At 42.5% G+C, this 57,671-nt stretch carries 54 protein-coding genes, 1 pseudogene and 1 riboswitch (2 of these 56 cut by a window edge); of the genes and pseudogenes, 20 read left to right on the forward strand and 35 right to left on the reverse strand.

Translation table 11 applies throughout. From position 1 onward, the window contains the following. The 3 genes from ACSYSN_RS06400 to rbsK all read right to left on the reverse strand — a co-directional run. A protein-coding gene (locus tag ACSYSN_RS06400; protein ID WP_491712029.1) for a UDP-N-acetylmuramoyl-tripeptide--D-alanyl-D-alanine ligase crosses the window boundary here: on the reverse strand, window positions 1–371 show its 5' end (the start). Its footprint begins 997 nt before the window's first position; only the first 371 of its 1,368 coding nucleotides appear in the window; its start codon is at window positions 369–371; the stop codon falls past the left edge of the window. Window positions 372–499: 128 nt separating this feature from the next. Then, a complete protein-coding gene (locus tag ACSYSN_RS06405; RefSeq protein WP_491712030.1) occupies window positions 500–748 on the reverse strand; it encodes a type B 50S ribosomal protein L31 in 249 nt (82 codons plus the stop codon). A gap of 151 nt (window positions 749–899) precedes the next feature. After that, a complete protein-coding gene (gene rbsK / locus ACSYSN_RS06410; protein WP_491712031.1) occupies window positions 900–1,814 on the reverse strand; it encodes a ribokinase in 915 nt (304 codons plus the stop codon). 154 nt (window positions 1,815–1,968) lie between these two features. Here rbsK and ACSYSN_RS06415 point away from each other — a divergent pair, with 154 nt between their 5' ends. Next, window positions 1,969–3,288, forward strand: coding sequence for an APC family permease (locus ACSYSN_RS06415; RefSeq protein ID WP_491712032.1), 1,320 nt, complete (start codon window positions 1,969–1,971; stop codon window positions 3,286–3,288). A gap of 84 nt (window positions 3,289–3,372) precedes the next feature. Here ACSYSN_RS06415 and ACSYSN_RS06420 read toward each other — a convergent pair whose 3' ends face one another. Beyond that, window positions 3,373–4,284, reverse strand: coding sequence for a LysR family transcriptional regulator (locus ACSYSN_RS06420; protein ID WP_491712033.1), 912 nt, complete (start codon window positions 4,282–4,284; stop codon window positions 3,373–3,375). 106 nt (window positions 4,285–4,390) lie between these two features. On the opposite strand from ACSYSN_RS06420, the gene vprA reads away from it, so the two are divergent. From vprA to ACSYSN_RS06455, 7 genes are all read left to right on the forward strand, one after another. Next, window positions 4,391–5,845, forward strand: a complete 1,455-nt coding sequence (gene vprA, locus ACSYSN_RS06425; protein ID WP_491712034.1) for a vinyl phenol reductase — start codon at window positions 4,391–4,393, stop codon at window positions 5,843–5,845. Between the two features lie 286 nt (window positions 5,846–6,131). Then, complete coding sequence (locus ACSYSN_RS06430) at window positions 6,132–6,890, forward strand: DeoR/GlpR family DNA-binding transcription regulator (protein WP_491712035.1); 759 nt, start codon at window positions 6,132–6,134, stop codon at window positions 6,888–6,890. 18 nt (window positions 6,891–6,908) lie between these two features. Next, the gene (locus tag ACSYSN_RS06435; RefSeq protein ID WP_491712036.1) at window positions 6,909–7,322 is read left to right on the forward strand and encodes a 4-hydroxythreonine-4-phosphate dehydrogenase PdxA; all 414 of its coding nucleotides are present in this window, start codon (window positions 6,909–6,911) and stop codon (window positions 7,320–7,322) included. Window positions 7,323–7,500: 178 nt separating this feature from the next. Beyond that, window positions 7,501–8,361 (forward strand): DNA adenine methylase, encoded by an 861-nt coding sequence (locus tag ACSYSN_RS06440; RefSeq protein WP_491712037.1) that lies wholly within the window; start codon window positions 7,501–7,503, stop codon window positions 8,359–8,361. Window positions 8,362–8,701: 340 nt separating this feature from the next. Beyond that, entirely contained in the window at window positions 8,702–8,929 is a 228-nt protein-coding gene (locus ACSYSN_RS06445) for a hypothetical protein (protein WP_491712038.1), read from the forward strand. 32 nt (window positions 8,930–8,961) lie between these two features. After that, the gene (locus ACSYSN_RS06450) at window positions 8,962–9,564 is read left to right on the forward strand and encodes a DDE-type integrase/transposase/recombinase (protein ID WP_491711753.1); all 603 of its coding nucleotides are present in this window, start codon (window positions 8,962–8,964) and stop codon (window positions 9,562–9,564) included. A gap of 3 nt (window positions 9,565–9,567) precedes the next feature. Then, complete coding sequence (locus tag ACSYSN_RS06455) at window positions 9,568–9,792, forward strand: IS3 family transposase (RefSeq protein ID WP_491712039.1); 225 nt, start codon at window positions 9,568–9,570, stop codon at window positions 9,790–9,792. Between the two features lie 47 nt (window positions 9,793–9,839). Here the strand turns inward: ACSYSN_RS06455 and ACSYSN_RS06460 are convergent, their stop codons facing one another. After that, window positions 9,840–11,561, reverse strand: coding sequence for an AlwI family type II restriction endonuclease (locus ACSYSN_RS06460; protein WP_491712040.1), 1,722 nt, complete (start codon window positions 11,559–11,561; stop codon window positions 9,840–9,842). A gap of 226 nt (window positions 11,562–11,787) precedes the next feature. On the opposite strand from ACSYSN_RS06460, the pseudogene ACSYSN_RS06465 reads away from it, so the two are divergent. Next, a pseudogene (locus ACSYSN_RS06465) lies at window positions 11,788–12,505 on the forward strand (transposase); the annotation flags it as partial. A 39-nt stretch (window positions 12,506–12,544) separates the two neighbouring features. On the opposite strand, the gene guaA reads toward ACSYSN_RS06465, so the two are convergent. Continuing rightward, complete coding sequence (gene guaA, locus ACSYSN_RS06470) at window positions 12,545–14,101, reverse strand: glutamine-hydrolyzing GMP synthase (RefSeq protein ID WP_491712041.1); 1,557 nt, start codon at window positions 14,099–14,101, stop codon at window positions 12,545–12,547. A gap of 279 nt (window positions 14,102–14,380) precedes the next feature. Here guaA and ACSYSN_RS06475 point away from each other — a divergent pair, with 279 nt between their 5' ends. From ACSYSN_RS06475 to ACSYSN_RS06490, 4 genes are all read left to right on the forward strand, one after another. Further along, on the forward strand, window positions 14,381–15,127 hold the full coding sequence (locus tag ACSYSN_RS06475) for a hypothetical protein (protein WP_491712042.1): 747 nt from the start codon (window positions 14,381–14,383) through the stop codon (window positions 15,125–15,127). A gap of 70 nt (window positions 15,128–15,197) precedes the next feature. Next, a riboswitch (purine riboswitch) is annotated at window positions 15,198–15,295 on the forward strand. A 71-nt stretch (window positions 15,296–15,366) separates the two neighbouring features. Next, entirely contained in the window at window positions 15,367–15,945 is a 579-nt protein-coding gene (locus ACSYSN_RS06480; protein ID WP_317637197.1) for a xanthine phosphoribosyltransferase, read from the forward strand. After that, entirely contained in the window at window positions 15,945–17,258 is a 1,314-nt protein-coding gene (locus ACSYSN_RS06485) for a nucleobase:cation symporter-2 family protein (protein WP_491712043.1), read from the forward strand. Before ACSYSN_RS06480 ends, ACSYSN_RS06485 begins: the two co-directional genes overlap by 1 nt. A 179-nt stretch (window positions 17,259–17,437) precedes the next feature. Next, window positions 17,438–17,626: a hypothetical protein gene (locus tag ACSYSN_RS06490; protein ID WP_491712044.1), complete on the forward strand. Its 189-nt coding sequence runs from the start codon at window positions 17,438–17,440 to the stop codon at window positions 17,624–17,626. A gap of 169 nt (window positions 17,627–17,795) precedes the next feature. Here the strand turns inward: ACSYSN_RS06490 and ACSYSN_RS06495 are convergent, their stop codons facing one another. Both ACSYSN_RS06495 and ACSYSN_RS06500 read right to left on the reverse strand, forming a co-directional pair. After that, entirely contained in the window at window positions 17,796–18,719 is a 924-nt protein-coding gene (locus tag ACSYSN_RS06495) for a phosphotransferase (protein WP_491712045.1), read from the reverse strand. A gap of 23 nt (window positions 18,720–18,742) precedes the next feature. Then, window positions 18,743–20,317 carry an ATP-binding cassette domain-containing protein gene (locus ACSYSN_RS06500; protein WP_491712046.1) on the reverse strand — a complete coding sequence of 525 codons (1,575 nt, stop codon included), beginning with the start codon at window positions 20,315–20,317 and terminating at the stop codon, window positions 18,743–18,745. 276 nt (window positions 20,318–20,593) lie between these two features. On the opposite strand from ACSYSN_RS06500, the gene ACSYSN_RS06505 reads away from it, so the two are divergent. After that, window positions 20,594–22,009 carry a C69 family dipeptidase gene (locus ACSYSN_RS06505; RefSeq protein WP_491712047.1) on the forward strand — a complete coding sequence of 472 codons (1,416 nt, stop codon included), beginning with the start codon at window positions 20,594–20,596 and terminating at the stop codon, window positions 22,007–22,009. 253 nt (window positions 22,010–22,262) lie between these two features. Continuing rightward, window positions 22,263–22,367, forward strand: a complete 105-nt coding sequence (locus ACSYSN_RS06510; RefSeq protein ID WP_491712048.1) for a putative holin-like toxin — start codon at window positions 22,263–22,265, stop codon at window positions 22,365–22,367. A gap of 254 nt (window positions 22,368–22,621) precedes the next feature. Here the strand turns inward: ACSYSN_RS06510 and scrK are convergent, their stop codons facing one another. After that, window positions 22,622–23,494: a fructokinase ScrK gene (gene scrK, locus ACSYSN_RS06515; protein ID WP_491712049.1), complete on the reverse strand. Its 873-nt coding sequence runs from the start codon at window positions 23,492–23,494 to the stop codon at window positions 22,622–22,624. 862 nt (window positions 23,495–24,356) lie between these two features. On the opposite strand from scrK, the gene ACSYSN_RS06520 reads away from it, so the two are divergent. From ACSYSN_RS06520 to ACSYSN_RS06530, 3 genes are all read left to right on the forward strand, one after another. Continuing rightward, on the forward strand, window positions 24,357–24,770 hold the full coding sequence (locus ACSYSN_RS06520; protein ID WP_491712050.1) for a hypothetical protein: 414 nt from the start codon (window positions 24,357–24,359) through the stop codon (window positions 24,768–24,770). A gap of 42 nt (window positions 24,771–24,812) precedes the next feature. Further along, window positions 24,813–25,289, forward strand: a complete 477-nt coding sequence (locus ACSYSN_RS06525) for a hypothetical protein (protein WP_491712051.1) — start codon at window positions 24,813–24,815, stop codon at window positions 25,287–25,289. A gap of 104 nt (window positions 25,290–25,393) precedes the next feature. After that, window positions 25,394–26,023 carry a hypothetical protein gene (locus ACSYSN_RS06530; RefSeq protein ID WP_491712052.1) on the forward strand — a complete coding sequence of 210 codons (630 nt, stop codon included), beginning with the start codon at window positions 25,394–25,396 and terminating at the stop codon, window positions 26,021–26,023. Between the two features lie 384 nt (window positions 26,024–26,407). Here the strand turns inward: ACSYSN_RS06530 and murA are convergent, their stop codons facing one another. The 9 genes from murA to arcA form a co-directional block, all read right to left on the reverse strand. Next, window positions 26,408–27,682: a UDP-N-acetylglucosamine 1-carboxyvinyltransferase gene (gene murA, locus ACSYSN_RS06535; protein ID WP_317637214.1), complete on the reverse strand. Its 1,275-nt coding sequence runs from the start codon at window positions 27,680–27,682 to the stop codon at window positions 26,408–26,410. 127 nt (window positions 27,683–27,809) lie between these two features. Further along, window positions 27,810–29,429, reverse strand: coding sequence for a CTP synthase (gene pyrG / locus ACSYSN_RS06540; protein WP_491712053.1), 1,620 nt, complete (start codon window positions 29,427–29,429; stop codon window positions 27,810–27,812). Between the two features lie 122 nt (window positions 29,430–29,551). Beyond that, the gene (gene rpoE, locus ACSYSN_RS06545; protein WP_491712914.1) at window positions 29,552–30,088 is read right to left on the reverse strand and encodes a DNA-directed RNA polymerase subunit delta; all 537 of its coding nucleotides are present in this window, start codon (window positions 30,086–30,088) and stop codon (window positions 29,552–29,554) included. Between the two features lie 44 nt (window positions 30,089–30,132). Further along, window positions 30,133–30,537 (reverse strand): DUF1934 family protein, encoded by a 405-nt coding sequence (locus ACSYSN_RS06550; RefSeq protein WP_317637217.1) that lies wholly within the window; start codon window positions 30,535–30,537, stop codon window positions 30,133–30,135. Window positions 30,538–30,800: 263 nt separating this feature from the next. Then, the gene (locus ACSYSN_RS06555; protein WP_491712054.1) at window positions 30,801–31,520 is read right to left on the reverse strand and encodes a PucR family transcriptional regulator; all 720 of its coding nucleotides are present in this window, start codon (window positions 31,518–31,520) and stop codon (window positions 30,801–30,803) included. A 123-nt stretch (window positions 31,521–31,643) separates the two neighbouring features. Next, window positions 31,644–32,585, reverse strand: a complete 942-nt coding sequence (gene arcC, locus ACSYSN_RS06560; protein WP_491712055.1) for a carbamate kinase — start codon at window positions 32,583–32,585, stop codon at window positions 31,644–31,646. 19 nt (window positions 32,586–32,604) lie between these two features. After that, window positions 32,605–34,038, reverse strand: a complete 1,434-nt coding sequence (arcD, locus tag ACSYSN_RS06565) for an arginine-ornithine antiporter (RefSeq protein ID WP_491712056.1) — start codon at window positions 34,036–34,038, stop codon at window positions 32,605–32,607. After that, complete coding sequence (gene argF / locus ACSYSN_RS06570; RefSeq protein ID WP_317637222.1) at window positions 34,038–35,084, reverse strand: ornithine carbamoyltransferase; 1,047 nt, start codon at window positions 35,082–35,084, stop codon at window positions 34,038–34,040. The genes arcD and argF overlap by 1 nt, the downstream gene beginning before the upstream one ends. A 34-nt stretch (window positions 35,085–35,118) precedes the next feature. Then, on the reverse strand, window positions 35,119–36,363 hold the full coding sequence (gene arcA, locus ACSYSN_RS06575) for an arginine deiminase (RefSeq protein ID WP_491712057.1): 1,245 nt from the start codon (window positions 36,361–36,363) through the stop codon (window positions 35,119–35,121). A 440-nt stretch (window positions 36,364–36,803) separates the two neighbouring features. On the opposite strand from arcA, the gene ACSYSN_RS06580 reads away from it, so the two are divergent. After that, the gene (locus ACSYSN_RS06580; RefSeq protein WP_491712058.1) at window positions 36,804–38,162 is read left to right on the forward strand and encodes an HD domain-containing protein; all 1,359 of its coding nucleotides are present in this window, start codon (window positions 36,804–36,806) and stop codon (window positions 38,160–38,162) included. Window positions 38,163–38,251: 89 nt separating this feature from the next. Here ACSYSN_RS06580 and ACSYSN_RS06585 read toward each other — a convergent pair whose 3' ends face one another. Both ACSYSN_RS06585 and ACSYSN_RS06590 read right to left on the reverse strand, forming a co-directional pair. Further along, on the reverse strand, window positions 38,252–39,223 hold the full coding sequence (locus ACSYSN_RS06585) for a ribose-phosphate diphosphokinase (protein ID WP_317637231.1): 972 nt from the start codon (window positions 39,221–39,223) through the stop codon (window positions 38,252–38,254). Window positions 39,224–39,538: 315 nt separating this feature from the next. Continuing rightward, the gene (locus ACSYSN_RS06590) at window positions 39,539–40,393 is read right to left on the reverse strand and encodes a helix-turn-helix domain-containing protein (protein WP_491712059.1); all 855 of its coding nucleotides are present in this window, start codon (window positions 40,391–40,393) and stop codon (window positions 39,539–39,541) included. Between the two features lie 115 nt (window positions 40,394–40,508). Here ACSYSN_RS06590 and ACSYSN_RS06595 point away from each other — a divergent pair, with 115 nt between their 5' ends. Next, window positions 40,509–41,759, forward strand: coding sequence for an MFS transporter (locus ACSYSN_RS06595; protein WP_491712060.1), 1,251 nt, complete (start codon window positions 40,509–40,511; stop codon window positions 41,757–41,759). Between the two features lie 209 nt (window positions 41,760–41,968). On the opposite strand, the gene ACSYSN_RS06600 is transcribed toward ACSYSN_RS06595, so the two are convergent. The 15 genes from ACSYSN_RS06600 to mgtA all read right to left on the reverse strand — a co-directional run. Next, window positions 41,969–42,967, reverse strand: coding sequence for a helveticin J family class III bacteriocin (locus ACSYSN_RS06600; protein ID WP_491712061.1), 999 nt, complete (start codon window positions 42,965–42,967; stop codon window positions 41,969–41,971). 122 nt (window positions 42,968–43,089) lie between these two features. Continuing rightward, a complete protein-coding gene (locus tag ACSYSN_RS06605) occupies window positions 43,090–43,827 on the reverse strand; it encodes an SLAP domain-containing protein (RefSeq protein WP_491712062.1) in 738 nt (245 codons plus the stop codon). 126 nt (window positions 43,828–43,953) lie between these two features. Further along, the gene (locus tag ACSYSN_RS06610) at window positions 43,954–44,202 is read right to left on the reverse strand and encodes a hypothetical protein (protein ID WP_491712063.1); all 249 of its coding nucleotides are present in this window, start codon (window positions 44,200–44,202) and stop codon (window positions 43,954–43,956) included. Window positions 44,203–44,313: 111 nt separating this feature from the next. Then, window positions 44,314–44,787: a cysteine hydrolase family protein gene (locus tag ACSYSN_RS06615; RefSeq protein WP_491712064.1), complete on the reverse strand. Its 474-nt coding sequence runs from the start codon at window positions 44,785–44,787 to the stop codon at window positions 44,314–44,316. A gap of 214 nt (window positions 44,788–45,001) precedes the next feature. Continuing rightward, window positions 45,002–46,105: a DUF871 domain-containing protein gene (locus ACSYSN_RS06620; RefSeq protein ID WP_491712065.1), complete on the reverse strand. Its 1,104-nt coding sequence runs from the start codon at window positions 46,103–46,105 to the stop codon at window positions 45,002–45,004. 14 nt (window positions 46,106–46,119) lie between these two features. Further along, window positions 46,120–47,478: a PTS sugar transporter subunit IIC gene (locus ACSYSN_RS06625; RefSeq protein WP_491712066.1), complete on the reverse strand. Its 1,359-nt coding sequence runs from the start codon at window positions 47,476–47,478 to the stop codon at window positions 46,120–46,122. Between the two features lie 303 nt (window positions 47,479–47,781). Then, complete coding sequence (locus ACSYSN_RS06630; RefSeq protein WP_491712067.1) at window positions 47,782–49,374, reverse strand: SLAP domain-containing protein; 1,593 nt, start codon at window positions 49,372–49,374, stop codon at window positions 47,782–47,784. A 209-nt stretch (window positions 49,375–49,583) separates the two neighbouring features. Then, entirely contained in the window at window positions 49,584–50,969 is a 1,386-nt protein-coding gene (gene glmU, locus ACSYSN_RS06635; protein ID WP_491712068.1) for a bifunctional UDP-N-acetylglucosamine diphosphorylase/glucosamine-1-phosphate N-acetyltransferase GlmU, read from the reverse strand. A gap of 61 nt (window positions 50,970–51,030) precedes the next feature. Continuing rightward, the gene (purR, locus tag ACSYSN_RS06640; protein WP_317637241.1) at window positions 51,031–51,861 is read right to left on the reverse strand and encodes a pur operon repressor; all 831 of its coding nucleotides are present in this window, start codon (window positions 51,859–51,861) and stop codon (window positions 51,031–51,033) included. Window positions 51,862–51,983: 122 nt separating this feature from the next. After that, window positions 51,984–52,229, reverse strand: coding sequence for a Veg family protein (locus ACSYSN_RS06645; RefSeq protein ID WP_317637242.1), 246 nt, complete (start codon window positions 52,227–52,229; stop codon window positions 51,984–51,986). Window positions 52,230–52,302: 73 nt separating this feature from the next. Further along, window positions 52,303–53,190, reverse strand: a complete 888-nt coding sequence (gene rsmA / locus ACSYSN_RS06650) for a 16S rRNA (adenine(1518)-N(6)/adenine(1519)-N(6))-dimethyltransferase RsmA (protein ID WP_491712069.1) — start codon at window positions 53,188–53,190, stop codon at window positions 52,303–52,305. Next, window positions 53,183–53,749, reverse strand: coding sequence for a ribonuclease M5 (gene rnmV, locus ACSYSN_RS06655; RefSeq protein ID WP_317637244.1), 567 nt, complete (start codon window positions 53,747–53,749; stop codon window positions 53,183–53,185). The genes rsmA and rnmV overlap by 8 nt, the downstream gene beginning before the upstream one ends. Further along, on the reverse strand, window positions 53,736–54,503 hold the full coding sequence (locus ACSYSN_RS06660; RefSeq protein WP_491712070.1) for a TatD family hydrolase: 768 nt from the start codon (window positions 54,501–54,503) through the stop codon (window positions 53,736–53,738). The genes rnmV and ACSYSN_RS06660 overlap by 14 nt, the downstream gene beginning before the upstream one ends. Then, entirely contained in the window at window positions 54,503–56,479 is a 1,977-nt protein-coding gene (gene metG / locus ACSYSN_RS06665; RefSeq protein ID WP_491712071.1) for a methionine--tRNA ligase, read from the reverse strand. Before metG ends, ACSYSN_RS06660 begins: the two co-directional genes overlap by 1 nt. 108 nt (window positions 56,480–56,587) lie before the next feature. After that, window positions 56,588–57,671, reverse strand: partial view of a magnesium-translocating P-type ATPase gene (mgtA, locus tag ACSYSN_RS06670; protein WP_491712072.1) — the end only. Its footprint extends 1,607 nt past the window's final position; only the last 1,084 of its 2,691 coding nucleotides appear in the window; the start codon falls outside the window, past its right edge; the stop codon is at window positions 56,588–56,590.

Raw genomic sequence — 57,671 nt, forward strand, 5'->3', positions numbered from 1 at the left:
AAGACAGCCGCGGTCATATCTTTAGTGGTGGTTTTACCATTTGAACCGGTAATTCCAACAACAGTTGGGTTTACCTTGCCCAGGTAATACTGCGCCAGCTTTTGCATACTCTGCAAGGGATCTTCCACCTCAAGTAGCGCAATCCCGTTGGGCTTGTTCGGGTGACCTTGTTGCCACAAACTGGCACTAGCTCCCTGACTGATTGCACTACTTACAAAGTCGTGCCCGTCGCGTTCTCCCTTGAGCGGAACAAATAGACCACCAGCCTCAATCTTGCGTGAGTCAAAGGCAACAGAGGTAATAACAGCCTGATCGTTGCCTGTGCATGTTGCATTAATTGCCTTGGCAATTTCTGCCAGTTGCATTTTCATCTATTTTTCTCCTAGCTAAAAATAAATTTGGTAAAGCAGCTGCTATGCTAGCCTCAGATTTAGTATAACCGTTCAGCTTTACATAAAAAAGCAGCCCCAATGGGACTGCTTCCACCAGATCAAAGATACTACTTTTCGTTCATACCATACTTCTTGTTGAACTTGTCAATTCGACCATCGGCCTGAGCAAACTTCTGCTTGCCAGTGTAGAATGGATGCGAATCTGAAGTGATTTCAACCCGAACTAGGGGATAAGTCTGACCTTCATAATCTACTGTTTCGTCTGACTTAATGGTTGAACCAGCAACAAACTTAGCGCCGGTTGCGGAATCCATAAAGACAACTTGTTGGGTATCTGGGTGAATGCCTTGTTTCATGTATATTACTCCTTTGCCATGACTTTATCGCAAGCCATAGATTAATCGATTAACGTCTAATACTTTACCATTTTTAAAAGTAAATTTCAATACTTCTGCAAGATATCATAATTTAAGGCGTTGGCCACCAATTCTGCCACTGCGACCAAGTTTATTTGACCTGCTCAATTTCCTTTAGGTAAGGAATAGCTGGCTGAGCGCCGTATCGCTGAACCGTCAAAGAAGAGGCCCGATTAGCAAAATTAATTGCTGCCTTAAAATTACTAAAGTCCGGTTTGAGCATACTAGTCATTGCTCCAATAAAGGTGTCACCCGCTGCAGTTGTATCCACCGCCTTAACCTGGTAGGCCGCTACCAAGCCGCTCTGCTCCTGATAGTCATAAAAAGCCCCGTGGGAACCAATCGTAATGATAACTGCTGCCACTCCCAAGTCATGAAGTTTATGTGCTGCCTCACGCGCGCTTGCTTCGTCAACTACTTCAACATTGGTAATCGTTGCCGCCTCAGTTTCATTAGGTACAATCAGGTCCGTCAACTGGAGCAGGTCAGCAGGAATCTGGGACATCGCTGGGGCAGGGTTCAAGATCGTTTTGACTCCGGCCTGGCGCGCCATTTCAAAAGCGGCAAGCGTTGCTTCCACTGGCGTCTCAAATTGTGCAATAACAAAATCACTGCCTGCGATCAACGCCTGCTTTGAAGCAATAGCTTGGCGGCCAAAGGCAAAGTTAGCTCCCGCATAGATGGTAATTGCATTTTGGCCTTCATCATCAACGGTAATGAAGGCTTGACCCGTTGATTCCTGGTCAACCACTGCAATGCCTGCGAGATTGATCTTGTCCTGTTTAAGTAGGGCCAACATTTCCCTTCCCGGTGCATCATTACCCACCGCACCAATGAAGTTAACGTGGCAGCCTGATCGAGCCGCCGCCACGGCCTGATTAGCCCCCTTGCCGCCAGCTGCAGAATAGTGTTTCTGCGCGTGAATCGTTTCACCTGGTTTAACCATCCGTTTAACACGCAAATTTGTATCGAGATTAATACTGCCGATAACTGTAACTTTGTTCATTTTTTCTCCTTTTATACTATTATGTAGAAGGAAAGTTTAGCCATTTTGTTTTACCCAAATAATATCACATTTAACTTCAGCTAATCTTTTTATTTTGCCGGTTATCGCCTATAATTATGTTTATCATTCACTATTTAGACAGGAAATAAAACATATGAAAAGACAACTCAACTTTTTTGCGGCACTGGCAACTGTCATGGGCACCATGATTGGTGGCGGTACTTTTTTTAAAATTGCTAATGTTTCTGCTTTAACCCACAACGCTTGGCTCAGTATCCTCGTCTGGCCGCTTGCAGGCTTTGTTACGCTGATGGCTGGGCTTAGTATTGCCGAACTAGCCTCCGTCTTTCCGGAAGATGGTGGTCCCGTCAAGTACCTGGAAGCAATTTATGGCTCCAAAATCGCCTTCCTGTTTGGCTGGTCACTGATTATTATTTATTACCCCGCTAATATTGCGGCTCTTTCGATTGTCTTCGCTACCCAACTTAAGGGTATCTCCGCTTTCAAAAATCTCCCCACAACAGTGGTTGCACTGGCCGTCATGCTGACGATCTTATTCATCAACTGGATGGGATCCAAGTTAAGTTCGCAAGTCCAAAAACTGGCCTTGATCATCAAATTGCTACCAATTGCAGCTATTATTGTGTTTGCCTTCTTCTATAGTGGACCTAACCATTTAGCAGCCGCGCCCGCCCCGCACATCAGCTCAGTATCTGGGGCTGCAGCTTTTGGCCAAGCCCTACTGGCCGTGCTCTTTGCCTATGATGGTTGGCTCAGTATTGGCAATTTGGCAGCTGAAGTCAAAAATCCCGCTAAAACTCTAGCTCAGGCCATTATTTGGGGACTCTTTGGTGTCACTATTTTATATACTTTGGTTAACTTGAGCTACATCAAAATCATTCCTTGGAGTCAAGTAGTGGGCAACCAAACTACTGCTATCTTGACCGCACAAAAACTCTTTGGCGACCTTGGTGGTAGCTTGATTGCCGCCGGCATCCTTGTCTCAGTCTTTGGTGCAATTAACGGTCACCTGCTACTAGGTTCCAGGATGCCCTACATCCTCGGCCGGGAAAAGAAGCTTCCCGCTGCTGCTTTTTTTGGCAAATTAAACTTGAGAACAATCGTCCCTACCAACAGCATGCTCTTTGAGTGCGGAATAGCCACCATCATGATTTTTTCGGGCACTTTTGACTCGCTATCTAACATGTTGGTCTACGTTTCCTGGATCTTTTCTATCCTCCTATTTGCCGGAGTTTTCATCTTACGCCGCCGGCAGCCAGAGTTATTGCGGCCCTATAAAATCCCCTGGTATCCGCTACCGCCAATTTTGGCAATCTGCGGCGCACTCTTTATCGTTATCAGTACCTCTATTTCACAGCCGCTGCTAGCAATTACCGGCATCTTGTTGACCTTAACCGGCTGGCCAGTATACCTCTATGTTCAGCACCAAAATAACAGCACTTCGGAAGCGTAAGTATTACCACCGCAGTTATTTTGCGCGGACCACCAGCTAAACCCAAAAAACGATTTGTTTTCAGGCAAATCGTTTTTTACTAACTTAAATTTTCAGTTTCTTAATTGACCTTACAAAACTCTTCAAAGCTTTAGATTGATTATTTTTTAAATAAATTAGCTGCATTGCATATTGCTGCTTCTGCTGTGAATGAAAGCGCCGATAGACAATCTCAGGATCCCGTCTCATTATCTGATTGATTAATCCCTTGGGAATATAGGCAAGCCCCTGGTTCAAAGCTGTACTGGTCATTAATTGTTCAATGGAAGATACCCGCATAATCTGGTAATTATTCATATTCTTGTGTAAGGTAGCGGTAAACGTTTTACGCATAAAATCAGAGTTTTCATGACTATAATAAAATAAAGTCTGCCCTTCTAGGTCCTTTTCAGTCAGGTATTGCTTCTTACTTAGCACATTTTGTTTGCTAATTCCCATTACCATTTCGTTGGCATAAACGGGCACAAAGTCATAGAGCTCTGCTTGGGGAATATCGTAACTACCATATTGGTTAATGTATGCACAATCTAGTTTGTTTAAGGCCAAATCAGCCAGCAGGTGTTCAACGCTTTCTTCCGTAGTAGAAAAGTCGATTTCCGGTTTTAGTTTTTGGGTTTGGTAATTGATAATTTCTTTTTCCATAATGAAGGCATCAAAAATCGAAAAATAGCCGATAGAAAGGGTATTCCCGGTGGCTTTGGCGATTTTTTTCAGTTCTATGACTGTCGCATCAAAGTTATTCAAATAATCCTGCACGCGACCGGCAAAATATTTTCCTGCCTCCGACAAGCTAATCCGGTTATTCGTGCGTTCAAACAACTTAATTCCCAGTTCATTTTCTAGTCGAGCGATTTGCCGTGATACTGCTCTTTGCGTGACGTATCGCTGGTCTGCTACACGTCCAAAACTGCCTTGTTGAGCAACTGCAAGAAAAACCTTTAATTGTTCATTATCCATCTTTTCACCCGTACATCTACGTTCTAGTGGCGACTAAGTTAACTATAGCACATTCTTGATGTAAGCGGTTATACTTTTGGGTATAAAGATTTGTAGGAGGTTTCACATGCAATCTAAAGAAAATTACGATGTAGTAATTGTTGGCGGCGGCGCAGCAGGTTTTGCGGCGGCATATCAGGCGAGCCATCGCGGGCTGAGCGTTTTAGTGGTTGAAAAAGGCCACAATACTGGCGGAAGTGGCGAACATATTGAAGGTGCTTTTGCGGTTGATTCATATTTACAAAAACAGCATAATGTTAAGCTGACTAAAGAAGAGGCTCTGGAAGAAGAACTGAATTATTCACACTACCGGGCCGATACACAAGTTTGGAAGGAATACATTGCTGCTTCAGCCGGCATTATTAAGTGGCTGGCCGATCTTGGAGTTGAATACTTGGATGTTGCCCCTCTTGGTAGCGGCTATCGGACTTGGCACTTATTTAAGGGACTGGGTAAGTCGGTTATTCATGACGTCTTGGAACCTAAGGCTAAGGAGCAAGGCACAGACGTTTTGACCTCAACCACTGTAACTAAAATCAACTTGAGCGATCAAGGCCAGGTTGAAGGGGTTGAGCTTGAAGATTTAGGTAATCACGCTACTAAGACAATTGCTACTAAGTCCGTGGTCCTAGCAACCGGTGGATATCTGAATAACAAGGAGATGATCAAAAACGAAACTCACTACGATGAGCACCAACTCATCCCAGTTAACTCGGAAAAGAATACCGGAGACGGTCTTAAACTTGCTTGGGCAGTTGGTGCACAAAAGTACGCAATGGATATGGCAATGCTTTTTGGTGGTTACTTGAAAGACCCCACTAAACCCGGCTACATCTACCGCTATTCCGAATTAAACGGTGCAGCTGACCAACAATCATTACTTTGGGTTAACGAAAATGGTCACCGGTTTGTTAACGAAGAAGTTGTTGATAACTTCTCGCTAGCGGGAAATGCGTTAACTACACAAGGTAAAGTTTTCACAATTATGGATCAAGCTACCATTGACCACCTCGCCGATGAAGGCCTGTACAAGCAAATGGGAACTTGGGATTACCACGATACCAGACTGCCGCACCTGAAAGAAGAAATGCAAAAAGCCTTTGATGAAAATGCACCATACATTACCAAGGCCGATTCAGTCGCCGAACTAGCTCAAAAAGTTAATCTGCCAGATCTTGAACAGACGATTAATCACTACAACCAAATGTCCCACGATGGTCAAGACCTTGACTTTGGCAAGAAAGCTGATTTCATGATTCCAGTTGAACAGGGACCATTCTATGCCTTTGAACTTGGCATTGGTGCTTTTTGTACGATGGGTGGCTTGAAGACAGACACGGAGCACAAGGTTTTAGACCAAGCTGGTCGTCCAATTAGCGGTTTATATGCCGCTGGCAATGACGCTGCCGGTATGCTGATTGGCGATACCTACGGTCCAAATATGCCAGGAACGGAAGCTGGATTCACCTTCTATTCTGGTAAACATGTGGCCAATGTCATTTATGATCAAATTAACCGGTAACTAATATTAAGTTTAAAAGCCTTTGCTCTAAGCAAAGGCTTTTTTGCTAAGACTTATTAAGCAAATCCCCAAATCAACTGTATAATTAACTAAATCTAAGGCTTTACTTTCAAACTCATTTTGAACTTTCACTAATTTAAACTAACAATCAACATGTTAAAAAATTCAAAAGATAATGAAACTAAATAAACGGCTTTTAATAGATAAAACAAAATTAATTGAAAAGTATTGAAATTTTTCGAAAGCAGTGCTATATTAGAAATTGTTCATGAACGAAGGTAAGAAAATGTATAGTGAAGAACGACGCAACTACATCAATCAACTTATTAAGGATCAGAAACAGGTCAAAGTTTTGGATCTGGCAAACAAGTTGAAAGTATCCGAAGTTACGATTCGAAAGGATCTGTCTGAAATGGAAAAAGCCGGGTTACTCAAGCGAACCTTTGGCGGAGCGATTGATCTCTCGCTTTCGGTTACGGATAAACCGTATAAAGTCAAAAAGAGTGAATTTATCGAGCAAAAAGATCAAATTGCTCAATATGCAGCTTCTTTTGTCAAAGCGGATATGACCATTTTTCTTGATGCCGGATCGACCACCCACTGCCTGATCAAATATTTAAAAAATATTGCCGGCTTAAAGTTGGTCACAATCGACTTAAATATCGCATTAAAACTGTTAAACGACGGCGCAGAAAATGTTTACTTCGTTGGTGGAAAACTGTCCACCAAAACGAATTCATCGGATAGCGTCAACACTGTTACTGAACTAACTAAGCTTAATTTCGATTTGTCCTTTATTGGATGCGATACTTTTTCACTTAAAAATTTTCAAACCGGATCAGAGTCAAAGGCAAAAATAAAAGAAGTCGCTTTTAAGAATGCTTCACTGGGAGTAATCCTAGCAGATAGCTCAAAATACAAAAAATCACGCTTTATTAACTTTTTAGCTGTTGATGAAGTTGATTATGTGGTAACCGACCAGGGCTTTAAAAAATTTCTTGTAGGTCAACCACAAAAGCTAGCAGACAAGTTTTTAATTGCCTGATTAATGGAGGAATTAGTTATGGAAAGAGAATACATCGTTATTACTATGGGTGACCCCGCAGGAATTGGGCCCGAAGAAGTAGTTAAGTCGCTAAGTAAACCAGAAATACACCAAAATGCCAAAGTTTTAGTGGTTGGTGACAAGCGCATCCTGGAAAACATCAGCAAGATTGTCAAATCTGATATTAAGATTAATGTGATTAATGCCCCTGCAGAAGGTGATTACCGCGCAGGCGTACTCAACTTAATTGACCTTGACAATATTGATATGAATACCTTTGAGTATGGCAAAGTCCAGGCCCAATGCGGTCAAGCTGCATATGAATACATTGAAAAAGCCAACGACTTGTGCATGCATGATGGGGTGGCAGCAATGGTGACCACCACTCTAAATAAGGAAGCACTGCAACAGGCTGGCATTACTACCCTTTGAGTCGCCTTGAAATACGTTTCTCGCTTAAAAGCTACAAAAGCACTTTAGAGAGTATTAATTGCGAAATGACTAAATTTGATTTACTGCAGGGGTGCTACTAGCAAACCCAAAACCGTGATATAATAATATCCGGATTCTCATATTCGTTCACGATAGATATAAACTGAGGGATGTAGATATGAAACCAATACTAAAATACCGTGGAGGGAAATCGAGGGAAATTAAATATTTCAAAGATTTGTTTCCAGATTTCGACACTTATATAGAACCGTTTTTCGGTGGAGGTTCTGTTTTTTTTGATTTAGAACCCGAGAAGGCAATCATAAATGATATCAATTCATCATTAATAAAATTCTATACAGAGGTTCGCGATAATTATCCAACTATGCGGTCGGAACTCGATTCTTTGCAAGAAGAATACGAAAACAATCGAAAAAAATTTATGCTTCTTAAAGCTGATAACCCATATGAACGTGTTCATGATGAAAACGAATCTGTCTATTATCAGATTCGGGATATGTTTAACGAAAAGACTAAACAGACCCTTTCTTATGGAACTATTTACTATTACATCAATAAGACTGCATATGGCGGCATGATTCGCTACAATAAAAATGGAGAATACAACGTACCTTATGGAAGATATGCAAATTTTAATACGAAATTGTTAAACGAAGACCATAGTTCACTATTAAATAACGCTACTATACTCAATGGAAATTATATAGAAGCCTTCAAAAAATCGACTTCAAGCGATTTTATCTTCCTAGACCCACCTTATGACACAATTTTTAGCGAATATGGTAACGAAGCATTTACCGGTGATTTCGGGGAAGAGGAGCATAGAAAATTAGCAGAGGACTTTCGAAATTTAGATGCTAAAGCTATGTTAGTTATCGGCGAAACCCCATTGATAAGAGAATTGTATTCACCTTTTATTTATGATAGTTATGGAAAATCTTATGCAGTGAATATTAGAAATCGATTCAAGTCTGTGGCCAACCACCTAGTTATCACCAATTATCTTGGAGAAAAATAATCTAAAAAGCCAAGAGACACCATCACTTTGAAGTTAACCCACTAGCTTGAATCTAAATCAATCTAGTGGGTTTTACTGTGGTTAAAGTTGCCGTCTAACGAAAATCAAAAGGAACTAACTTGATTAATAGTGGCTACAGCAGCCGCTCTATGGCCCAAATAATTGGTACTGGATCACATCAAACAATTTATACTAGAGTTTTGACAAAAATGAAAATTCAGCACACATCAAACTTATCGTGGTCAATTTAGGCTTCAGTCTTTAACTAGTGGATAAAACATGACTAGACCAAACAAATACCGTTATTTTCTTCAAAATTGTCACTTTAAAAAAATGTTTCATGAAGGCGGACTTAATTGCGCTCTTTGCCCAGCGAGGCCGACCACCGATGAATAAATCACCTAAAAAACCAGGTAAGTATACCAGCAGCGAGTTATCTGAATTAGAGCGGCTGCGCTTAGAAAATCGCCAGCTCCACATTGAGAACGACTACTTAAAAAAAGTCGAGGCCTTAGCTCGGCGCAAAGACGCTCAACGCAAGAAGAACGGACCATCATCCAAGAGCTAAGGCACGAGCATAACTGTCAACTGCAAGAACTATTGCACTATAGCTTTTTAGCCAAGAGCACCTATGAGTATCACCCGAGCAGCAGGCGAAAAAGGTACAGCGATCTGGCTTTACTGTCGCTAATTAAAGTGGTTAAAAGGCATAATCCCAGCTTTGGCTACCTGCCCATGACCGATACGCTAAAAATCAAGTATGGTCTCAAGGTAAACCATAAACGGGTTTACCGGTTGATGAAAGAACAAGGTCTGCTGGCGTGCAAATACAACCTGCGTGCAGGCAAGTATGATTCATCCAAGGGTCCTCAAGGCAAGAAGGCCAAGAATCGCTTCCACCAAAAGTTTAAGACGAATCGGCCCTATCAAAAGATAGTCACCGATATTAGTGAATTTCGCTATGGCAATAAGAGCATGAGTGAACGGATATATTTCTCACCTTTTAAAGACCTTTACAGTGGTGAAATCATCAGCTACACCATTAGTCAGCGGCCACAGACCAAGTATGTGCTGGATGGACTCAAACAGGTTTTGGTCAGCCGGCCTAAACTGCCTTACCGCATGACGATTCACAGCGACCAAGGCATTCAATACCAGTCCAAAGCATATTGCCAGACCCTAAAGCAGCATCACATTTTTTAAAGCATGTCGCGGCGAGCCACCTGCCACGACAATGCGGCCTGCGAGAGTCTCTTTCACATCATGAAGGTTGAGCTAGACTACTACACCTATACCTATCCTACTAAGAAGGTGCTGCAGGAGGCCATGGAAAAGTGCATCAAATACTACAATCAAACTAGAATCAGGCACACGCTAAAAGGCCGCACCCCGATTGAATATCGGAACACGGCCTTAGCAAATATGAAATAATGTTAACGTCCAACTCTATGGGTTAACTTCACTTGGCTCTTCGGTTTCTATATCGACAAAACATACTCGTGAATCTGCTCAAGCCAATCCACCTCATCTGCCGCACGTTTAGCAAATTCTATTGTCTTAGTATAAATACTTTCTATGTCAGATTCATTCAGTCTCTGAGGGCGTGTAACCGAATGAATGAAAAACTCAACGAACTGTTCAATCGTAAATGGAATAAACTCAACCGTTCCATTATAAATTCTTGTGGGAATTTTATGTTTATAGAAAAGTTCTGCAACTAGAGAGTCGTTAATCCTGGGGGCGATGAATAATCCAAAAGTGGGTTTTGAGGTTTTTGTTCTTAATTCACCTAGGTGTCTGGCAATTGGCTCATTTTCCATCTCGTATTGCCTTTTTCCACCTGACATTGTGACTTCACAAATCATATTGAATTTTCCGTAATTTCCTACAATGTCAGCTGTGTTCCCACCAGCAGTACCAATAGGTTCCCCGCGGGTATTTGTCTTAAATCCGCCGTGGATAGCCCCATTATTTATCATGGTTATCGCTCTCCAAGTATTCCACTCTAAAAATAGCGGATTGTCAAAGTACTCTTTATTTCGAATTCCTTCAAAGGTATCTATTATATCGTCAATTTCAATTTGATCATATCGTTTTAATTTGACAGCATATTCTCCAACAGCTATTTGTTTAAGTTTCTCCTCTTTCTCGTATAGTTCCGCTTTCAAATCAACAATCGAGGTACCGCGTTTTTCTATAAAATCTAAACCATCATCTCCAGTTAAGTTTGAAGAACGTTCAATAAGATTCTCGTTTACTGCAAGAATTTTTTTGTTTAGCACCTCTACATTATCAGTGAGTAATGAGGGAAGCGAAGGCTCAAAAAGGATTTTTTCATACTCCTCAAGAGTATAGTCAATTGCATCTCTTGAGGTGTTTTCTAGAATATAGTCAACATCATCATATTTATCCTGAGAGATAACAATTTGTTTATTTTTAGTTACTAGGACTAATTCAGTGCCAATTAGAAATCGTAGATATGCATCAGCGTAGTCTCTGATATTTGACATTTTAGTTTTTATGAACTTATGAGAAGAGCTTGTCCTAGATTCACGTACTGCGACGGCTCCCTCTGAGATTTTATCAATATACAAATCTGATATGTACTTCTTCATGTACGAATCATAAAATTGTCTTTTGGGAAATTTGCTACTTTTCTCAGCAAGACGATACCTATAAATATCTTCTACGACTCCATCAAAAGAACGATAATCAGTCATCGTTATACCAAAAGCACGGAACTCATTTCTAGAAAGAGCCCCTACCTTTCTTATTAATCTGAGTAATTCAAGAAATGGTTTAATATTAAAATATCCTTTATTTTCTGAAGTCTCTGGTAAGATTGGACTCGGTAATTGATATTTTAGAGCTTGCCTTATTAACGTTTCGGTAGATAAATATGGATTTAGAAATGCTTTTGCACTATCAGTAAGCTCTATTGTAGGATGTAATTTTACAAAACCAAAAGCTTTTGGAGCCCGAGTAATTTTGTCTCTTGCTGAGAAATCAGGATTTTTCGAGTGACCAATTGCAAAATCTCCCTCTTGGTTTTCAACCATTCTCTCATAATACTTTTTTTGTGTATCCTTATTCCATGGTTTTCCTTCGAATTCTTGCAATAAATTTAGGTAATGAATCATTCGATATGGAGACCTAGGACTAGTCGAAATTGTCATAAATCGGCTTTTAAAACCTGCCATCTCATACTCTCCTTAATGTTTTACACAATTATATCATTGGAAACAATTTCAATTAAAGTATAAATAGAAAATCCTCTCACCGAATACTTTGACTCTATAATTATGGGACTGACGGATTAAAATTGATTCTTCAGTCCCATCTTTACTTTAGACTTTAAAAAACATATCGTTCTCTTGTACGATTAAATCACCACAAAATAAACAAACTGAGAGGACGATATGCTATATGAATGATTCTATCAAAAAATGCTAAGATTAATGGATAAAGGTTTGATGATTACAGAGGTCTCTTTCGAAGCCTTTCAAAAGGAAAAGACGTTGATCGTCGATGCTATTCCCTCACCTGCTCCGCGTGCCTGTAGAAGTTGTGGTTCTACTGCGTTAGATGGAAACTGGGAAGCAATTATAGTAAAAAATGGGAAGAAGGAAACTATTGTCTGCTTTGAACAATACAATCTTATGCCAATGGTTATGCGCCTAAAAATCAGCGCTATGCCTGTAAAAACTGACGAACCCATTAGACTGCTCAAAGTTATTTTGTCCGATTCAAACATTCAATCGCAGATCATGTTAGATATAAAATTGCTTCTTTACTGAGTTGAAAAAACATCTTTATCTTTTTTTCGAAAAGCTGTCAGGTATCTTTGACCACCGTTATTCGTACATTGAAAGATTTTAAAAGCTATTTACCAAAGCAATCTAAGAAGGGTCTTCCCAGAGTATTGATGGTTGATGAATTTCCTTCGCACACTTTCTTATAGAAGATAAAATAGCTTTATTTGAGATGACAAAACAGGTAAATTAATTGATGTCTTGCCTACGCGTAAATCATCTCGATTAACAAGTTATTTTTAGGCTACACCAATCCAAAAGAAGTAAGATTCTTGGTTACAGACATGAACGCTGCCTATTTCCAGCTCACCAAGCGTGCTCTGCCAAATGCGATAAAATCAACGGTTTCGGATCTATCGATTGTCATTCTTTTATTCCCACTCAATCGTTGATGGTGGCTTGCTGGTTATGTCGTAGACGACGCGGTTGACGTGGTCCACCTCGTTATTGATACGAGTTGAGACCTTTTGCAAGACGTCCCAGGGCAGACGGGCAAAGTCGGCGGTCATGCCGTCAACCGAGGTCACAGCCCGGATACCAATGGTGTAGTCGTAGGTGCGGCCATCGCCCATCACGCCGACCGACTTAATGCCGGGTAGCACTGTGAAGTACTGCCAGACTTCTTCTTCAAGACCTGCATTTTTAATTTCAGCGCGCAAAATAGCATCGCTCTTGCGGACTAAATCTAGTTTGTCTTCAGTTACTTCACCAAGGACCCGGATACCGAGTCCCGGACCAGGGAAAGGCTGCCGCCAGACCAGGTCGTGCGGAATGCCGAGCTTTTCGCCTAAAACCCGCACCTCATCCTTAAAGAGCTTGCGCAGCGGCTCGATTAGCTGGAAGTGCATGTCTTCAGGCAAGCCGCCAACGTTATGGTGGGACTTAATGGTCTGGGCAGTGTTGGTGCCACTCTCGATCACGTCGGTATAGAGTGTGCCCTGGGCCAAAAAGTCCACATTGTGCAGCTTTTGCGCCTCTTCGTTAAAGACCTCAATGAATTCTTTGCCAATAATCTTACGCTTTTGTTCCGGATCAGTAACACCGGCAAGCTTGTTCAAAAAGCGGTCTTGTGCATTCACCCGGATGATGTTCACGCCGAGGTCACGCTTTAGCGCTGCCATCACTTCGTTGCCCTCGTTCTGGCGGAGCATCCCGTGATCGACAAAAATTGCGGTCAGCTGATTGCCAATCGCCTTGTGCAAAAGAGTGGCCGTGACGCTCGAATCGACGCCGCCAGACAAGCCTAAGATAACCTTTTTGTCGCCGAGAGTCTTTTTGATGTCGGCAACCTGCAGGCCGATGAAGTCATCCATCGTCCAGTTGGTATGCGCACCACAGACCTTGAAAGCAAAGTTACGCAAGATGTCCAAGCCATACTGGGTATTGCGTACTTCGGCGTGGAACTGAATGCCATAGAACTTTTTGCTATCGTTAGCAATGGCAGCAATGGGACAGTTTATGCTGTAAGCAACCGTTGTAAAGCCTTCCGGCGCCTGCTTAACTAGGTCGCCATGGCTCATCCAGACATATTCTTTTTGCGGCAGATCACTGAACAGCACGCTGTTTTGGTCCTCAACCTGAATATCGGCGCGACCGTATTCAGAGTTGTCCGCCGGCTCGACCTCGCCATTGAGATAATATGACATCAGCTGCATACCGTAACAAATTCCCAGAATTGGAATTCCCAATTCAAAGATTGCCGGATCAACCTTCAAAGCACCCTCAGCATAGATACTGTTAGGGCCGCCAGAAAAGATGATGCCCTTGGGGCTGATTTCCTTAATCTTTTCAATGCTAATGTCGTGCGGCAATAATTCCGAATAAATACCAAAATCCCGCAAGCGGCGAGTAATCAGTTGGTTATACTGACTCCCAAAATCTAAAACAATAATCTCATCAAAGTCGTGAACATGATTTTTCACTGCCATCCGAGCTCCTTTACTAACAAACACTAAATCATTTAAACTGTAATAAAAATTGTTGTCTTGGTCAACTCTTTTAAGCAAAAATGCAGGTATTTGCGAATTATTTCCTACCGATAAGCTGAATAATTCGCCTTTTTGTTATAATAAATTTAATATTCAGCAATTGTCACAATTACAACTATTTCACTTAAATACTGAATTGATAAAAATAACATCATTGTGGTAAAATTAATTACGCTTATTTTATTAGTTTTATTTCAACAAAATACAAGGATTTTTTAGATGGCCAAAAAATATCTAAGCCAGCATTCTAGAACACGTCATACCTATCAATTTTTTAAAGAACGGCGTAATGACCCTAAATGGCATGACGATTATTTACGTATTCGTTCTTTACGCTTACGCTTATTTTTAATTCAAGGCATGGTAGTAATACTACTAGCAATAATTGGTGGTGCTTTTTTAAAACAGCATACTGCTAATCAGTCTCAGGTTCCAAGCAGCACTACTATCACTTCAACTAAACCCCACAAGACTAAAAAGAGCTCAATTGGTAAAAAAATCAAGAAAAATATGCGAGCCGCTCAACATACCATAACCAAATCCATCCCTTCTAATCATCGACAAACTAAAAAGAGTGACAACAAAACAATCGTAAGAAATTTTATTCTTCATCAAGGATATCAAATTGAGCCAAAATTAGTCGATAATGAGCCCATTGATAAAGCAATGGCCGACGGGAAAGCACCGCAAAATGCTGTTCATGACGGAGTCGTGACAGTGTACTTTGCTGATTCTTCAACAGTTATGGAGACCCTCTTAGGTAGCGACAATCCTAAGTTTGAATCACGATACTACATTACAGAAAATAAACTTGTGTTGGGAAAACACCGTCTCCCATACAAAATCAATGGGACGCAGGTGATTTTTAAAAAATGGCTTGAAAATTTTGACGGCCATGAATATACCTATGAATTCAAATCATATCCGGAAGCTAAACAACTAATCGATAGTAAACCTAAGCAATAGCTTTAGAATAAGTTTAAATAACTAACATGTCTTAATCTTGCGCAAGCTCTTTTTATTATGTTAGAATGCATTCATTAAGTAAATACAGGTCTATATATTGCCGAGATAGGGTCGGCAGTTTCTACTCAGAACCGTAAATTCTGAACTATGGATAATCCAGCAAATAACAGCCCAGTAGCTGCTAACAGAGGCTTCTTTACCATAGTACGGTAGAGAGGTCTTTTTTTGAGGAGGAAATCGTGAAGTTATTAGAAGATCGCATTCGGCGTGACGGGGACGTTTTACCCGGAAATGTACTGAAAATCAACTCGTTTTTGAACCATCAAGTCGACCCTGAGCTGATGATGGCCGCAGGGCAAGAATTCGCGCGTTTATTTAAGGACAGTGGCGTCACTAAAGTTCTGACTTGTGAAGCCTCGGGGATTGCTCCGGGCGTCATGGCCGCCTATGAACTGCACGTGCCGATGGTCTTTGCCCGCAAGAAAAAACCTGCCACACTCAATGACGCTGTCTACTGGGCTGACGTATATTCATACACCAAGAAGGTGACCAATCAGATCTGTGTTGAACAGAAATTTTTGCACAATGACGACAAGCTACTCATTATCGATGACTTTCTTGCTAACGGTGAAGCCGTCAAAGGCATGATTAGTGTAGCCCAGCAGGCTAACGCCCAGGTTGTGGGAGTTGGCGTGGTCGTCGCCAAGACTTTCCAGGGCGGCACAGCTTGGCTTAAGGAACACAACGTTCGCCTTGAAGCCTTGGCCAAAATCGCTAGCCTGGCTGATGGTCAAGTTCATTTTGCAGGTGAGCAGTAATGCAGTCCAAGGAAGTTAGCCACCAAAAAGCAGCCGTTCTAGGACTACAACACCTCCTAGCAATGTATTCTGGAGCTGTAACCGTGCCCCTGTTAATCGGTAGTACCCTGCACTTTTCCGCCGCACAGCTGACTTACTTAGTCTCAATCGACATTTTCATGTGCGGTCTAGCCACCCTGCTCCAGCTTTTAACCAATAAGTTTTTTGGTATTGGTTTTCCTGTAGTCCTGGGCTGTGCCATTCAGGCAGTGGCACCATTGCAAATGATCGGGCAGAAGTTTTCGATTAATGACATGTATGGCGCAATCATCGCTGCAGGCATTTTTGTTCTGCTGATTGCGGGTATTTTTGCCAAAATCAAGCAATTTTTTCCGCCCGTAGTCACAGGCACCCTAATTACTACCATTGGCCTCACACTTATTCCAGTCGCTGTCCAAAATATGGGCGGGGGCAACGTTGCAGCTAAAAGTTTTGGCAGTGGCCAAAATCTCATCTTGGCCTTCTGCACCATGTTTATTATTCTAGCATTAGAGACTTGGACCAAGGGCTTCTTGAAGTCGATTTCGGTTTTGCTGGGATTGATTGCTGGCACAGTTATTGCCGCTTTGATGGGACTAGTCTCATTTCAACCCGTACTGGCAGCCTCCTGGTTCCACCTGCCTCAGCTCTTTTACTTCGGTATGCCCCACTTTGAGTGGTCATCGAGCCTGACCATGATCATTATTGCTCTGGTATCAATGATTGAATCGACTGGCGTCTTTTTCGCCACTGGCGACTTACTGCACCACCAAGTCACCGAGGAAGACCTGAAAAAGGGCTATCGCGCAGAAGGACTGGCCCAAATTCTGGGTGGCCTTTTCAATGCTTTTCCCTACACGACTTTTTCCCAAAATGTTGGCTTATTACAATTATCAGGTATTAAAACTAAACGCCCAATCTACTGGGCCGGTGGCCTGCTCATGGTCATGGGGCTCTTACCCAAAATCGGTGCATTGGTAACCATTATTCCAACTCCTGTACTGGGTGGCGCCATGCTTGTTATGTTTACCATGATTGCCGTCCAGGGTATTAAAACCTTGACTCAGGTTGACCTAAGTGTGAACAATAATGTCTTAATCATTGCCATTTCGATTGGTCTGGGGCTCGGTGTCACTATTTACCCCCAATTCTTCCAAAATCTGCCGGCTACCGTGCAATTATTCTTGAGCAATGGCATTGTGATCACCAGCCTGTCGGCTACAATCCTAAACTTGTTGCTTAATGGCATTAACGGCAAGACGGTTCATCAACTAAAACTTCATAAAATCTGCTAATTACAAAAACATCAGTCATTTTGTATCTAAGGGGAATTTCCCCAGGCAAAGGCCCATACAACCTCAAATAAAAGTTACAGCAAAACTAAAAAACAAAAAACAGTATTATTCTTAGATTATTTATTTTTTTTGGTGTAAAATACAAAAGAAAGTAGCTAATAATATAGTGGGGTGGATTTATGGCAAAGAACATTTCAGAAGAAAAAAAACTAAAATCAAAATTATTCCTTTTCATTATCTTTTTTATTATTTTAACAGGACTTCCTTCACCACATAGTATTCCATTAAAGATAGTGATTATCACTTTAGGCTTTTTTATGGTTTTAGAGATTATAAAGCTTAAAAAAGTTAAAAATTTGCAAGGTTGAAATGCTTTAGAGCTTTGAACAAACCAAATATCCCGTTTACCATAATAATAAAATTTGATTTTTGTCTTTAGATAATTTAGTCATAAGAAAAGCCCTGAAAGTTAAACAACTTTCGGGGCTTTTTTGCTCGCAAGTCAGTCTAGTAAGTTACGGACAGGGTCTGCCCCCACTAATCGACTTTAATCATGCTGTTTAAGATGGCAGTATCTACCTCTCGCTTGGACCTCTGTTGCTGATTTAGCAGACCTTTTTGCGTCAACAAACAAGTCGGCGCGGCAAGCATCCGCAGTCCAACCGCCTTAAATTTAGGATCGTCAATCTGGTCAGTGTACTTCATAATACCGATCGCCGTCATAAAAATTAAAAAGGCCTGCGTTTCTTCATGGACCTCTACCTGCAGTCCACTACTGGAATACCCATCTAAAAAGGCCTCAATCAGTTCTTTATCCAATTCGAAGTCTTGGTAAAAGAGCTTAACAAAATCTAAGTAGTTAACGCCTAGGCGAGCCCGCTCAAAGTCAATCAAAACCAGGCTGCCGGCAACGTACTGGTAATTACGCACACCCACATCGCCGTGCAAGACATACCGACTATTGGACTGGATATCAGCCACAATTGGTGCTTCAAGCTTGCTAAAGGCGTCAAAAAGTTCTTCAAACTTGTCTCTCACATCTTGATCTTTTAAGTTGGCAATATCACCCTGAGCTTTAACAAAAAGAGCAGCAGAAGATACGATGCCCGGAAATGGTTTTACTTGCCGATGAAAGTCGGCCAGTCGCTCACCCATCGTGTGAGCCACCTGCGGTGTAATTTGGCCGGTTAGAGCAACTGGTGCCAGATCAGTCATTACCAGAGCAAATAAGTCTGCGCCCTCAAGCCTGAACCATTCGAGCACCCTTGAGTTAAGCTGTTGGTTGACCGCCTTTTCTATTTGCAGTTTGCGGAGTTGGGCAAAGACCTTCACGAAGACTTGCCGATTGTACTTTTGGCTATAGCCGACCAAGGTGTGATTAAGTGATTCGTGATCAATCGGGTTTAAATCGGCAATCAGCCGGTCCTCCAGAAGCTGCTTAAGTTTAAGCTTTTTTTCCATAATTTGTTCTCTGGCTAAAATTACTAAACATAGTCGTTAAAGTCAAGCACCTGGTCATAACGAGTTAATTCTCCTGGTTCGTAGTGGTGGATGACTTCGATAAAGGTACGGTTGGAATTAAACAAATAGTCGTGCACCTGCCGAGATGTCGTCTGGTCGAGCGAGGCGTTGACCTCATCGAGCAGGAGAACCGGCCGCTGGGACAGGATTGCCCGGGCGAGTTCAATTCTTGACAGTTGGCCGCCCGATAGTTGGTCAGCGTTATCGCCCAGCTGATAGTTTAGACCCTTGTCTGCCACTAATTCACCTAAGCCCACACCCTCGCAGACTGCTAGGACGTCTTCTTGCGGGAGCTTGACGCCCAAGGTAAGATTGAACCACAACGAATCCGCAAAGATCACGGCGCTTTGGCTGGAATAGGCGAAAAGCTCAGTAAATTCACCTGCCCTTACTTGCTGGTAATCAAGCACGATTTGATCAGCCTGACCGTATTCACCATACAATAAAAACTGTAGCAAAGTTGACTTACCTGCACCAGATGGTCCAATCACGGCTACCTTTTGCCCGGCTTTCACATCAAAAGCAATATTGCGGGCCAGCGTCTTTTCCTGCCTAGTCAGTGTTAGACCTGCAACTTCCATTTCAGCAAATTGATCAACTACTGGCATTGAGTTCTCTTGATAGCTTTCAGCCTTTTGGGAAAGTTGATCAATCCGCTCCACAATCCCCTTAGTGGTAGACAGGTTATTGCGTTCATTGAGAATTTGCAGGATAGGATTAACAAAAGAATTCGACAATTGTAGCACGCCAAATAGTGCGCCGAGGGTGGTAAAGCCCTTAATAACCAAAACGATGCTAACAGCAAAAGGAATTAAGAAGGTTCCGCCCATCACGATAATACTTAGATAGGCATTAGTATTGTCTTTCAAGAGGTTCATTTTAGCCAACTTGGCTTCTAGCAGCTTAATAACGGTCTGGTTGTGCGCAACCGCCTGCTCCTGCCGCTGATAAAGATTAAAAGTTTCCGTCCCGGCCAGCGTATTTTTAGTTTGGTTGACGTATTGATCGCTAGCCTTAGTCCATTCAGCAGAAGCATTTTGAATTGGCTTCTGCAAAAAGTTAGAAGCAATCATCGGAATCAGTGAACCGGCAAAGAACATAATCGTTAAAACTGAATTCAAGTAGAGTGCGTAGCTCAAGGCCAGCACCACGGTATACAATTGAGTCAAAATTGCCAGTTCCGCCCCATAGCGATTAGTCTCCAGCAGCTTAAAGTCGTTAGTCAAAAAGCCTAAATTGTTTGTATCTTCGCTATCGTTTATGAGCATCCCCTTGAGTACCTTACTCCGCAACTTCATATTGGTCTGTTTAATGGCATCGGCTTTTAGGTAATTAAACAATAAATTAGCCAGTAAGACCAGCACTAGGCCCAGCAAAACTTGCCCAATCAGCTGTGGCATCTTGCTGAACTCATGAGCAGTTGCCATATTAGTCAGCGACCCGACCATGTAGGCAATAATAATGCTTTGAGCACTATAAATAAGCCCAAAAACATTCAGCCAGAAAAATCTAATGTGCGAGTAGTTTTGAAAAATCATCCTTTGCCCTCCAATAAGGTTTGGTACGTCCTACACTTACTAATTATTAAACGTTAAGCTTTTTATAAAAGCTAGCTCATTTTAGTAAGCGGTCGCATTTGCTGAGTAAGTGGTCAAAGTTGAAGCAGTAAACGAGCTCCTTGCCCGAAAATCCGAAATTACTTCGCCTTGTTCAACTAGCAGAAATATTTTAAGCAAGATTACGCCAGATCTTTGCAAACACCCGCTGTTTTCTAATACAATAGGAAATAAGAAAATTTGAAAGGACCAATTTTTATGAAACAAACAGAATGTACGACAATTCTAGTCGGCAAGGATGCTTCTCTTGACGGCTCAACGATGATAGCCAGAAGTGAGGACGGCGGCCGCGAGATTATTCCCGAGGGCTTTGAGCTGGTAACCCCAGACAAACAACCCCAGCACTACGAAAGTGTCATCAGTCACCAGAAGATTGATGATGCCGATTTGCCAGCTAATCCGTTGCGCTACACTAGTGCGCCTGACGTGTCCGGTGAAAGTGGCATTTGGGCTGCTGCCGGCATTAATGCTGCTAACGTGGCCATGACCGCAACCGAAACCATTACCACTAATGCCCGTATCCAGGGCATCGACCCCCTGGTTGATCAAGGGGGGCTCGGTGAGGAAGACTTCGTTACCCTGACCCTGCCTTATTTACACAAGGCGGTCGACGGCGTTAAGCGCGTGGGCTACCTGCTAGAAAAATACGGTACTTATGAAATGAATGGGATGGCTTTTGCCGACCATGATGAAATCTGGTACCTCGAAACCATCGGTGGCCACCACTGGATTGCCCGCCGCATTCCCGATGATGCCTATGTCGTTGCCCCTAACCGGTTGAACATTGATGAATTTCACTTTGGTCAAGACGGCTTCATGGCCGCTGAAGGCTTAGAAAAGCTGATCAAAGAATATCAGCTGAACCCTGATCGCAACGGTTACAACATGCGGCACATCTTTGGTAGTTCAACGATTAAGGATGCCCACTACAATAACCCGCGTGCTTGGTTTGTCCACAATTACTTTGACCCAGAATTTGGGGGCCAGCCCAGTGACCAAGACCAGCCATTTATCTGCCATGCCAACCGCAAGATTAGCATTGAAGACATTAAGTGGGTTGAAAGTTCCCACTACCAGGACACGCCATATGATCCATACGGCGACCAGGGTACGCCCGAGCAGAAGAAGACCTTTAGACCCGTCGGTCTCAACCGCAACTTCGAGACCCACATCCTGCAAGTCCGCAACAATGTGCCTGACGAAGTAGCTGGTGTGCAGTGGCTTTGCTTTGGACCGAATACCTTCAACAGTATGGTGCCGTTCTACACCAACGTTAAGGATACTCCGGCCTGCTTCCAAACTGGTCCCAAGTTTGACCTCAAGCAGATTTTCTGGCTCAACAAGTTAGCGGCTCAACTCGGCGACACCAACTTCAAGGTCTATGGCGAACTTGAAACCGACTTTGAACAGAAATCGCTAGCCCAGTGCCACTTCATTCAAAACGAAACCGATCGTCAGGTCACAGCTCTCTCTGCTGAAGCAGCAGCGGAAGCCTTGACCGCAGCTAACCAGAAAATGGCCGACCAAGTTTACAACAACACCGTAGAACTACTCGGCAACATGGTTAACGAAGGTCACAACCTGATGACCTTGAAATTTGATTTATTAGACTAACTTTTTAAGACCAAAAATAGCGACAAGTGATTAGACTTGTCGCTATTTTTTGAATTTTTACGAATAACACACTTATTTATCAAAGCAGACGCAATAAATAAGGAACCAGGGATAGCTATCTACTTCTTGATTTTGTATAATTAATTTAGCGGAGAAGTTAAGGTCGGTGGCTATTTCTTAAGCAAAAGGAGGTGGTGCTGATGGTGCATTTGCACTCAAAAGCCCAAAATCCAGCTGAAAGGAGTAGCTTGAAGTGTCTGTTAAGGATGCTTTGCAACTAGCAATTGGCGTTGGTGTTTTACTCATCAACTTAATTGCTCTAGTAGTGAATCTGATTAACAATCAGACGAAAAAATAACCGCCTTAGCTTGGCAGAGCTAGCGGTTATTTAATTAACCTATTAGCAGCCACCGCCTTGAGCGGCTCTGCTGAAGGCAGTTGTACTTACGAGCAACTGCCTTTTCTATTTCACATTATAGCATGGTTGGCAATACACTGCCAAGTGCTTAGATTCAAGAGCCATACTTGTATTTATCCTATCAAAATTTACCCAAAGATTATATTTTTCAAGTGCCAAAGTCTGACAGGTTCATCATCACTAAAGTAATGCCCTTATTCTCTGAGCATCCGTTTAGCAAGCGCAAAGTCACCAACGGTCGCAGAGCCGTTATTGCTAATCTCGGGCAAGGTAATATATTGATCAAGTGGGGGAACGTGGACGTAGCCGTTCAACAACTCAGCAAAATCACGGCGTACCTTTTGCAAGAAGTCCACGCTCGTAACACCGCCCCCAAAAACAATCTTGTCCGGGCGCAAGATTAGTGTGACCTGAAGAGCTGCTTGAGCCACATAATAGCTCATGATGTCCCAAACGGGATCACTCAGGGGAACTTCCTGGCCCTTCTTATTCATTCTCGCCTCAAAAGTTGGTCCAGACACAAGCCCCTCCAGGCAATCCTGGTGAAAGGGACAAATACCAGCAAAGTCCAAGTCATCCGGATGACGCTTTACCCTAACATGGCCCATTTCAGGATGGCCAGCAGAACCAACAAGCTTACCGTTATTGATTGCTCCTCCGCCAACACCGGTCCCGATTGTATAATAAACCAGCGAATCAACATCTTCGTTTGCTAGTTGTGCCATCACATACTCACCAAAGGCTGAGCCATTCACATCAGTCGTGAAATACATCGGCACATCAACCGTCTTTTTCAAGAAACCCACAAAATCAGTATTGCTCCAGCCAGCCTTAGGCGTATCCGTAATGTAGCCATAATTTGGCGCTGTCTTGCGCACTTCGATTGGTCCAAAAGAAGCGATACCGATCGCTTCCACGCCAGCGTCTTTAAAGTAGTCAGCAACTTTTTGTAGTGTTTCTGCCGGTTTAGTGGTTGGAATCGTCACCTGGTCCTTAACCTGGTAATTTTCATTGCCAATTGCACAAACAAACTTGGTGCCCCCGGCCTCAATTGATCCTAATATCATCTAATGCTCCTCTCAGCTTTTTGTTATACATAATATAGTGATTTTTGCCTTTTTAAAGCAAAAGCTCGTCTTCCAAAATCCGATTGGAGCGAGCTTTCAGCTAAATAAAATTACAACTTTTGACAAACCTCAAAAATTTCTTTGTTAGGTCTAGTTCAGTGAAATCAAGAATTCTTTGTTTCAGCATACGAACCTCCGCCATTGTAATTAATCGCTTTCATGGTCCATTGTACCGCAATTAATTAACACTTTCGGCTCTTTTTCACGCTTTTGTTCTGTGAAAAAATTCTTTAATAGCCTTTATTCTTGTCAAAGTGCTGTTATCAATGCATTGATTTGATCATGATTTTCTAGTAAATTTTTTCTTCAGTTAGTTAGTGTGATTTTTTATCATTAGTGTGAAAGCTTGTTAAAGTAAAAATCAAATAGCTTTCACTTTAACTATTTGCATTATATAGCCGACGATTCGCTAACAATCGACGGGGCAATGGTTTATTTTAAGATATTATTGAATGATTTTTTATATCAGGTATAATCAAAAAAGTTTACAAATAAACTTGCCATATTTTTATATAGTTTTATACCAGGAGGAATAACATGAAGAGGAAAAGATTTTTTAAAAGTGGACTTATTGCATTAGTAACTAGCTTGTTATTAAGTACAACTTCTAATAACAATACTAGCCGCTGCGCAATCTAGTGAAGAGGTTACCAGTGCTCGCACCGGTCAAGCAGGTAGTAAAGCTTCCGGCGCCTTAACTCGTAAGAAGAAAACTAAGAAAGGTAAGACAAAAACTGGCGGTACTGCAGTTGTTCCAGCTGCAGCAGGCCTTTACTTTGTACCTGGGTTGGGACAAGTACTTATGACTGCCACTGGTGCTTTAGTGATTGGTGGCGTAACTTACGCGGCAGGTTCTGCAATCTATAACATCGCACGAAAAGCTTTCCAAAACGGAACAGCTAAAAAAGTTAAATCATCATCGAAAAGCAAAGGTAAAAGTAAATCTTCTAAGAAGAGCAAGCCTAAAAAAAGCAAATCCAAAAAAATTAAAAACGGAATTTCAGCTACCGTTTTAGCCATTTCTAAAAAGATTCCGAAACGGCTGAAAAAAGCAATTGACTATGTTGACTTGAAAAAGTTTTATAAAAAAGTGCATGACGGTATTCGTAAAGAAAAAAAGGTTGGTCATTTGAACCTGATAATAGTCCGGGAAATCCTCACGGTGGAAGCAGATGGAAACTTAAAGACAAAAAAGGAAAAAGAATTGGCACTTTAGATGAAAATGGAAAAATTTTACGAAAGTAAAGGGGATTATTTTATGAAATCAAGTAAAGCTTTTAATATTATCGATAATCTATATAAACAAAAACAAAACGATTACTACATTGATTTTGTTCCCATTACTTTTCCCAACGAAGACTTTGCGGAATTAGCCGATTATCTTGAAAAGCACTATAAACCAGACTTTGCTAACAAAATCGTTTTTATTGCTTTTACCATTATGCATTACTATGAATCTTACGTATTTTTAGATAATACTGCTGAAGAACCCATTTATCCTGATCTAGTCAATAAGGATTTGCGCCATCTGGGATTAGACGAGCTGTCAAAACTCATTCATAAAATAATTATCGAGAATTGGTCTGGATTAGATATTATTTTTAAAAATGGAGACCAGTTCTCGCTCATGTGTATTGAGGACGAATACGATACCTATTTTTGCAATCTTTCTGGTAACGCCTTGAAGTTAGTCGAGCAATTGGTCAGGCAACAAGGAATATATTTAAAAAATTAAAGAACTAATGCTACAAGGATTTAAGTCATGAATTCAAAAGAAGCAAACAAAATGATCAGTAATAATTCCCAAACTTGTATTCAAACAACACAAGGAGACCTAATATGAACGGAAAAAGATCATTCAAACTTATTAATAATTTATTGGATAAGAATCAAGGTAACTACTATGCTGACTTTGTTCCGATTTCCTTTCCGGACACCGCTCCGGAGGAATATGCCGAACTAGCAGACTATCTAGAAAAACACTATAAGCCAGACTTTGCCGAAAAAATAATTTTTATTGCCCTAACTATTCGCTACTATTATCCAACCAATATCTTTTTAGATGGCAGTAGCGAGGACAAGCGCAACCTTTTGCCAGAGGAACTCGCAGACTTGATTAGAGAAATGATTATTGACAACCGCATCGGCTTAAATATTCTCTTTAAGAACGCCGACCAATACTCACTAATGCGCATTGAAGACGGTTACGACACCATTTTCTGTAGTCTTGCTGGTGAAGGATTGTCGGTAATCGAACAATCGCTTAGCCACCAGGGACTGTTCTTGAAGCAGTACGATGGCGCCTTTGGGAATGAAGTACAAGAAGCAGACGACGGCCGACAGATTCGTCCCAATAACCGCAAAGGCGACCATCCTCATGGCGGCGGCCGGTGGAAGCTTTTCAACACTGATAAACTTCGGCAGCGCATCGCTATTCTGGCCGCTGATGGCACCATTCTAAGAGCCTAAATTATCTTTATGACCTACTTGTCCCTTTTAGACAAAAAAATAACCGTTTTAACGGTCACTCCTGGGCAGATTCACAATACGTGAGTCTGCCCTTGCTTGTTTACAACTGGCTTTATTCTTGTCCAAAGAACAGTACTCCCCCGCAAAATAGCGGTAAGCAAAGCAAAACCCTCCAGGCTAGAATTTTTCCACCATGGAGGGCTTTGTTTCGTAGCTCATAATCAGAGCTAGGGGTTATTTAATATAACTTATTGTTGCCGTCATAGACGGCTCAACAGAAAGTCTAGCTAGAGGCTAAACCTCCTGTTCCGAATTATATTATACCATTTTTTCTAAATATTACTAATAAATAATTAACTAATAAATTAATTTTACAGAATTTTTTTATTTATCTGGTACATCCTGAATTGTTACATCTGCACCAAGCAAATGTAACTTCTCCTCTACTCGATCATAGCCACGTAAAATGTTGCCCGCATTATTAATCACGGTTTCACCGTCAGCCATTAGACCAGCAATCATTAGACAAGCCCCAGCCCGAATCTCTCCTGCCGAGACGGTTGCACCTTGTAAATGCTCGGTCGGATGAACCAGGATAATATTGTCTTCAACTTGGATATCAGCGCCCATTTTACGTAGCTGCCCAATATGGCCAACTCGTTTAGGGTAGATTTGATCAATAATGACGCCCTCACCGGTCTTAGCCGTTAGCAAGAGGGGCGTTACCGGTTGTTGCAAATCCGTCGCAAAACCCGGATACGAGCCGGTCTGAATTTGCGTCATCTTTAAGTCACCGGCCGGATAGACATAGAGTGAATCTTCATCAGCTTCAATCACGACACCCATTTCTTCAACTTTCGCCAGGTATGAGTCAAGGTGTTCCTCGATGATGTTATGAATACAAATGCCATTACCGATGCAGGCAGCAAGAGAAATATAGGTACCGGCCTCAATTCGATCAGGAATAATTGTGTGCGGTGTCTTGGCCGCAATCTTTTCAACTCCTTCGATACGAATTGTGTCCGTACCGGCACCTCGGATAACCGCTCCCATGTTATTTAAGAAAGTCGCCAAGTCAATTATTTCCGGTTCCTTAGCAGCATTAGCAATAACCGTTTGTCCCTGGGCGGTAACTGATGCCATGATAATGTTCATCGTTGCACCAACTGATGGCATTTCAAGGTGAATCGTTGCACCTTGCAAACCTCCAGCTGGAGCAGTAATTGTTATTTGGTCGTTTTCATTTTCAACAATCGCACCTAGGGCTTCGAAGCCCTTAATATGCTGGTCAATGGGACGAGGACCAATGTCATCCCCACCGGGAAAACCTACAACTGCCTTACCAAAGCGGCCAAGAAGGGCCCCCATAAAATAATAGGAGGCCCGCAAACTCTTGATTTTACCGCTCGGCAATGGGCTCATCTTAATGTTCTCTGGGTTAATGTGCAGGGTAGTCTTGTGAAAATCACTTACGACATCCATTTCGCTCAGCAGATCCATTAAGTTGTCAACATCAGCAATCCTCGGAACACCTTCCAAAGTCACCGGTGCATGTGACAAAATTGACGCAGGAATTAGCGCCACCGTTGAATTTTTGGCGCCACCAATCCAGACATCACCCTGCAGGGGTTTTCCACCATGAATTATCATTTGCTTCATTGGCGAAAATATCCTTTTCTATTTTTTTCGTTACCATCATGTTAAAGGAAATCACCCGAAAACACAAGGGCTGAAACCTGTCTTCTCCAAGCAATATACATAATTTTGTATTATTCAAATTCGCCGCTTAAAAACGCTCTTCGGTTAAGCCCGATGCAGCACCAATAAAAGCCTTGTATAGACCTTCTGGTCGCTGCGGCCGACTCAAAAATTCAGGATGATATTGGGCGGCAATGAAAAACTTATGCTGTGGCACTTCAATTACTTCAACCAAATGATTGTCAGGCGAAACTCCGGAAAAAGTCATACCAGCTGCTTCAAACGCTTCCCGGTATTCGTTGTTAAACTCAAATCGATGACGGTGGCGCTCCTGAATCACATCCTGATTGTCATAGGCAGCAGCTGTCTTCGTCCCCTTCTTGAGTGCAGCCGGATATAAGCCCAAGCGCAGGGTCCCACCAATATTTTCTTCATCACGTTTGTCAGCCATAATATCAATCACATTATACTTAGTCTCTGGATTAGCCTCGGTTGAGTTAGCTCCGGTTAACCCCACCACGTTGCGCGCGAATTCAACAGTTGCCATCTGCATACCTAGACAGACACCAAGGAAGGGCAGGTCGTTTTCACGAGCGTACTTAATTGCCGTAATCATCCCTTCCAGGCCACGCGTACCAAATCCGCCGGGAACAATCAAGCCAGCAGACCCTTTCATGTAGTCGCTGATATTATCAGCAGTAACGTCTTCTGCCTGGACCTTATTAATTACCACATTGGTATTATACAGGTAGCCCGCATGCTTTAAGGCATCAGTTACTGAAATATATGCATCTTCAAGTTCAATATACTTACCGACTAAGGTGATTTTAGTCGTATGCTGCAAGTTCTTGGTCCGGTCAGCTAACTTTGTCCACTCGGTCATATCCGCCTTGTTTTTGGGACTTTCAAGCTGCAAAAAGTCGCAAACTTTCTGGTCCATGCCTTGCTCTTGAAAAGACAAAGGCAAATCGAAAAGCGATGGTGCATTGATTGACTCAATAATGCGGTCAACAGGCACGTCCGTAAAGTTGGAAATCTTATCTTTGTGCTCCTGATCGATTGGCTTTTCGGCACGTAACACTAGCATATTGGGTTGAATTCCAATACTTCGCAACTCGGCAACCGAATGCTGGGTTGGCTTAGTCTTCATCTCACGCGCGGCATGCAAATAGGGCACAAGCGTACAGTGAATGTACATCACGTTCCGTTCGCCCACTTCTCGTCGCATTTGCCGAATTGCTTCCATAAAAGGGGTTGATTCGATATCGCCAACTGTCCCACCGATTTCCGAAATAACAACATCAGAATCAGTGGTCAGGCCTACCCGCATGATTTTTTGCTTGATCATATCGGTAATGTGGGGAATAACTTGGACAGTAGCACCGTGGTAGTCACCCCGCCGTTCCTTCTCCAAGACTTCCTTATAAATCTTACCGGTGGTGACGTTGGAGTACTTGCTGGTACGTACATCAACAAAGCGCTCGTAGTGGCCCAGGTCGAGATCGGCTTCCGTACCATCATCTGTGACAAAAACCTCGCCGTGCTGGTAAGGATTCATGGTACCCGGGTCAATATTGACATAGGGATCGAACTTTTGCATCGTCACCTTTAAGCCCCGATTTTTGAGCAAACGTCCTAGGCTTGAAGCAGTAATGCCTTTACCCAAAGAAGAAACAACGCCGCCGGTAACAAAGATATATTTCATCATTAGCCAAACTCCTTTTACTAAAATTACTTGGAAAAATAAAAAAAGCTCCCTTACGGGAGCATAATTGCACATAAGGTGCCCAAATTAAATATTATCTATTTTAGGCTTTGAAGTCAAGCAAATTATTCCTCTTCATCATCGTCAGCTAATTCAGACAGCTGTCCTTCAATGCCATCAGGCAAGTCAGTATCATCATCGTCATCAGTATCTTCAAAGTCATCATCAGCACTAAAGTCATCGGCCACAGCCGCGTCTAGGTCAGCATCTTCCGGATCGTCGTTATCGTAGTCAATAATGTCATCGCTGCCCGTTGCGCTCGCTAAGAAGGCATTAACCTTCTTATGGTGTGTGCGGGTGTCTTCTTCATCCTCATCTTCAGGGTGGTTAACTTCCTCGTCAACTGATTCATATGGAAACCATGAACGCAGGGCCCAGATATTTTCACCCATTGAAATAAACTCACCGTTAGTGTTCATGTCAGTATAGAATTGGGGCAAACGCTCCCTGATTTCTTCGTCGCTCTCATCCATAAACTTTTGAACGGCATTAACAATATCAGCAAAGGCCATTCTCTTATTGTTATCTTCTAGTATTGCGCGAGCAACTTCAATCATTGATAATTCGTTGCGATTTTTGTCTTTAAAGTCGTTTAATCCCACAATCATTCCTCTTTCTTAACAGTTCTTCTTATTTTACTAGGCGGTTAGGTAAAAATCAACGTAACAACATAATTTCCTACTAAGTATAGACCACTGAAGAGGTCATATTCAATCTGGAGTTGCTGGGTACCATCATTCTTAGTAAAAAATTCAATTACTTTGGTTTGACTTTTGAGATCCATCTGGTAGCCTTGCGCTACATAGCGGCATGCCTTCTGCTCACCACGCTTAAAGTGAAGCTGAGAATAGTCGGTATTATCTGATCCGCGCCTGATAATCACGTCATCCTGCCTAATCAAGACTTTAACCGGCACCCTTCCCTCTTCTAAATAAGCCACCCGAGTCACGCCTGCGGCTTGATTAAGTTCACCAATACCAGTCTTTTGGAAGGTTGCGCTTTCGTTTTCTTGGGTAATTTGACTAATGAAGTCTACTTTTATTTTGGTCATTGCTCTGCTTCTTTAAACTAAAAAAGCTAATCAGACTGACTAGCCACAAGATTAATAATCCTAACTTACTATATAGATAATACTTATTAAGTGTTACCCACTAGTATAAGGTAATTGGGATTTTTTAGCCAGAATTTCACTGTCCCTTAATGGGTGTCAGCTAACGAGGAAAAAGCATAATCAGGTCTATCAACCAGCTTATGCTTTTACCTTTATTTGTAAGGAGATTTTTAAAATGTAATCAATGTCTAATGACTTACATCCTAACTGACACTGACTGAAGTCGTCTTATCCCGCGGCAACATGTCGTCGGAAAAGCTCTGCAGCTCAGTCTCAAGGATGCGTAAATTTTCTGTTTTTTCTTTCAAATATGCGACTGTCAATGGCAATAAATCAATCCCCTTATGTGGATCAAAGTCGGTAACAGACTTTATTTTCTGTAACCGATATTCCACTGTCTTAGGGTGAACCATTAAAATTTCTGCTAACGATGACATCGACAATTGGTTTTTAGTATACAACCATAAGGTCGATTTGGTGTCTTCGTCAATTGTGCTTAACTTTTTTCGTATTACAGGATAATCCAACGATGAGTGTACAATAGCAGACATGTTTGCGAGTTCAGTATAATGAACAATTGGGTCGAACTTATTCGTCAGCATCAAGGCTAGCAGTGCTTCCTTAATGCTCCCTGAAAGGTCGAAATGACGACTGCCAATTCCAACACAACTATTACGTGGCATGTTGGCTAAAAGTTCATTTTCCTTATCCGGTCGAACAACGTATACGCGTTTGTTTTTGTCTAAGTTAAACGCTAGCCGCCACTCAGGCAACTTGTTGCCAACAGTAGATGCAACTAAGGCAACATACTTAACGTCTAAATCAACACCATTTAACTTAGCCCGACCATCAAAGCCATTGTTAGCAACTGGAACATCATAGTCTGAAACATATAACCACTCATGCATAAATTTTTCAAGCATACTCATATTCTCCCATATTTTTGGAATAGTTACACTATAAATTTTTAATCAATAGGTGTTGCTAATTACAAAAGAGAAACTCAATCAGGTAAATCGTTAATAATTATGCTTGGATAAATTTTGCTAATTAGGGGTGATTACCGTTCCATCACCATTAGTCAAGTATTGTGACACATTATTTAAAGAGGTGATGACTGCTTTTCGCTTAGTCGATTCAACAAACGAAACTGCCGCTTCAACCTTTGGTTTCATTGAACCACCAGCAAACTGGTCTTCTTCCAGGTATTGCTTCATTTCTGCTACCGAAACTTGGTGCAGGTCTTTTTGATTTGGTTGTTTATAATTCAACGAAACATATTCTACGGCAGTCAAGATAATCAACTCATCAGCTTCTACTAGTTCTGCTAGTTTGGCTGCTGAAAAGTCCTTATCAATAACCGCTTCAACTCCGCGAATTTGGTCCTCCGTTTTTACTACGGGAACACCACCACCACCAGCAGCAATCAGTGTCATACCCTTGTTGACCAAGGTTTTGATAGCGTCAGTTTCCATAATGCTGACTGGCTTGGGTGAAGGCACTACCCTTCTAAAACCACGTCCAGCATCTTCCACAAGTTGCCATTCTGGATACTTCTGACGAATTTCAGCCAGTTCAGCTTGTTCGTAGAAGGGACCAATCGGTTTTGATGGTTCCTTAAATGCCGGATCTTCTCCATCAACTACTGTTCTCGTCAACATCGTCATAACATCGATGGGCAAGTTACGTTGATCTGCATTCATATTCAAGGCATTTGCTAGCCACAACCCGATTTCACCCTGAGTCATCGCGCCGACTGTATCTAGCGGCATGGTCGGATTTTTTTCGGTGCTGCCATCAAGTTGCTGCAACAACAAGTTACCAACCTGAGGACCATTACCATGAGTAATCACTAACTGAATATCACCCTGAGCAATAAAGTCCATCAGATAACCAGCTGTTGTCATCAGTGCCTGCTGCTGTGCTTGTGCCGAAGGATCATCCGTTAAGATTGCATTACCTCCTAATGCAACAACAATTCTTTTCATACTTTCAATTCCATACTTTCTATATTTTTATTTTTCCCATTACCAGGGCAATTATTGCCATTATCGCTAACAAGCAGATGATAATCATTAAAGACCATTCCAACTTGCTAATCGGATGACTTTTTTCTTTGCGGGCGCGGTAGTACAGGACAAAGCCAATTACATAAGCAATTGTACAGAGCCACAAATACTGCAAGCCTGAAAAGATGATCGCCATCACTTCAAACACTAGAGCAATTAAACCGGCAAGGGTTGTCTTGAAGTTTTTATTTTGCCACCCTAGTTTAAGCTGATAAGCCCCAACCAATGCGTAACAAACCACAATCGCTGAAGTACACAGCGAGTATGCAAAATTGTATGCTTGGTTAGTAAACAGCAGGGTAATGAGGAACAGCTGAATCAAAACCTCTGTTAACCAGAGTGAGTTAGCTGGCGCACCATGCTTGTTCAGCTTACCAAACCACTCAGGGAGTAAATCTTGCTTGGCCATTTGAGAAGTAGCCTCAACTGGCAGCATAGTCCACGACAGCCACGCCCCAAGAATAGAAATGATTAACCCAATAGCGATAAAAGCACCACCAAACGAATTGGTCATATCTCTAAATAAGTAGAGCAGGACCGGGTTACGCATTGTCTGAAGCTTGGAAAGTGGTAAGTAACCATATGGCAAAATGGAAACCACAACATAAATGATTAGTAGTGAAATCAAGCCAATAATGGTTGCTCGACCAGCATCCGATTTTTTCTTAGCCCGGGCAGCCATCGTCGTAGCCCCTTCAATGCCGACAAAAACCCACATCATCACCATCATACAACCCTTAACCTGGTCAAAAATACCAGCAGGAGTCGCATTAGAGTAAGTTATGCTACCACTAATATTGGTAGCTAAGTTCACCCAAAAGTGACTGGTGAAGACACCCGCTTTGAAATTAAGAATGGCAACTACTACGAATGCAAAAATCGGGATCATCTTGGTAACCGTCACGATTGCATTAATAAAGGCAGCAGATTCTATTCCATGCGTGACTAGGATTGTCAACGCCCAAGAAATAACCGAAGCCACAATGATTGCCGCTATGCTGTTACCCGACTTCAGTGGCGGGAAGAAGTAGCCTAATGACGACATCAACATCGTCGCAAAGGCCACATTACCCAGCCAAGCAGACAGCCAGTAGCCCCAACCGGAGATAAAACCAGCAAAGTCGCCAAAGCCAGCTCGAGCATAATCCGACACCCCGGTCAGTTCTGGTTTGTTAAGAACCAGATTATTCAAGCTCAAAGCCAGGGCCAAAATTCCGATTCCAGTAATGACCCAGGCCAGCAATGCCGCGCCTGGTGTCGCTGCTTTAGCTAGAGTAGAAGGTAAATCGAAAATCCCTGATCCGATTGCAGAACTCACTACCAAAGCAATTAAGGCGGGAAGTGCAATTCCTTTTTCCTTTGTTTCAGCCATTATTTTCTTGCATCCTCAAGTGGGGGAACAGCAGGGATAAAGAGGTTACCTAAAGTGGCAGCCATGATTGCCTTGATCGAGTGCTTACGGTTTTCTGCTTCTTCAAATTGACGTGCATATTGACTACGGAAAACTTCATCGGTAACTTCCATTTCAGTAATACCGTATTTTTCTTCAATATCCTTACCATACTCGGTTTTAACGTCATGGAAAGCTGGCAAACAGTGCATGAAGATCAAATCATCCGGTCCCATGCCCGTCTTCTTAATCATTTCCATATTAACTTGGTAAGGCTTGAGGAGCTTCACCCGGTTCTCCCAGTCAGACTCACCCATTGATACCCAAACATCGGTATACAAGACATTAGAGCCCTTAACGCCCTTATCAATGTCAGCAGTAACCATTAATTGTGCACCAGACTCAGCAGCAAACTTATTAGCCAAGTTAACAACTTCTTGTGCTGGATGTAATTCTTCTGGAGCAACGATATGAACGTTTACGCCAAGCATTGCACCAGTAACCAGCAGTGAGTTGGCCATGTTGTTACGTCCGTCACCAATAAAGGAAAGCGTTAAGCCACGTAAGTGACCAAAGTTTTCTTTAATAGTCATGAAGTCAGCAATCATCTGGGTAGGGTGCCACTCGTCCGTCAAACCGTTCCAAACTGGTACACCTGAATACTGTGCTAATTCTTCAACGTCAGATTGCTTGAATCCTCTGAATTCAATTCCGTCAAACATCCGACCCAAAACAATCGCAGTATCTTCTACTGATTCTTTTTTGCCAAGTTGAATATCATTGGAACCTAAGTATTCAGGGTGCGCACCTAACTCAATGGCAGCAGTGGTAAAAGCTGAACGGGTTCTAGTTGAAGTCTTTTCAAATAAGAGAGCAATATTCTTACCTTCTAAGTAGCGGTGGGGAATATTCTCGTGTTGCATTGTCTTCAAGTGCAGACCGAAGTCAACTAAATATTGAATTTCTGCAGGAGTGAAGTCCTTCTCTGCAAGCAATGAACGTCCTTGAAATACTGAATTAATCGTCATGTCATTTTTTCCTTTACTATTTACTTACTAAAACCTATAAATCTTCACGCCACAGCGGTTGTGACATACAACGCGGACCACCACGACCACGAGATAATTCACTTGAAATTACCTCATGCACAGTAATGCCGTGCTTACGTAGAATCTCGTTGCTGACATAATTACGGTTATAGGTAACTACTTCACCTGGGGCAATTGCCAGTGTATTTGAACCGTCATTCCACTGCTCCCGTGGCGCCACGATCGCATCACCTTCACCAGTGAGAATCATGTCAAGTTCTGACAAGTGCAAAACTTGTTTGAGCGTCTCAGTTAAGTCGGTGTGATGTTCCATCTTAATTTTGCCGTTGTCGCCTGGTGTTAAGACAAATATGTTCATCTTGCCAGCATCGTCCATAATTCCTGGGAAAACTGTAAATTGATCACGGTTGACCATTGTGAAAACAGTATCCAGGTGCATCATCGCATGGTTATGCGGAATCTCAACTGCAACCACAGTATCAAACTTGCTATCACTACTTGTGAAAAGCTCCTTGGTAAGTGCCTCAATTGTCCTAGAGGACGTCCGCTCTGAGATACCAATTGCCAGAACATGGTCACTCAAGACCAATTCGTCGCCACCCTCAATCCGAGTGTCATGGTTGCGGTCACGCCAAACATTGACATGGCCAGCAAAGCGCGGATGATAGGCCATCACAAACTCAGTAAATAATGACTCTGGGCGCCGTGCCTTAAAAGTCATGTGATTAATTGTTAGGCCTGAACCAATAGACGCTTGTGGATCTCTGGTAAAGTATGCATTAGGAAGCGGGTTAAGTAGGAAAGGACTACTTGCATCCCCACCAGCCAAATCGTGTAAAGCCTTGTCTTTTAAGGGAATGTCTAGTTCGTTACGCCGAACTCCGCTGTAAAGCTTAGTAACCATCTCGCGAACAGTTAACCCCGTGAGATACTCCCGCAAGATATCATGCGTTACGCCCTCACCATAGTTATGTTCACTAAGATATTGCTCAACAAACTTTTGCTTAACTGTCTCATCTTGCGAAAGCGCCTCAACGGCCAATTCATCAATGTACAGTGTTTCAGCCCCATTTTCTCTGAGGGTTTCAGCAAAGCAGTCATGTTCTTTTTGTGCCATCTTCAAGTATGGGATGTCATCAAAAAGAAGCTCTTCCATCGAATCAGGGGTAATATTCTCAATTTCATCCCCTGGTCGCTTTAGTAATACTGTCTTTAATTTCCCGATTTCCGAATTAACATTTATTGCGGGATCTTTCATAATTACTTCTCCTTATCTACCAACCGTGAATTCTGGTAAAAGCGCTTTCTCTAATTCACGAGATTATTATCACAAATTAGCTTTTTTAGTAAAACGGCATTTTTGATAGACTTTTTTATCCATTTGGATAATTTGTCTAAATCATCCCACCAGCAAGAGTCAAACACAAGGGCTTAATAACCGTTGTAGCAGGACTTACCACTTTTATGTAGAAATTCTTGCTTTTACCAACTGAAGTTTTAAAATCATAAAATAAGCTGGTAATTCTCTTAATAAATACTTGTTATTAACTTAACAAAATAAAAAGCGACTGCTAGCAGTCGCTTTTCTAATTACATTCATCAAATCCACAAATTAGTGGTCACAGTAACACGATAACCGTAAGTTTGCTATAATTTAGCTAATAAAAGCATTTTTATCTCAAGTTCCGAGGAATTTATATGACTAAATTTCAAAATACCAAGTTAAACCAAGAAGTTGTTTTGCGCGATCCTGTGCACGAATATATTCACATTGAAGACCAAGTAATCCTAGATATCTTAAAAACCAAAGAGTTTCAACGTATGCGGCGCATCAAGCAGTTAGGTCCCATTGCCTATGTCTTTCCCGGTGCTACCCACACTCGCTTTGAGCACAACCTAGGTGTTTATGAACTGACCCGCCGCATTTGCAATATTTTTGCTGAAAAATACCCATCACGTACATCTGGAGATGGCCTTTGGGATGATGGCAACCGACTTCTAGTTGAATGTGCTGCCTTGCTCCACGATATTGGCCACGGTCCGTACTCGCATACCTTTGAGCATCTTTTTGGCACCAACCACGAAAAAATCGGTCAAAAGATCATCACCGATCCATCTACCGAGACAAACCAAGTTTTGCGTCAGGTGGCACCTAATTTTCCCGAGTTAGTGGCTAGTGTAATTGCTAAAACCTACCCCGATCCACAGGTAGTCAAGCTGATTTCTAGTCAAGCCGATGCTGATCGGATGGACTACTTACAACGTGATGCCTACTACACCGGCGTGACCTACGGCGAGTTTGACCTGTCACGGATCTTGCAGGAGATTCGGCCTTATAATGAAGGAATCTGCTTCACCATGGCCGGCATGCATGCCGTTGAAGACTACGTTGTTTCACGTTATCAAATGTACCAGCAAGTATACTTTCACCGGGTGGGCCGCTCAATGGAGGTAATCCTGCAGCACCTGCTGGAGCGCGCCAAAATCATTTACCAGCAAGGCAATTTACAGGTAACACCTAGCTTAGCTAAATTTCTAGCTGGTTCCTGGACCCTGGATGACTACCTCAAGCTAAACGATGGTGTAATGGAGACCAACTTTTCAATGTGGACCGATTCTGCCGATCCGATTTTGGCCGATTTGACCAGCCGGTATCTATACCGGAAGCCGCTGGCTAGTGTTTGTATCGCTGACGAAACCAGAAACTTATTGCCCAAAATGAAAGACTTAATCAAACAGGCTGGTTTCGATCCAACTTATTATACTGATACCAATTCTGCTTTCGATGAACCTTATGATGCATATAAGCCGAGCGGCAAAAACGCTAACAGCCAAATTGAGATCATGCAGGATGACGGTCAACTGATTGAACTCTCCCAACTAAGCCCCCTAGTCCGCGCCCTCAACGGTACTTTGCAAGGGGATGAACGCTTCTTCTTTCCCAAGGTCATGATGTCAAGCAGTATCGATGTGCAAATCTTTGATCCGCTCTATCAGCAATTTCAACGCTATGTAAAAAATGGTGAATTGCGCTACTTGAGAAGACCAAAAAAGTAAAAGGATTAGCTAGTTCGTTTTACAACATCAACAAAAAACCTGCTTTTGTTAAAAAGCAGGTTTATTTACGGTATCATTTTTTGAGGAAATTAGTGTTTATGTTCTTCATATCTGGTATTGAACAATGGGCTAAGCGGCTCATTCTTTTGAATACATTTAATTGCATCCCCAATAAGTGGTCCTACAGATACAAGTAAGGTCTTGTCCAACTTCTTTTCTGCTGGTTGGTTAATTGAATCAGTCAGTACCAAGTTTTTAATCGGAGAATTATTCAACCGCTCGGTTGCTGGACCTGATAAAACAGCGTGCGTGGTGCTGGCATAAACTTCAGTTGCGCCGGCATCAATCAATGCTTGTGCAGCTAGCGTAATCGTTCCAGCAGTATCAATCATGTCATCAATAATGATGGCACGCTTACCCTTAACCTCGCCAATAATATTCATAACTTCGGCGACATTGGCACGGGGCCGACGCTTATCCACAATGGCAATCGAGGTACCCAAAAATTCGGCCAGTTTCCGTGCTCGAGTTACACCACCGTGGTCAGGCGAAACAACTACGGCATCCTTTTCAAGGTGATTACTTAAGAAATAATCTGCTAAGAGCGGAGCACCCATCAAGTTATCGACTGGAATATCAAAGAATCCTTGAATCTGGGGTGCATGTAAGTCAAGTGACAATACTCGAGTGGCACCTGCTTCTTGCAGCATATCAGCAACTAACTTGGCAGTAATCGGTTCGCGAGGCCTTGTTTTACGGTCTTGGCGGGCATAACCATAATAAGGAATAACGATGTTGATGGTTTGCGCACTAGCACGCCGCACGGCATCAATCATAATGAGCAGCTCCATCAGGTTATCATTAACCGGCACACTCATCGACTGAATCAAGTATACGTCCTTGCCCCGCACTGATTCATCAATGTTAATTTGAATTTCACCGTCACTAAAGCGTTGCACACTGGACTTGCTGAGCGAGATCCCAACGCGCTTGGCGATTTTTTCAGCAAGCGGCACATTCGAATTAAGGGCAAACAACATCATATTGTCTTTATAAGACATAATTTCCTCCGTAAAAAACTGTTACAACATCTCATTTTACCAAAAGTTGGTCGAAAAAGTTATCTCTTATACCATTATTCAACTTTAGCTAGTGACATTCAAGCCTTTACGCCCAGATATGTCGCCTTTTTTCTATTTATAGATAGAAAAGCACTACTTTCACCGGCTACTTTTTTGTCTTGGGATTGACAACTTCCAGCAAGTAATATTTCTACATTCTCTTGGTATAACTGGCTGTATGAGGAACAAACAGATTAAGATTATCCGTAAACGACTTGTCGCCAAAGACCAGTTAGTGCATTATAAGCTCCAAATTCATTGGACTTTATACTTATTAAAAAACTTTTGGACCTCTGCGCCAAACTTTGGCAGCCCCAATAAGGTGAAATTGTTAATGGCCAGCTGACATTTAGCCAAATATTCTGATCGCTGATCATCATGATAGGCGACCATATTTTCTAGCAAAATCAAGCCATTCTTATAAAAGAACAAGGTTGGGACAATGGTAATCGCATCGGCAGCCTGAATGAAAAAGCTAGTATCCGCATATCTGTTCTGCTCAATGCACTTAATTATGATGTTCTCGCTCATCGCCAGTAGAGCCTCTTTAATACTTACCTTTGAATCATGACAAAAAATTTCAAGCAATCGTCTACCAATCACCAAATTGCCGTCCAGGTCATAGTATGGAACTAGATTAGCAAACAGTCTTAACTGCCGCTCATTAATGTGGTCCGAATTAAAGATCTCTTCCTTAACTTTTTGAAGCTGGTCCTGGTCCAACAGCTCAGGATCATCTTTAACTGCAGCAATAGTTTCATCAAGGAGCAGCAGTTGCTGCTCCTTGTTGGTTAACTTGCTACGCTCAACAGACGCCCTAATACTCTGCAAGCTCGCCTCATCATTTTGATAGTAGGCCTCATTAATAGATCGGGCAAGCTCCCGACTCTGGCTATCCTTAACCTGATCAGCCCAGTTTAACCGACTGAAAAAGTCCAGGGGATTCACATCATTGGCCCGCAGGATTTCAAGCAGATCTACAACCGTGATCCGGTGGACGTCCTTTTCCACCTTGGAATAATATGACGGACTGACCGTAGTACCTGTCCACTCCTTCTGGGTCTTACCTTGCTCCATTCGATACTGCCGCAACAATTCTCCAATTGACATAGCTTCCTCTTTCTTATTCGATTAAAAAATGTCAAATACGACATTTCAGCTAGTTAAAATTATAGTACAAATATAATTAAAATATCATAAAATTTATGAAATAGGAGCTAAAATTATGGATATTTTTTTAAAGAACAAAAATTTTCGCAAGTTTACTATTGCTGGCTGGCTATCCAATGCCGGTAATATTCTCTTCTACCTGGCACTCATGACTTACGCCAGCAGACTGCAAAACTACACTTTGGCCCTTTCGCTAATTACCATTACCGAGGCGTTGCCAGATTTGATTCAGAGTATTAGTGGCTACCTGGCAGACCGGACCAAGAACAAGTACCGGGTCATCGTCTGGCTTGCACTACTTCGTTTTGCCCTCTATCTGTTAGTTGGGGTGCTCTTTGTCACCAATATTGCTGGTTGGGACCTAGTGCTAATGGTCATCGGCATTAACTTTATTTCCGACCTGTCCGGGATGTACTCCGGCGGCCTCCAGACACCCTTAATTGTCGACTTAGTCGGAAAAGACGAAATGGCCGAAGCCCAAGGCTTGTCTTCCGGCATTTCCCAAGTGATTACAATGGTCGCCCAGTTCGTCGGTTCTGGTCTCCTGCTCTTCATGTCTTATTCGGGATTGGCCATAATCAACGCACTGACCTTTTTAGTTGCTGGACTACTCTTTGCCAACATTGCTGCTAATGTAAAAAAGCAGCAACCCCAAGACCAGGTTGCCGCCGTCAACGAGCAGAACTTCTTTGCAACCATTACCTCTTCACTCAAGCAGGTCAAGCGTGCCCGCGGCCTGTTAACCATTGTCTTGGTAATTGCCATGCTCAATGGACTGCTCAGTTCAGTTGAACCCCTAATCTCAATTGTCTTGGCCGGTAATAAAGACATGCTAATTGGCAGTTTTAGCTTCACTTTGGCACTGATTAATGCTTTAATTGCTAGCGGTATGGCTCTGGGGAGTACGTTAGGAACTAAGTTTTTAAAAAAAGCCTCACTATTTCAAATTGCCTTGCTCGCTACTCTGATTAGTAGTGGCATGGCCGGCGCCATTTTATGCAAGAGCACCATTGTCATTTTAATCCTAGGCTTCGCCATTGGGACCGCAAGTCCCAAGTTAACGCAATGGCTAGTAACTTCGGTCGATCGGCAAATCCTGTCTTCTTCGGTTGGTTTATTAAACACCATTTTGGTAATTGCCGGCCCCCTCATGACCACTATCTTTACCAGTATTGCTGGAGCTGTTGGTATCAACTATGCTTTATCTGGGATTCTAGGCTTCAGCCTGATTGTTTTCGCCGTTACCTTGAAAGTAATGCTTAATAGCAAGGCTGGCAAACAGACCGCGGAAGTAAAAGATAGTTAGTGGAGACTTGTTAAGAATTTTTTATTGATAACTTATTGATAATATTCGTCATCCTACCCCAAAATAAAGAGACTAAACAATCTAGATATTTACACCTTATCATGAACAAAAGAAACTTTGAACCTCCAAAATAACCGCGGCTAATACAGCGCCAAAGGCTGGAAACTTTAAATTTTTAGCGTGATTTTGGTACTCTTTGTTTGCTACTTTTACCACGAAATCCGGTAAATACGATTACCAACAGTTCCCCAAACTCCACTTCTTAAGAAGTCATGATAAGCCACAGTTAGGTACAGGTCATTTCCCCCAATAACTTGAATGCCTTCGAATTCAGTGGGTTGATTATCGTGATCAATTGCTAGGTTGTCTGACAAGTTCACATCAGCCCAATTCGACTTGTTTGCTTCACCCCACGGAATTTTATACAGATGGCGGGGCTTAGAGGCACCTCCCTGATTGGGGGCATATTCACTGGAAATATAAACATTAACCTGTTCACGTCCTTGTTGGTCAACCACATGATCAATCGCATAGCCTTGAATAGAACCAATTCCTTGGGAGGAGTCCGTCAGGGCAGGGACTTTAAACGGACTGAGTCCTCCGCCAAGCGGTGTCAACTTGCCAATATTATAGGCAACAATCCGCGCGTGATCTAATGCCTTGTTTACATCAGACAACTTATATAAGGAAAAGTATCCCGTCCCTGCCTGATCAATAGTAGCCACCAAAAAGTATTGATAGTCCGGTGAAACTGCTGCTTCAGAGCGATCAAGACTTGCTGCCGGAATATTAAAGTTACCTGCTAAATTTAAATGGGCCAGGCGCGGTAACCTCAGGTTACTCCGATATATCGCTTGGGATGGAACTTCAAGGCGGGCAATTTGTGTGTCCCACATATAGCCCCCACTGCCCTTTTTACCTTTAGTACCAATAAACCAGTGGGTTGCTTTACCCGCCGGCACTAAAGTCTGGGTATGACCCCCAGCAAGGTCCCCAGTTAATCTAACCTCTTCCCTACCAAAAATAAGGTGGGCACTTAACTTCGTGCTAAAGATATAATTATCACTACCATGATGTAACAAAACATAAACGGAATTCAGACCGATATTGCTTTGTTGGACCACATTGTGGTACAGTCCCTGCTTACCAACTTGACAGGTTGATAAGGTATGCATTAGTGTGATTACAGGTTGATTAATTTTGCTCATAATATTTTTCACAAACTTTCTAGTCATAGCGGCTAATATCATAATTGACGTAACACATCGGTTTACTTAGCTAAACTCAAATTCACAAAAATATCCCAGCTATAAACTAGGATATTTTCACACTATTTGATAGGACTAGTATTTCTTAGCAAGTTATCAGCCATTGTGGTTTCTGTTGTTGAATTTAGAAGTGTTTGCTGTTGTTGGTCTAATAACCAAATAGCTTGCTTGACCTCTGCGATAGTGGCTTTTGGAGAGCTGTTAACTTCTTTGGCAATTTTTAATGCTGTATCGTAGCTGCTAATGTAATATCCAGTATATTTTGAATCCAAATAAATATGAGAGGTCTTAACAGCAGTTTCTTGGTCAATTAATTTTTGTAAATTTTGCTTGTCGTCAGCTGTGGCAACTTTAGCATTATCCTGAGCTTCTTCAGGACTATTCGTAGCAGTCAAGTATGGACCAGAAATGTACTTTGCATCGCTAGCTTTAATGTAGCCACCAGCACCGATGCCATAGTAATATTGCCCCTTTATTTGTTTATAGGGAAGCCAGGACTGGCTGTAGTTATCATCATCGAGCAAGAAGAAGCGTTTGCTGCCGCGCTCGGTGGGGTTCGATTGCACCAGTAAATTAACGGTAGCGCCTTTTTTAAGGTGGGTCTTCCATGTGCTGCCGCGATAAGTACGAAGGCGTTTACCAACTTTGTTATAAACATAGGCACCATGGGCTAACTTCAAGTTATTAATTGAAGTGGCAGCAGTGACTGTCTTGCTAGTAGTGGTTGCTAATGGAATCGCAGCACCGAGAGCCAAGGTGCCAGCAACTGCTCCCAGGATGAGTTTTTTACTAATTTTCATAATAATACCTCGAACATAAAATTAATCTCTCATGCTAATTATAGTAGCAAATTGAGGAAATAAAATGGGCAGAATTATTTTTATCAAAAAATTTCACAATTTATTTATCTAATCTTTTGACATGAACTAGCTTTTTCTATCCTGATACCAGTCATAGATGTCCATGATCTTGCAGATCATAAAATAGGTAAATAAAATGACAAAGGTAACTACAACCGTCTTAGCAAAAACGCCAAAGTCAAACATCACTGCCCAAATTAGAAACACCACGTAAACTGCCGAAAGCGGCAAAATGATTTTATCAACTTTACGTTCCTGATTAATCAGGTGGAAAATACGGCCATCATCTAAGTCTTTAATCGGCTTTTTCGCCATAATATTTCCTCCTAGCTCCAAAATTTCACCTTATCTTAGCACCTTAAAATTAAAAGTCAATTAAAAATAGCCCCAAGCATGATTACTTGGGGCTACTTTTTAGCTTAATGATCAATTAACTAGCATAAACTCATCGGTAGTCAGCCGGTGCGCTCCTAGCTTAGTCAATAACTGATTGTAATGGTGGCGCATCGGCTTGACCAGTGAATCATGACCATCTGAAATCAAGGTAACAGAATAATCACGATTTAAAGCACTCTTCACGGTCGACTGCACACAGGCCTGGCTCATCAGTCCTACGACAACCACATTTTTAGGGTGTTCCTGCTCAACCTTCTGAGTAAAACTAGCTTCCGAAAATGCACTAGGCTCTTTCTTGGTAAAGACTGGCGCATCATTATCAACCACCAATTGAGGATAGAGACTGCCCATGTTTTTTTGTTTGACATAAAAGATAGGCTGGCCTTTTTCCTGGAAAGTCCTAATAATGCGGTTGACACGCTCCAAAAAGGAAGTTTTTCCACTTAAAAAACGCATCGTTTGTTCTTGGACATCGACTACTAATAATAAATTATCGGCTGGCATTGTTTTCCTCTCGCTTGGTAAATAAAACATAAATTCTAGCATTGACACTTTATGAATTCGATTACATTATAACGCTTTGACCTTAACATTCAATACCTAATTTTGAACATTTTTAAGCTATTTTATAAGCTGAAAACACGGAAACAAAAACTCCGAAATTTGAGCTCAATTTCGGAGTTTATGGCAAAAGTCTTACACTTTTTAAAATTAATTATTATTTAGCCGCCTCTTGCATCATGAATGTACTCCACGGTTCAATCCAAGCTAGCAAATCGAGGTCATCATGCTTTAGCCGACCGACCAAATTGCGCCGACCATCATTTGGTAAGGGCGTTTGCACAATCTGCAATTCACCCTTGTAGCGCGAGTAATCATCATTAACCACGACTACATCTCCCCGTTCAAAGTTAGATTTATTGGCAGAGTGCGCAGGTATGGACTCCTCGGCATAAACAACCCGTGTCTTAGTGTCGCGCAAGAGATAATCTGAAGCATCACCGCGGTATAGATGCGGCTCTTGCAAACAAATTTTACGTTCAAGCGGCTGTACGCCCTCTTCAAACTCTATTCCCAAAACTGGGAATGGGCTATTAAAGGCCTTAGCAACACTAGCTAGCTCAGCTTCACTGGCGAAGGCATTACCGATGATAATATCATCGATCATCTTGCTCAAGCGTAAATGGGTCACTTGACTAAAAATATCCCGTTTACGGTCGCTTTCCATGGTCGGCAACCCTTCATGAACAGGCCAAGGACCGAACTTAGCATTTTTCGAAGAGACAAATGCGGCGGTATGCAAACCGTAATCACGGTACTTTGCTGAATAGTCAAGAAAAATTGCTTCTCCCAGACCCGTATATTCCTGCGGATAGAAGTTGTGACAGCCGATTAAGTTGTCAATCTCTGGATCGTAAGCCATAATGCTGTCTAAGTAGTTGGTGCCCCGACTCATGTTCAGCTCGATTTTTAAACCGTACTGATTATGCGTCATGATAGCTTCTTCCATGCCGCTGAAGCCTTCATCTAAGCGAAGCCCCCAAACTTCTAGCTCATGGAAGAAAACTAAATCATTATAGTCAATTTGTAGTTCCTTGAACAAGACGGGGTTGATGTCAACAACCGTCTTAAAGCCCAACTGATTAGCGTATGCCACATCTTCTTTGAGGCGGGCTAGTAAGTCTTCACCCGTGCTACTTTTTAGTTGCAGTAGCGACATGAAGATTCTCTGATAGCCGTAGTGATGTGCTAAGTCGATGTATGCTTTATCCTGGTCAAAAGTGCTTTGCTCAGGGTAAAGGGAAATTCCTAATTGCTTCATGTCTCGTTACTCCTTTAGGCTACATCTTCTGGTTTAATGTTGTTGGAAATCTTGACAAACGGAACGTAAATCAGGAAGCCCACAATCATATTAACCACTTGCAGAACCACCGCACGCCAGTCCAATGTAGCCAAGAAGGCGTTGATGAACGGTGGCATTGACCATACCATCTGATTTCTAACTGGGTCCACCCAGCCGAGGCTCAAAGCACCATAAGCGATTGAGACCATGACCAATGGTGCCAGCACAAATGGAATAAAGTAAATGGGATTTAATACAATTGGCAAACCGAACATGGTCGGCTCGTTAATGTTAAAGAAGCCAGGAACGAGTGCTACCTTAGCAACAGCACGCTCGTCTTCCCGTTTAGAAAAGGCTAGAATTGCTAATAACAATAACAGGGTCGAACCAGCTCCACCAATCCAAGCATAGAGATCAAAGTTGGACCGGGTCCACATATAAGGCAAAGCTTTGCCGGCCTGGCCAGCATTAATATTAGCGATCTGGGCCGTCAACCAAATACTGTCCAAAACCGGAGCAAGCACGTTGGAACCGTGAATACCAAAGAACCAGAAGAGTTGGACCAAGAAAGCCATCAAAAGAACAGAACCGTAACCTTGACTGACATGCATCAGTGGCTCTTGGATAGTCTTAGAAATAAAGTCAATCACCGTCGTCTGGTTAAGACTAAAGAGATAATCAATTACACCAACCGTGAAGAGTCCAGCGGTTGCCGGGATAATACCCGTGAAAGCATTAGCAACTGCTGGCGGTACACTGTCCGGCATCTTAATGGTAATCTTCTTCTTCATAAACCAGATATAGATAGTGACCGCAATGGCACCCATAATCATGACTGTGAAGAAACCAGCCGCACCGAAGTACTTGTTAAAGTTGAAGTAACCCCAGGTCGAAACGTTCTTGCCAGTAACGGCAGCTCCGGCATCAGTCAAGGTCTTGGCATCACCCTTAGACAGGGTTTTCGCCAAATTCATAGTGAAACTTTGCGGTAGACCCATGATAAAGGTACCAAGACTGACCAAACCACCGGCTGTCGGCTCAACCTTGTATTGAACCGATAGTTGGTAACCAAAGGTAAAAGCAAATAGTAAAGCTAAAATGGCTGTTGTCCCTGTCCAAACCACAGAATTAATGCCAATCAGCCACTGCATCGAGTTAACAATGCCCATCCAACCCATTTGAGTTGGCAAATCCCTTATTAACGCGTTAATAACACTGGCCACAGCACCAGCCATAATCAACGGCATAATAGAAATAAAGGCGTCACGCAAGGCTACCAGCCAGCGAACTTGCCCTATCCTAGCTGCGATTGGAACAACATGTTTGTTTAACCAATCAATTAATTTATTCATAATATTCCTCCTCGCTATATCTCATAACAATTGTAGTATAACACATTTCCTTGGAAGCGGTTTACTTTAAATTGCCGAAAAGTGCTGGGGCTGTAAGCTCTCAGCCTTTGGTATATGCCAATACTAGCCATGTATCCGATAGCTGGTGGCTTTTTCAAATAAGCGGTATAGGCCAAAAATATTTTTATAAAATTTTGATATATGACCTATCCTCTACTATAATTTTGTGTTCATATTGTCAATAGTATACTTTTTGACCAAACAAAAAAGCGATACCAACGGTATCACTTTTATTGAAGCAACTTACTTTGCAGCAACTGCGTAATCGGAAATGTTCAAGGTTTGCTGAAAACCATTCGCGTTCGTAACAGTTAGCACTGTGTTGTTGTTACTAAACTGCACTGCACTTGCATCAACACCATTGGCAGTGGCGGCTAACTTAACAATTTGGTTAGCCTCATCAACCGTTAAGTTGGTCAAGTCCTTAACCTGAACTTTTTTGCCATTGAGAGCAGCCTTAGCCGTATTAAGCTTAGCTACTGCACCGTTAACTTGAGCGATCGTCGAAACGGCCGCATTAATCTGGCTTGCTGAGGTGACAGCCGCATCATAGGCATCGCGGAGCGACTTAGTAGCAAGCTTGTAGGAATCATCTGCCTTTACCTTGGTAGCATCTGTCAAAGCATCCTGCAGTGCCTTTTTATCAGTATCTGTGGCAGTTACCGTTTCATTTTTGGCTGTTTCAGGAGTATTGACTGGCACTAATTTAGCCCCACTAACCATACTAATATCAGCTTCCTTCAAGTAGCCGTTCTTGTCGCTTTGCAGTTTGTAGAACAGTTCTGCCTTGTTATCTGCTTCAACCCAAATGTAACGCAGTTCAGTTACACGAGCAGTATGATCCTTGGCAAAAGTCTTGGTTGACTGTTTAACACCCTTGTCGTTATATACATTAGCATTGCGGGCCAAGGTAACCGTAGTTACCGTCTTGTCTTCTTCGGGCATGGCGTTTACTGGTTTTAATTGCTTACCGGCAATCACACCAACGTTACTCTTCTTAACCCACTGGTCAGTGCCAGGATAGTTACTATCATTAATGCGGTAGTATAACTTCTTACCAATGTACTTGAGTTGGTCAACCTTTAATTGTTGACCCTTCTTAATTAAGGTCTTGCTCGATTCACCGTTCCCATCATAGAGGTAGGCATTACGGCTCAACGTAATAACTGTCTCTTTATCATTTGGTAAACTTTCATCTTTAGCCGGGGCCGATGTGACTGGCTTAAGCTTGGGGCCAGTAACCGTCCCCACGTTAGCAGCCTTGATGAATTGGTTGGTCTGGCCACTAATCCTATAGTAGAGCTTTTTACTGATGTAGATCAACTGGTCCACATTGACAGTCTGACCTTTTTTAAGCTTTTTCTTGTCAGTCTTGCCCTTGGCATCATAAATGTAAGCATTGCGCTTAATCTTAGCCGTAGTAGTCTTCGTCGCCTTGACGACCTTTTTACCATCAACGTAACCAACATTAGCAGCCTTAACAAAGGCGCCAGAACCAATATCATAGTAGTCCTGGTTGGCAATAGTTACTTTTTCGCGATAATTCAAGAGCTTATCTTTAGGGATCTTAGTGTACTTTGCACTACCCATATAAGTCTTCAGCCGTTTACCGTTTTTATCATAAACATAAGCATTATGACTTAACTTGATAGTACCCTTCTTTGAAGCCTTGGTCTGCTTGCCGCTTCTGTCATTAATTCCAGCGTTATCGCTGTCTTTCTTAGTTGCAGACTCGTTAGCGGCCTGAACTAAGACTGGCGCACTAGCACTGATTATTGGACTTACACCAATCAGTGCAGCTGTTGAGACGATCATCATTTTATGACTTAAATTCATTTAATTCACTACCTCGTAAAAAATTTAATATCTATATTGTATACCAAAAGCCGAGTAAATAAAGCAGGAAGAGCGATAGCTTACTTTTTCTTAATACTCCTAAGCAATTGCTAAGTACTGCCTTCTAGTATATTTAACAGCATTTATCAGCTACTTACTAATAAATTGATAACAAGAATTATAATGTTACTAAAATTTATCTGAATTCATTATTTCCACTGTGGATCATTCGCAAGTGGCAATTTTTGCCAGTAATCAGGTTTGTTGACCTGCCGGCCACGGGCAATTGCCAGCTCATGCCGAGCTACGTCCTTAGTAATTGTAGAATCGGCGGCTATAAAGGCATGGTCAGCCACATTGACCGGGGCAACCAAAGTTGCACCTGAACCGATAAAGGACCGGTCACCGACATTAATATGATCTTTTTGCACGCCATCATAATTAGCGAAGATCGTTCCGCAACCCACGTTAACTTCCTTGCCCAAGGTTGCATCGCCTACATAAGTCAGGTGGCCAACCTTGGAATTATTTCCAATCTCAGCGTTTTTCACTTCAACGAAGTTGCCAATGTGTGCACCCGCACGAATAAGCGACTGGGGCCGCAAGTGTGAATTAGGACCAACATCAGAGTGGTCATCCATCTCAGACTGCTCAATTGTCGAAGACGTCACCGTGACGTGGTTGCCTAGTTTTGCATCAATAATTCTGGAACCAGCTGTTATCAAGCAATTGCTACCGATTTCAGTTTGTCCCTTAATCACCACATTGCCTTCAATTTGGGTATCACTGGCAATCTTGACATCAGCATCAATATAGGCTGTATCAGGATCGACAAAAGTCACCCCATTACGCATGTGCTTTGCATTAATTCTTTTTTGCATGATCTGGTTAGCTTGTGCCAGGGCAATCCGGTCATTGACACCAATACTTTCACTGAAGTCACGCATCTTATAAGCCCCAATGCGCTGACCCTTATTTCGCAGAATCTCCAAAACATCGGTCAGGTAGTACTCGCCTTGGGCATTATGGTTACCCACCTGCTTGAGCGCGGCAAAGAGTTGTTCATTATCAAAACAGAAGACACCGGTGTTAATTTCTTTAATAGTTAGTTCTTCTGGACTAGCATCTTTTTGTTCAACAATTCGTAACACATTATCCTGTTCGTCACGAATGATGCGGCCATAACCGTAGGGGTCAGGTGCCTGTGCGGTCAACACAGTAGCTGCATTACCCTTTTTCTGGTGGTAATCAAACAATTTCTGGAAAGTTTGGCTGGTAAATAGTGGGGTGTCGCCGGTAATCACCAGCGTCGCGCCGGACTTGCTAGCCAGCAACTTTTCTGCAGTTAGTACCGCATCACCCGTACCCAACTGCTTTTTTTGCAGGACAAAGTCTGACTTACCCTTTAAAGTCTTCTTGACTTCTTCGGCCCCATTGCCAACAACAGTAACAATCTGATCGGGGTCAATCGCTTGCGCTGCTTCAACCACATGCTCAACCATGGCTTTACCACAAACTTGGTGCAAAACCTTGTATAGCTTGGACTTCATCCGGGTACCCTTACCAGCTGCAAGAATTACTACAAACTTTTTCATTAAATTCAGCCTCTTCTATCTTACTTCCTAATACTAATATTTTAGTATATTATCCCTCAAGTTAAAAGCGACTATAGTCGGTATGCGCCACCAATGTTCCGGGTTCGGCCACAATGACTTTTTGCTCACCATCAACTTGCTTAATCTTCACTAGTGAAAGGTGGTCCTCAATCAGCTTTTCATCATCCCAATCAGCCTCGCAAAGAACACAAACACCAGCAATATTGCCGTTGAATTCTTTCACTAGTTGCTGCATCCCAGTCAAGGTGCCGCCAGCCATCATAAAATCATCAACTAGCAAAACGTTCGCATCATCTTTCAAAGCTCTAGTTGGTAATTCCATCTTAGACACCCGATCAAGTGAAGATGAAATATAGTTAACCGAGACCGTTGCTCCTTCGGTCACTTTGGACCGCTTCCGCGCAATAATAAAAGGGACATTTAAGTAACGCGCAACGGCCTGAGCCAGAGCTATTCCCTTGGTTTCAATCGTCATAACCACGTCAATATTAGCGTAAGCATAACGGGTTGCAATTAGTTTGCCAATCTTTTCTAAGTCTTGCGGATTCCCCAAAATATCGGATAAGTAAACAAAACCACCGGCCAAGATGCGCTGTGAGTCCTCAATGCGCGACGCCAAATCAAATAAGTAGTTCTGGGCATGCTTTTTGCCCCAAAAGGGAACATATCGGACGCCACCAGCAGCGCCGGCAACTGTTTCCAAAATACCATCCTGCTTATCAGCCAGCGTGTGCTTCAAGATTGCCAGATCTTCAGAAATCGATGATTTAGCCGCACCGTAGCGCTTAGCAAACAGTGGTAACGGGATTAAATCGTGGGGGCGCTCCATTAAATACTTGGTCATATCGACCAATCTCTCTGAACGTTTCATAAGTTATCACCTCTAATGTTTGTCTTTTGTCTGTTACTACTATACACTGAACCACCAAAAAAGGCACTAACATTTTACAAAATGCCAGTGCCGATAGGTATCTTTCTCGCTTGAATTTTATCTTATTCAGCTACATCGTCAAATTTCAAGGTAATATTCTTGGTTAACAAGTCAGTATAACTATATGAGACATGCTTAAAGTTATTTTGCTCCTGGTCCAAGTCGACTACAAAAACAGCGGGAAAGGTCTCCCGTAAAACTCCACGTCTTTTTGTAACTTTCTTACGTCCGGCTCTAGCAACCACTGTTAGTGCGTCACCTAAGTGCGAATCCAGTTTGTCCTTAATGGTATTAATTGATGTTGGCAATAGTAACAGCTCCTTTAGCAGTGATTATACCACTTCACTTGATCTTTTTCAATATTTTTTAAGTAAGATAAGATTATTTTTTAATTGGAACCGCTTGAGCAATCTGAATAAATTGGCTAATAGTTAACTGTTCTGGCCGCACCCGGGGATCAACTCCTAGCTCCGCTATCAAACGCGTACGCTGTTCTTGATCTGGCAGCAAGTTTTTCAAATTATTATTTAATGTCTTACGCCTTTGAGCAAAACACATCTTAACCACCCAATTAAAATGCTGACGTTCTCCAACTGCTGGCTTTTCTGCCAAAGGTCTTAAAACCACCACACTAGAATCTACCTTGGGACGGGGAATAAATGATGTACTGGGAACGGTTAAGGCAATCTGGGCACTCATTTCAGTCTGCACAGCAATCGTTAATGGACCATAGTCCTTACTGTTAGGACTAGCTTGCAAGCGCTCTGCCACCTCTTTTTGCATCATCAAAGTTAAGCTAGAGAAGTTCAGTCCAGTATTGCCCAAAAAGAAAATAATCGGCGTCGTGATGTAGTACGGTAGATTTGCAACTACCTTAACCGGTCTGGTCATGTCAAAGAAGTTACTAAGGTCTTGGTCAAAGTTTGCTTTTAAGATATCCTTGAGTATCAGCTTAAAACGCTCTGCGCGCGGAATACCATTTATTTTATTCGGTAATTCATGCTCCAAAATTGTCGGTAAGTCTTCGTCAATTTCATAGGCGAAGACCTTCGCACCAGCTAACAGGAGCTGCTCAGTTAAAGAGCCAATACCTGGTCCGATTTCAATTACTTGGTCACCTGGCTCAACTTCAGCAGCATTAACAATAGCTCTGATTGCATCCAAATCGACTAAAAAGTTTTGACCCAAGTTCTTCTTCGCCCGGACAAAATACTGGTTGATAATTGCCTGGGTTCTAACCGCCGATCCAATGGGAATTTCGTTATTCATGCTTAACCTCCTGGACGGCTTGTTCAAGGTCATTCAGCGTCACGCCAAAAGTTTGCAAGCGTTTATAAAACTGCTTGGCATTACCATAGCCAATCCGCAACTTAATGCCAACTTGTTCACGCAACTTACGTGCACCTTGACCGCTAGATAAACCCAGCCGCTGATAATCTCCAATGGTTAAATCGCTAGGCAAGGCCTGCGCTTCATGCAGCTCACTTAAGGCCTTAATCAGGGCTGCTCGCGAGGCATGTTCCACGCCCAGCGAATTACCTCGTTTGTGCGGCTCACCTTCCTTGCGGGTAATGAAAGCCTGTTTAGCATCAGGTACTGCAGCCGTTACTAATCGGCGAATGCGTTCGCCATTGAGATCAGGATCCGTCAGAATGATAATTGGTCTTTTTTTGGCTAATTCTGCAAGTTCAATCAAGACCGGTTCGGGTACATCTGAACCGTTAGTTTCAATTGTTTCAATCCCCGGGAAAAATTGTTTGAGTCGGGTTGTGTCATCTTTACCTTCAACTACTACAACCGCATTAAATTGTTTTTTAGTTAAGACCATAAGCCCTCACTGTATTTGCATATGTTGCCTGGGCAACTTCTTCTAGTGGAATATTTTTCAGTTCAGCAAGCGCACGCGCCACGTAATAAACATTCCCCGGTTCATTCTGGCGACCGCGGTATGGTTTGGGTGTCAGAAACGGGGCATCAGTTTCAACTAAAAGCCGGTCTAGCGGCGTTTTTTGCGCAGATTCATGAACTTCTGTCGCCTTTGTAAAAGAAACTACGCCGGAATAGGAAAAATAAACATTCAGATCGAGAAACTTGCTTAGCCACCTCGCATCGCCATTAAAGCTGTGCAGAATTGCACCATATTCTAGGTTGCTGCTTTGCAAAATCTCGTAGCAATCACCAAAGGCAGCCCGCGTATGGATGTCCACTGGCATTTTTAGTTCGTGGGCTAGTTCAAGCTGGCGGGCAAAAACAGCCCGCTGCTGATCGCGAGGCGCTTCATCCCAATAATAGTCCAGCCCAATCTCGCCCATTGCGACTACACCAGGCAGTTGCAGTTGTTCAATCAGCTCATCTTCAGCCGCTTGATTATAATCCCCGGCGACGTCAGGACAGTAACCGACCATGGCATAAACTTGATCAAAGCGCTGAGCCAAGTCAATTGCCCTTTTATTAAAAGTTGGATCCTGACCCACACAAATCAGCTTGGTCACACCTAATTTCTGAGCGCGCTCAAGATAATATTCTTCTTTGCCGCGAAAAGGTTCATCTTGCAAGTGAGCATGATTATCAATTAGTTCCATTAACCTAATTCTGCTCCCACTTCGTGTTCATCGCCTACTAAAGCCAACTTAACCATGCCACCTTGTTCACTTGAAAGCAGCATTCCTTGGCTCAAGTGCCCGAGCATCTTACGCGGTTTTAAGTTGATCACAGCCAAGACCTTCTTATTTAACAGTTCACTGGCATTAGGGTAGAACTTGCGGATACCACTCAAAATTTGCCGCTCATTGCCATCGCCAAAGTCGAGCTGGAACTGCAACAACTTGTTCGAACCTTTAACCGGCTCAACTGCCAAGATTTTGCCGACCTGAATCTTGATCTTGTCAAAGTCATCAATTGTGATTTCCTTGACTTGGCCCTGTTGGCTACGACTCTGCTTCTTTGGCTTGGCCTTGGCCATCTCATCTTTGATGTACTTAATTTCTTCTGCTGGCTTTAAGCGGGGATAGATTGGCGCAGCCTGTTCAATCACCTTAATTTGCCAGTCAAAGCCCCCAAATTCAAGGGTCTTGTGACCCTTATCCTGCCAGTCAAGACCTAACTGTCTAAACATTTCAACCGGTGTTTCAGTCATAATCGGGGCAATTAAGAGCGCAATTAACCGCAGACTTTCAGCCAAGTTGGACATTACCAGAGCTAATTCAGCCGTCTTCTTGTCCTTATTCAATGCCCATGGCCTTGTCTCATCGATATACTTATTAGCACGACTAATTAGTTGCCAGATATCCTCAATGGCCTGGGTAAAGTGAAATGTGTCCATCTTTTCCTGGTAGTCCGCAATAGTCTCACTAGCAATGCGGGCTAAATCTTGTCCAAACTCATCCTGGTCACCAGCCACCGGTTTGACTAGGCCAGCTTGATACTGATTAATCATTGAAACTGTTCGATTAAGCAAGTTACCTAAGTCATTGGCCAAGTCATAATTGACGCGTTCAACGAAGTCTTCAGGAGTAAACACCCCATCTGCCCCAAAGGGTAGCGCCCGCATCAAGTAGTAACGCAAGGCATCAACACCATAACGGCTGGTAATTGATTCAGGATAAACGGCATTACCCTTGGACTTGGACATCTTGCCATCCTTCATGAGCACCCAGCCATGGCCAATAATATGTTTAGGCAGGGGCAGCCCTAGGGCCATCAACATAATCGGCCAATAAATCGTATGGAAACGCACAATTTCCTTACCCACCAAGTGAATATCAGCTGGCCAAAACTGCTTAAATAGAGAATCATCCTCAGAACCATAACCCAGTGCCGTAATATAGTTAGACAGGGCATCGATCCAAACGTAGACCACATGCTTGGGATCACTTGGGACCGGAATGCCCCAAGAAACCGTTGTTCTCGTCACAGATAGATCTTCTAGGCCTGGTTTAATGAAGTTATTGACCATTTCCTTTTCACGGGAATGCGGCAAGATGAACTCGGGGTGGTCTTGGTAGTACTGGTAGAGGCGGTCAGCATACTTACTCATCCTGAAAAAGTAAGACGGTTCTTTGACTAGCTGAACCTCGTGCCCAGACGGTGCCTTCCCGCCGATTACATTGCCGGTATCATCCTTATAGACCTCGGCTAGCTGGGACTCAGTAAAGTATTCTTCATCTTCAACCGAATACCAACCGGTGTATTCGCCCAGGTAGATATCACCTTGCTGCAAGAGCTGTTCAAAAATCTGCTGCACTCCCCGGACATGCTCCTCATCAGTGGTTCGAATGAACTTGTCATAAGAGATATTCAGACTTTTCCACAGCTTTTGATAGGTCGCTGCCATTCGATCCACAAATTCTTGCGGCTTAATGCCTTGTTCTGCAGCTTTTTGTTCAATCTTAAGACCGTGCTCATCGGTCCCCGTCAAAAAGAAGGTATCATAGCCCTGACTCCGCTTGTAGCGCGCCATTACATCGGCTGCAATCGTCGTGTATGCATTACCAATGGTCAAGCGACCAGATGGGTAATAAATTGGGGTCGTGATATAAAAAGTTTTTTGCTCAGCCATATTTTTCTCCTTAAGTTTTGTCTAACTTCATTATATTATACTACATCACTAAAAAAGAGAATTCCGGACGGAATCCTCTTTTCAAATGTGCGCTTTTTACTAGTAGCGCTAAATTAAGAACTCTTCACTTTTCAGGTAAAAGTGCTTAATCACCGTGGTGAGTAAAATATAGAGCACTAAAATTCCTAGCACAATCCACATGAAACTCATTGGGAGCTCGCCAAACTTTAGTTTGTTGCTCAAAAACGAGAATGGAATCAGCGTACCAATAATACTTGCACCAAAGGTGGACAAGATGACCGTGGCCGTAGCATGCTGACCCACAAAAGGCAAGCGCGGATCGCGCAGGGCATGGATAACCATTTCTTGAGTCCAAAGCGACTCAATAAACCAACCCGTGTGGAACAATGCAATAAAGGCAACCTGTTGAACGGGGCTAATCGCATTATAGTTACCGCCAACTAGGTGCGGGCAGATCACAAAGTACAGCAAGCCAAAAGTTAAAATATCAAAGACCGAGGAAGTCGGTCCAAAGTAAAACATAAACTTCGGCAGTTTTTTTGTTGACCAAGTCCGTGGTACTTTCAGGTACTCATTATCCATATCATCAAAGGGTAGTGACAAACAACTGGTGCCATACAGCAGGTCCAAAACCAGTAACTGGAGCGGTAGCATCGGCAAAAATGGCAAGAAGGAGGAGGCCACTAATATTGACAAGATATTACCGAAGTTGGAGGAAAGAGTAATCTTGATATACTTCATCGTGTTGCCAAAGACTTTACGGCCAATCCGAACCCCCGTTTCGAGCACATTGAGATCCTTATGCAACAAGATAATATCAGCAGATTCTTTGGCAATATCAACGGCCGTATCAACTGAAATTGAAACATCAGCGGCTTTCATTGCGGGAGCATCATTAATCCCATCGCCCATATAACCGACCGTATGCCCGTTTTGCTTCAGCAAGTTAATAATTTTAGTCTTATCTTCTGGTGAAAGTTTGACAAAAATATTGCATTCTTCAACCATCTTGGCTAGCTCTTCCGGTTTTTTACCTTCTAAATCTGCGCCGGAATAAACCGTATCAACATTCAACCCCACCTGCAGACCAACCGTTCTGGTAACGGCCTCATTGTCGCCAGTCAAGATCTTAACGGTGATTCCATCACCCTTAAGACGGGCCAGAGCGGCT

It is taken from the genome of Lactobacillus sp. ESL1191, from assembly GCF_058504435.1.

Excerpts from the sequence above, each read along its gene's own strand:
- ACSYSN_RS06405 (WP_491712030.1), bottom strand. The coding sequence starts at position 748 with ATGAAACAAGGCATTCACCCAGATACCCAACAAGTTGTCTTTATGGAT.
- rbsK (WP_491712031.1), bottom strand. The coding sequence starts at position 1,814 with ATGAACAAAGTTACAGTTATCGGCAGTATTAATCTCGATACAAATTTG.
- ACSYSN_RS06415 (WP_491712032.1), top strand. The coding sequence starts at position 1,969 with ATGAAAAGACAACTCAACTTTTTTGCGGCACTGGCAACTGTCATGGGC.
- ACSYSN_RS06420 (WP_491712033.1), bottom strand. The coding sequence starts at position 4,284 with ATGGATAATGAACAATTAAAGGTTTTTCTTGCAGTTGCTCAACAAGGC.
- vprA (WP_491712034.1), top strand. The coding sequence starts at position 4,391 with ATGCAATCTAAAGAAAATTACGATGTAGTAATTGTTGGCGGCGGCGCA.
- ACSYSN_RS06430 (WP_491712035.1), top strand. The coding sequence starts at position 6,132 with ATGTATAGTGAAGAACGACGCAACTACATCAATCAACTTATTAAGGAT.
- ACSYSN_RS06435 (WP_491712036.1), top strand. The coding sequence starts at position 6,909 with ATGGAAAGAGAATACATCGTTATTACTATGGGTGACCCCGCAGGAATT.
- ACSYSN_RS06440 (WP_491712037.1), top strand. The coding sequence starts at position 7,501 with ATGAAACCAATACTAAAATACCGTGGAGGGAAATCGAGGGAAATTAAA.
- ACSYSN_RS06445 (WP_491712038.1), top strand. The coding sequence starts at position 8,702 with ATGAAGGCGGACTTAATTGCGCTCTTTGCCCAGCGAGGCCGACCACCG.
- ACSYSN_RS06455 (WP_491712039.1), top strand. The coding sequence starts at position 9,568 with ATGTCGCGGCGAGCCACCTGCCACGACAATGCGGCCTGCGAGAGTCTC.
- ACSYSN_RS06460 (WP_491712040.1), bottom strand. The coding sequence starts at position 11,561 with ATGGCAGGTTTTAAAAGCCGATTTATGACAATTTCGACTAGTCCTAGG.
- guaA (WP_491712041.1), bottom strand. The coding sequence starts at position 14,101 with ATGGCAGTGAAAAATCATGTTCACGACTTTGATGAGATTATTGTTTTA.
- ACSYSN_RS06475 (WP_491712042.1), top strand. The coding sequence starts at position 14,381 with ATGGCCAAAAAATATCTAAGCCAGCATTCTAGAACACGTCATACCTAT.
- ACSYSN_RS06485 (WP_491712043.1), top strand. The coding sequence starts at position 15,945 with ATGCAGTCCAAGGAAGTTAGCCACCAAAAAGCAGCCGTTCTAGGACTA.
- ACSYSN_RS06490 (WP_491712044.1), top strand. The coding sequence starts at position 17,438 with ATGGCAAAGAACATTTCAGAAGAAAAAAAACTAAAATCAAAATTATTC.
- ACSYSN_RS06495 (WP_491712045.1), bottom strand. The coding sequence starts at position 18,719 with ATGGAAAAAAAGCTTAAACTTAAGCAGCTTCTGGAGGACCGGCTGATT.
- ACSYSN_RS06500 (WP_491712046.1), bottom strand. The coding sequence starts at position 20,317 with ATGATTTTTCAAAACTACTCGCACATTAGATTTTTCTGGCTGAATGTT.
- ACSYSN_RS06505 (WP_491712047.1), top strand. The coding sequence starts at position 20,594 with ATGAAACAAACAGAATGTACGACAATTCTAGTCGGCAAGGATGCTTCT.
- scrK (WP_491712049.1), bottom strand. The coding sequence starts at position 23,494 with ATGATATTAGGATCAATTGAGGCCGGGGGCACCAAGTTTGTTTGTGCA.
- ACSYSN_RS06520 (WP_491712050.1), top strand. The coding sequence starts at position 24,357 with ATGACTGCCACTGGTGCTTTAGTGATTGGTGGCGTAACTTACGCGGCA.
- ACSYSN_RS06525 (WP_491712051.1), top strand. The coding sequence starts at position 24,813 with ATGAAATCAAGTAAAGCTTTTAATATTATCGATAATCTATATAAACAA.
- ACSYSN_RS06530 (WP_491712052.1), top strand. The coding sequence starts at position 25,394 with ATGAACGGAAAAAGATCATTCAAACTTATTAATAATTTATTGGATAAG.
- murA (WP_317637214.1), bottom strand. The coding sequence starts at position 27,682 with ATGAAGCAAATGATAATTCATGGTGGAAAACCCCTGCAGGGTGATGTC.
- pyrG (WP_491712053.1), bottom strand. The coding sequence starts at position 29,429 with ATGATGAAATATATCTTTGTTACCGGCGGCGTTGTTTCTTCTTTGGGT.
- ACSYSN_RS06550 (WP_317637217.1), bottom strand. The coding sequence starts at position 30,537 with ATGACCAAAATAAAAGTAGACTTCATTAGTCAAATTACCCAAGAAAAC.
- ACSYSN_RS06555 (WP_491712054.1), bottom strand. The coding sequence starts at position 31,520 with ATGCTTGAAAAATTTATGCATGAGTGGTTATATGTTTCAGACTATGAT.
- arcC (WP_491712055.1), bottom strand. The coding sequence starts at position 32,585 with ATGAAAAGAATTGTTGTTGCATTAGGAGGTAATGCAATCTTAACGGAT.
- arcD (WP_491712056.1), bottom strand. The coding sequence starts at position 34,038 with ATGGCTGAAACAAAGGAAAAAGGAATTGCACTTCCCGCCTTAATTGCT.
- argF (WP_317637222.1), bottom strand. The coding sequence starts at position 35,084 with ATGACGATTAATTCAGTATTTCAAGGACGTTCATTGCTTGCAGAGAAG.
- arcA (WP_491712057.1), bottom strand. The coding sequence starts at position 36,363 with ATGAAAGATCCCGCAATAAATGTTAATTCGGAAATCGGGAAATTAAAG.
- ACSYSN_RS06580 (WP_491712058.1), top strand. The coding sequence starts at position 36,804 with ATGACTAAATTTCAAAATACCAAGTTAAACCAAGAAGTTGTTTTGCGC.
- ACSYSN_RS06585 (WP_317637231.1), bottom strand. The coding sequence starts at position 39,223 with ATGTCTTATAAAGACAATATGATGTTGTTTGCCCTTAATTCGAATGTG.
- ACSYSN_RS06590 (WP_491712059.1), bottom strand. The coding sequence starts at position 40,393 with ATGTCAATTGGAGAATTGTTGCGGCAGTATCGAATGGAGCAAGGTAAG.
- ACSYSN_RS06595 (WP_491712060.1), top strand. The coding sequence starts at position 40,509 with ATGGATATTTTTTTAAAGAACAAAAATTTTCGCAAGTTTACTATTGCT.
- ACSYSN_RS06600 (WP_491712061.1), bottom strand. The coding sequence starts at position 42,967 with ATGAGCAAAATTAATCAACCTGTAATCACACTAATGCATACCTTATCA.
- ACSYSN_RS06605 (WP_491712062.1), bottom strand. The coding sequence starts at position 43,827 with ATGAAAATTAGTAAAAAACTCATCCTGGGAGCAGTTGCTGGCACCTTG.
- ACSYSN_RS06610 (WP_491712063.1), bottom strand. The coding sequence starts at position 44,202 with ATGGCGAAAAAGCCGATTAAAGACTTAGATGATGGCCGTATTTTCCAC.
- ACSYSN_RS06615 (WP_491712064.1), bottom strand. The coding sequence starts at position 44,787 with ATGCCAGCCGATAATTTATTATTAGTAGTCGATGTCCAAGAACAAACG.
- ACSYSN_RS06620 (WP_491712065.1), bottom strand. The coding sequence starts at position 46,105 with ATGAAGCAATTAGGAATTTCCCTTTACCCTGAGCAAAGCACTTTTGAC.
- ACSYSN_RS06625 (WP_491712066.1), bottom strand. The coding sequence starts at position 47,478 with ATGAATAAATTAATTGATTGGTTAAACAAACATGTTGTTCCAATCGCA.
- ACSYSN_RS06630 (WP_491712067.1), bottom strand. The coding sequence starts at position 49,374 with ATGAATTTAAGTCATAAAATGATGATCGTCTCAACAGCTGCACTGATT.
- glmU (WP_491712068.1), bottom strand. The coding sequence starts at position 50,969 with ATGAAAAAGTTTGTAGTAATTCTTGCAGCTGGTAAGGGTACCCGGATG.
- purR (WP_317637241.1), bottom strand. The coding sequence starts at position 51,861 with ATGAAACGTTCAGAGAGATTGGTCGATATGACCAAGTATTTAATGGAG.
- rsmA (WP_491712069.1), bottom strand. The coding sequence starts at position 53,190 with ATGAATAACGAAATTCCCATTGGATCGGCGGTTAGAACCCAGGCAATT.
- rnmV (WP_317637244.1), bottom strand. The coding sequence starts at position 53,749 with ATGGTCTTAACTAAAAAACAATTTAATGCGGTTGTAGTAGTTGAAGGT.
- ACSYSN_RS06660 (WP_491712070.1), bottom strand. The coding sequence starts at position 54,503 with ATGGAACTAATTGATAATCATGCTCACTTGCAAGATGAACCTTTTCGC.
- metG (WP_491712071.1), bottom strand. The coding sequence starts at position 56,479 with ATGGCTGAGCAAAAAACTTTTTATATCACGACCCCAATTTATTACCCA.